Raw genomic sequence first — 57,114 nt, 5'->3', positions numbered from 1 at the left:
GTCCAGGATGCAGCCCCTGGACTCGCTGCTCGGACGCATTGCCGAGGCGTGCGGCGCCTTACTCGGCACGGATTCGGCCGGGTTCCGGCTCCTGGAGGGCGATGATCTCGTGGTCGTGGGGACGTGGGGTCAGTGGAACAAGGCCCTACTGAGCCCGCGCTTGAAGGTCGGCGAGAGCCTGAGCGGGATCGTGGCCGTCACGGGTGAGCCCCTCATGGTGTCGGATCAGGTGAACGATCCCCGGCTGCTCCCGGCGCACCGGGAGGCGTGGCGCCGCCTCGGCTTCCGGGCGTATCTCGGGGTGCCCGTCAAGGTTGGAGCGCGCGTGGTCGGGGTCCTGAGCATCCAGACCCGGCAGGTCGGAGGGTTTTCCCCGGAGGACCTGACCGCGGCGACGGCGTTCGCCTCCCAGGCAGCCGTCGCGCTGGAGAATAGCCGGCTACTACAGGAGACCCGCCGGGCCTACGAAGAGCTCGCCCAGACGCAGGGGCAGCTGACGCAGGCCCAAAAAATGGAAGCCGTGGGGCAGCTCGCTGGCGGCATCGCTCACGACTTCAACAATCTGCTCACGGTGATCATGGGTCGCACCGAGCTGCTGCTGGGTTCCCTGAAGCCCGGAGATCCCCTCCGCCAGGGGAGCGAGCTGATCCAGAAGACCGCGGGCCGGGCCGCCGACCTGACGCGCCAGCTCCTGGCGTTCAGTCGTAAGCAGGTCCTCCAGCCGACCTCGCTCGACCTCAATGGGGTTATTGCCAACCTGGAGCAGATGCTTGGGCGGCTGATCGGCGAAGACATCAGCCTGGTCACGACGCTGGACCCGGCGCTGGGACACGTGCGAGCCGACCCGAGCCAAATCGAGCAGGTCATAATGAACTTGGTCGTGAACGCCCGGGACGCCATGCCCCAGGGCGGCCGGCTCAGCATTGAGACCACCCGTGTCGACCTGGACGCCGCGTATGTGCGGCGACACCCCGGGGCCAGCCCGGGCCCACACATGATGCTGGCCGTGGGCGACACCGGGGTCGGGATGCCCTCGGAGGTTCAGGCTCACATCTTCGAGCCCTTCTTCACGACCAAAGGACCGGGCAAAGGGACAGGGCTCGGGCTGGCCACCGTCTACGGGATCGTCAAGCAGAGCGAGGGCTACATCGAGGTCGACACGGAGCCGGGGCGGGGGACGACGTTCAGAATCTATCTGCCGCGGGTTGATGAGGCTTCCGCGCCGGCGAGGCCGAAGGCAGCGCTCGCCCAGGTACCCCACGGGACGGAAACGATCCTCCTTGTGGAAGATGAGGAGGGAGTCCGAGAGCTGGCGCGGGACATCCTTCGGGCCGACGGTTACACGGTGTTGGACACGCAGCACGGCGGGGAGGCGCTGCTCACCTGCGAGCGGCATGCCGGCCCGATCCAGCTCATGGTGACGGATGCCGTCATGCCGCAGATGAGCGGCCGGGAGCTCGCCGAACGGTTGGCGCCGCTGCGACCGGAGATGAAGGTGCTGTACATGTCAGGCTACACAGACGACGCGGTGGTCCGTCACGGCGTCCTGGATTTGGGGACCGCCTTTCTCCAGAAGCCCTTTACGCCGGACACGCTCGCCCGGAAGGTGCGGGACGTCCTGGACGCGCCTGACCCGCGACCGACCCGCGGGAACGTGCACGGGTAGGTCATGGAAACCATCCTCGTGGTGGATGACGACCAGCAGGTGCTCGCCCTGGCGAGGGATATCCTTGCGGGAGAAGGCTACCATGTCCTCGAGGCGCCGGGCGGAGAAGACGCGCTGCGAATCGCCGAGGGATACGCTGGACCCATTCATCTGCTGCTGACCGATGTCGTGATGCCCGGGATGAACGGGCGGGAGCTCACGGACCGGCTGCGCTCGATCCGGCGCGAGACGAAGGTGCTCTTCATGTCCGGCTTTACAAGCGAGCTCCTCGCTGACTACGGGGTGATCTCCGGAGATCCGCTGATCACGAAACCTTTCACCCTGGCGGGTCTGGCTCACAAAGTGCGCGAGATACTCGGCTACCGATCGCCCTTTGCGCGGCCGGGAGGTGAGGGGGGCCGGCCCTAGCCGCGACCTCGCCGGGCCGGCGAACCGGAGAAACGACTGCAGCTAGAGGCGGCGGGATTCGAATCGAAGAGGCTCGCGGGCCGGCTCGGGCTCGCCGATCGGCAGGTCGATGGTGAAGACCGCGCCGCCCTCCGGGATGTTCTCGGCCCAGATGCGGCCGCCGTGCTCGGTGACGATGCTGTGCGCCACGGACAGGCCGAGGCCGCGCCCGTCCCCCGGCTGCTTGGTGGTGAAGAACGGGTTGAAGATGCGGGGCAGGTGCTCCGGTGGGATGCCGGGTCCATCGTCCTTTACCTCGATGCGCACGCCCGTCGCCGTCGGCTTGACGCTGATCGAGAGGACCCCGCCGGTGTGCGCCTCGCGCACGGCATGCTGGGCGTTCTGGAGCACGTGCAGCAGGACCTCCTGGAGGTGGTTGTGGTCGGCCCAGATGTCGGGCACCGGCTCGAGGTGCACGCGCACTGTGATGCCCTCGGCCTCGAGCCGCGCCTCCTCGAAGGTCACCACTTCCCGGACCTGCTCCCCCACCTGGCAGCGCGAGCGCCGCGGCGGGCGGTGCTCGGCGAAGAGGATCAAGTCGCGCACGATGGAGGCGGCGCGCTTGGCGGCGGCGTCGATGACTCCCATCGCCTCCTCGATCTGCGGGTCCAGGTCGCCCTGGGCCAGCAGGTGCAGCTGGGCCATGATGATGGTCAGCGGGTTGTTGATCTCGTGCGCCACGCCGGCCGCCAGGCCGTTGACGGCGGCCAGCCGCTCCGCCTTGACCACCTCGACCTGGGCGCGGCGCAGGTCGTCGAGCTGGCGGTTGATCTCGCCATAGAGCCGCGCGTTGTCGATCGCGAGACCGATCTGGTCGGCGACGCACTCGAGCAGCGCGACTTCTTCGTCGGTGAAGCGGTCCTCCGTCTGGCGGCCAAGCGAGAGGGTGCCCAGGATGCGGTGGCGGGCCCGGATCGGCACGCAGACGAAGCCGCGGATACCGTCGGAGCTGACCGCCGCGCGGGCGGCCGGCAGCAGATCCTCTTCCAGGCTCGCGTCGTCCACCCGCCGAGCGGTCCCCGACAGCGCCACCCGGCCGATCAAACCTTCGCCCAAAGGCAGCTCGAGGTTGACGCGGCGCAGCTCATCGCTGAGCCCACGGTCTCCACGGAGCAGCATGTTGTTCCCGTCGGCGGAGATCAGATGAAGGCTCGCGATCTCGTGTCCCGTCACATGGGTGAGGGCCGCCAGTGAGCGCTGCACGACCTCGTTGAGGTCGAGGGACCGGCTCACGGCTTCGGAGACCGCGCGGAGGACCTGGAGATGCCGGATCAGGGACGTGGGCTCGTGGTTGCGCATGAGGACCCAAGGGTAGCAAGTCCGGTGCCACTAGGCTAGGGGGAGCTTCGGGCTGTGCCCAGCGGACGTTGGCGGGCCGGCGCAGGCGCTCCACCAATGTGTCAGCGCAAGAAATCGAACAGTGTCAGCCTTCTGACCACGCTCGATTTCTGGCGCGGGCTATGCGTCGGCCCACGGAAGGGTGGGAATACAAGACCAGCTCCTTCAAAAAATGTGGGTCGCGCTCCGCAAGATTGAGGTCGGCCAGCCGCTCCATGGCCCCGATGAATGCCGCGGGGTTTTGAGACAGCCTGAGAGCGAAGTCGTCGGCCCGCGTCTCGACCCGCCGGGACCACCCGTTGATGACAGGGAGCGCGATCAGGCTGACGGCCATCGTCACGAGGCCGAGGAGCGGGAGCCCCGCGATGTCGGCCGGCCCCGAGAGCCCGAGCGCTCCCGCCCCCGCGGCGAGCGCGCGATCGGCGACCCAGAACGCGGCCAGCGTGACCGCGCCCTGAACGGCGAGCCCGCGCCAGGCATCGCCCGCGACGTGGTGCCCGAGCTCGTGGGCAAGCACCGCCTCGACCTCCTCCGGCTCGAAGCGGCTCACGAGCGTGTCGAAGAGAAGGATGCGCCGGGTCCTGCCGAGGCCTGTCACGGCGGCATTGGCGGTGCGGCTCCAGCGGGACTGGTCGGCGATCCACACGCCGACGGCGGGCACGCGGGCGCGCTCCGCCAGCCGAAGGAGCCGCGACCGGAGATCGCCGTCGGCGAGCGGTGTCAGCCGGTAGAAGAGGGGCAGGAGCCAGATGGGTGTCACGAAGGCCAGCAGCGCGTGGCCGGCGAAGAAGGCGGCCGCCGCCCAGAGCCACCACCACGGCGTCGAGCGGAGCAGCCCGTACACGACGAGGGACCCCGCCGTGGCAAGCACGACTCCGATGAGACCGCCCTTGGCCCTGTCCCACAGCCATGAGACGAGCTGTTGGTGGCTCAGCCCATAGCGTCGCGGCAGCCAGAATCCGCCGAGCCACGAGACCGGGAGCGTCAGGAGCTGCTGACCCGCGCCCAGGATCAGTACGGCCGACGGCACGACCTGCCACCAGTTGAGCGTCCGTGCGGCGAGCAGATCCCGGAGATGCGCGGCCGCTCCCGTGACGAGGAGCGCCAGGAGATACCCCGCGGTGAAGACCAGGCCGAGCGCGCCCAGCCTGAACTGCCAGCGATGGTAGGAGCGGGCCTCGCCCTCGTCCGGCCTGGATTCGGTCATGGCTTCGAGTATCGCCCTGGGAGACGGAAGAGCCAAGCGATCGGCCCAAGGGTTCCGGCGGCGCGCAAGTGTGCTACACTTCACGCCAATTCACTCATACAGGAGCCCACATGTTCCAGTCTCCGGAGGACGTCCAGCAGCACTTCAAGAACGCCCGCTACATCGCCAACCGCCGAATCTGCACCGTGGTCTTTCTGGCGGAGCGCATGGGACGGCCGGTGCTCATCGAAGGCCCGGCGGGCGTCGGCAAGACCGAGCTGGCCAAGACGCTGGCCGAGATCACCAACCGGCGGCTGATCCGTCTGCAGTGCTACGAAGGTCTCGACGAGGGCAAGGCGCTGTACGAGTGGAAGTACGCCAAGCAGCTCCTCTACACCCAGCTGCTGCGCGAGCGCATCGGCGAGCTGATCGCCGACGCGCCGTCCCTGGCGGATGCGGTCGCCAAGATCTCGGGCCAGGACGATGCCTTCTTCTCTCACCGCTTCCTCGCGCCGCGGCCGCTGCTGCAGGCCATCGAGTCCCCCGACCCCGTCGTCCTGCTGGTCGACGAGATCGACAAGGCCGAGCCGGAATTCGAGGCGTTCTTGCTTGAAGTCCTTTCGGACTTCCAGGTGTCGGTGCCGGAGCTCGGCACCATCAAGGCGACGAACATCCCGCTGGTGGTGCTGACATCGAACAACGCGCGCGAGCTTTCCGACGGGCTCAAGCGTCGGTGCCTGCACCTCTTCATCGACTTCCCGCCGCCGGACGAGGAGCTGGCCATCATCCGCCTGAAGGTGCCGGAGATCTCCGAGCGGCTGGCCCAGACCGTCGTGACAACCGTGCAGCGCATCCGCGGGCTCGACCTGCGCAAGGCGCCCTCCGTGTCGGAGAGCCTCGACTGGGCGCGCTCGCTCATCATCCTGAATGCCGACAGCCTGGACCGCGACCTGGTCGAATCCACGCTGACGATGCTGGTCAAGCACGAAAAGGACCTCGAGCGGGTCAAGGGCGCGCTCGACAAGGTGCTGGCCGACCTCGACTAGGCGCCATGAGTCTCACCGAGTTCCGCGAGCTGTGGTTTCCGTGCCCACGCATCCGGCTGCCGGAGCTCGGGCCGGGCGGGCCCGTCTTTATCGAGGGCGGGCGCTGCATCTCGGCGGCGCTCGGCGAGTACACCAAGCTCTGGATCCACGCGGCCGGGCGCTGGCACTTCTACTACACGCACCCGGCCCCTCGCGAGTTCTTCCGCGCCGCCATGCCCGAGGCCGTGCCGCACCTGCTGCAGCCCGGCGAGATGACCGTGGAGACCTCCCGCCAGGACCCGGCCTACAAAGTCGTGCTGGGGCTCCGCTGCTCGGAGGGGCCGGTGCGCGTCCTGCACCTCGTCGGCGACGCGCCCGACGTCACGCGCGTTGCTGAGCGCGAGGAAGAGGCGCCGGGCGAGGGGTTGGGGTGGAAGCTCAAGATGACGCACTTCATCGCCCCCGGGTCCTTCCACGGCCTGCTGCGCCTCGAGGACGGGCGCCTCTGCCCCATCACCCGCGACGGCGGCGAAGACGTCTTCAAATCCTCCTGGGTGACCTTCTCCCGATGAGAATCACGGCAGACGCCTGGTGGGGGGGCTGGGGACTGATTTGTGAGGCGCAGCCGAAGGCGAGCCGAGCCAACCCTCAAACGGAGCGGCAGGTGGCGCTCCCCCCCAGAACTTAAATGGATCAAAGAATACTCGAGTTCATCGGCGACCTGAGGCGCGCGGAGCTTCGCATCTCGCCCAGCGAGGCAATGGACGCGCTGTCGGCCTCCTCGGAAATCGGTCTCGAGCACCGCGACACCTTCAAGGCCGCCCTGGCATCCACGCTCATCAAGGAGTCGCGGGACCTGCCGACCTTCGACCGCCTGTTCGATCTCTACTTCCTCGACCTGGAGGCGCTCGGCGCGGGCCTCAAGAAGGCGCTCGGACCGGAGGATCCGCGCATCCAGCAGATGCTCGACCAGCTCATGGCGCAGGAGAACATGGAGATGGACGAGCTGACCGAGCTGATGCTCCGCGGCGAGGGCACGGACATGGAGATGGCCATCCGCGGCCAGGGGCACGGCGCCGGGCTCGAGCGGCTGATGTACTTCCTGCAGATCGGCTACTTCTCGCGGCGCATCTACGACAAGTTCGATTGGGAGGCCATCGAGCGCGATCTTTCGCGCATCATGCAGCTGCTCGAGGCCCAGGGCATGGACCCGGGCATGCTCGCGCGGATCCGCAACTACCTCGACCTGCGCCTCGAGGCCTTCCGGCGCATGATCCGCCAGCACGTCGAGCGCGAGCTCGAGCGCCGAGCCTACCGGCAGGGCGAGAAGCTCACGCGCGAAGTGCTGACCGACAAGCCGCTCTTCGCGCTCTCGCCGGACGAGGTGGCGCAGATGAAGGCGGTGGTCGCGCGCCTCGCACGCAAGATCAAGGACGCCCTCGCCCTGCGCCAGCGCCAGGAGGAGAAGGGGCGGCTCGACTCGCGCCGGACCATCAGGAAGAGCCTGCAGTATGGTGGAGTCCCGATGGAGGTGTGCTTCCGGCGGCGCCACCGGGAGAAGCCAAAGCTCGTCACGCTCTGCGACGTGTCCGACTCGGTGCGCAACGCCTCGCGCTTCATGCTCCAACTGGTCTGGAGCCTGCAGGAGTGCTTTTCGCGCATGCGCTCGTACGTCTTCGTCTCGGAGATCGCCGAGGTGACCCAGGCATTCAAGACCTACCCGGTGGACCACGCGATCGAGTGGGCGCTCAAGTCCTCGCCGGTGGACTACCACTGCCGATCGGACTTCGGCTACGCCTTCAGCCGCTTCGTGCGCACGGAGATAGACTCGCTCGATCGGAAGACGACGGTGCTTGTCCTGGGCGACGCGCGCAACAACTACAACGACCCCCAGGCGTGGGCGATCCGTCAGATCCGGGAGCGGGTCAAGGGCATCATCTGGCTGAATCCGGAAGGGCAGTGGGGCTGGGGCATTGGCGACAGCGTGATGCCGCTGTATTCGCCCGCGTGCGACATCGTCAAGGAATGCCGCACCGTCGGCCAGCTGGTGCAGGTGGTGGACCAACTCGTCCACTCCTGGTGGCGCCGCGGGCGGTAGCGCCGTGCCGGTGCGTCTCGTCATCGCCCTCGTCGCCGCCGCGCTCCTGGCGGAGCCGGCGGGTGCCCAGGAGTGCATCACCGTCGAGAATTTCTCCAGGGGAAAGGTCGGCGAGTTCCCGCCCGACTGGAAGCCGCGCAAGGACGCCGGGCGCGAAGTCTACTCGATCCAGGAGATGGACGGCCTGCGCTTCCTCCACGCCATCGCCAAGGGCCTTGGTATCCAGGCCGCCAATCAGTACGAGTGGGACCCCAAGACATACCCGATGCTCGCCTGGTCCTGGCGTCCGGTTGAGTTCCCGGCGGGGCCGGACGAACGGCAGTCCAAGACCAACGACAGCGCCGTCTCCGTCTACGCCGTCTTCCCCCACACGCCCTGGTCGGTGAAGTCGCTCAAGTACATTTGGAGCGCGGTCGTGCCGGTGGGCACGCGTCTCTCCTCGAGCGGCGGCCTGACCCAGGCGCTGGTGATCCGGAACGGCACCGACCGGAAGGGCTCGTGGATGGAGGAGCGGGTCAACATCTTCGAGGACTACAAGAAGTTCTTCGACGAGACCGAGACGCCGAAGGCCTCCGGGATCGCCGTCCTCACCGACTCCGACGACACGAAGTCGACCGCGCAGGGCGACTACGCAAACTTCCGCCTCTGCAAGCCCTGAGCGGGGCGCCTGTGCCTCAGCCTGAGCAGGATCCCTTCGAGACTCTCTTCGAGCGCGGCGTCACCGACGGCCTTCCCGTCGTTCCTCCCACGCGCGAGCGCGTCGCCGCGATGGTCGCGGGCTCGGGGCGTGAGGCCGGCGAGCTGGTCGCGCTGGTGCCGCCGAATTTCGGCCGCGCCACCGTCGAGAAGATCGCGGTCAACGCGGTCATGGCCGGCTGCCGCCCCGAGTACCTGCCCGTCGTGATCGCCGGGGTCGAGGCCATGTGCGACGACGCCTTCGATCTCCACGGCGTCTCCGCCACGACCAACTTTCACTCGCCGCTCTTCATCGTCAACGGCCCCGCGCGAAAGGCGCTCGACATCAACTGCGCCGCGGGGGTTTTCGGGCCCGGCTGGCGCGCCAACGCGACCATCGGGCGGGCGCTCAGGCTCATCGTCGCCAACGTGGGTGGAGCGTCGGCCCGGACCATCAGCATGTCCACCATGGCGCACCCGGGGCGCTACACCTACTGCATCGGCGAGCACGAGGAAGAGAACCCCTGGGACTCGCTGGCCGTCGAGCACGGCTTCGCCCAGGACGAGAGCACGGTCGCGGCCTTCGCGGCCGAGGCGCCCCACGGCGTCTATGACCACCGGAGCCTGACGGCCAAGGACCTCCTCATCACCATCTCGCGCTCGCTGGAAGTCATCTCGCACCACAAGTCCACGCACCACGGTGACACGCTGGTCGTGCTCTCGCCCGAACACGCGCGCACCATCGCCGGCGACGGCTGGAGCAAGGCCGACATGCGCGACTTCCTCTGGCACCGGCTGCGCAAGCCCGTCAGCGAGCTGATCCCAGGGCTGGAGGGCGGCGATGGGTTGCCGGCTCACGTGATGGCCAAGTTCTCGCACCCGGAGACCGACGCGACGCTGATCCCGAAGTTCCGCGAGCCGGCCAACCTCAAGTTCGTGGTGGCGGGCGGCACCGCGGGCCGCTTCTCGGCCGTCATCCCGGGCTGGACCTTCCCGAAGATGTCGCGCCTGGTCATTAAGAAGGTACAATCGCCCCGGGAGGACCTATGACGACCGAAGAGTTCCTGGATCCGACCGACTCCGTCGCGGTGCCGCGCAAGACGGCCGCGCGCCTGGCCACGCTCGACGGCAAGGTGATCACGCTCCTCGACATTTCCAAGGCCAAGGGCGACCACCTGCTCGACCGCGTGGAAGAGCTGCTCCGCGAGCGCGCCAAGCCGAAGGCCATCCTGAGGAAGAAGAAGCCGACCTTCGCGCGGCCCGCGCCGGAAGACCTGCGGGCGGAGATCCTGAAGACGAGCGACGCCGTCATCGAGGCCCTCGCCGACTGAGGGTCCTGCACAACGTGCAGTGTGCACGACGGCGTGTGGTTCGAAGATCAGGGATTGCCGGCGGCGACGGTGATCTCGACCGAGTTCGCCAAGGCCGCGCGCGCCCAGGCATCCGCCTTGGGCGCCGACGCCTACAAGACGATCATGGTGCCGCACCCGATCCAGACGCTCACCCGCGACGAGGTCAGGGTGCTGGCCGACAAGGTGTTTGACGAGATCGTCGCCCGCCTCACTACGAGCTAAGTTTCCGCAGGCGGCTCAAAAAGGTCCAGATGCGAGGCGGCGCCCGAAGGGCCGCACGCGAGGCGTAGTCCTTCTACGTTGAGCGTGCGGCCGAGGGCGCCAACGAAGCAGATGGGCCTTTTTCAGACGCCTGGCAGGCTCCAGACGCGGCCGACGGAGGGCTCGTCGGTCAGGGTGAACTGGGGCAGGGCGAAGTCGGCCGCGAGGTCCTGGAAGACCACGCGCACGCGCTTGCCGATGGCGACCTTGGCCTCGGCCTCGGGCTTCCCGTCCGGTGTCACGAGGTTGGCGATGATCCTGAGCGCCTCGTCCGCCGTGGGCTTGCCGCGCTGCTCGTCGAGCTCCACCAGCACCACCGCGTAGGGCGTCCACTCCTTGAAGCCCGGCTGGATGGCGTGATGCACCACCTCGTAGGAGTAGATGTGGCCCTTGCCGCTGACCTCCTTCCACTCCCACTCGAGGGCGGCGCACCAGGGGCAGGCGTGGCTCGGCGGGTAGCGCATGAGTCCGCAGGCCTTGCAGCCGCGCAGCATCAGCTTGTGGCCGCGAGCCAGCTTGAAGTGCTCGCGCCACTCCGAGTCGTTCTCCGGAATCACCAGGTTCATGCCGCGGTATTCGACGTTGGCCATTTCTATCGCTCCTAGCTATGAAGTATCAGGGCGGAGCCGGTCGGCGGCATCGCCCATCCGAGGTTCATCGTGATCTTCGCGTCCTTGACCTGCCGGCACTTGCCCGGGGAGTAGTCGTAGCTGTGCTTGCCCTCCGCCCAGCCGGGGCAGTAGTCGTCCACGCGCCCGCGCAGCTGGCGGACGTTCTCGATGACCATGCTCATGCCGTGGGTGTAGCCCTCGCAGAGGTGGCCGCCCGAGGTGTTGTTCGGCCGCTTGCCGCCCAGCTCGATGATGCCGCTCGACACGTACTGCCCGCCCTCGCCTTTCTTGCAGAAGCCGAACTCCTCGAGCTGGAGCATGGTCGTGAAGGTGAAGGCGTCGTAGGAGCCCGTGACGTCCACGTCCTCGGGCTTGATGCCGGCCTGGCCGAAGACGATGCCCTTGGCGTAGTAGCCTGCGACGCGGGAGATGGGGCCGGCGGCCCAGTGGAAGTCGGTGCGCGCCTTGTTGACCCTGCCGGCCACGCCCATGACGTAGGCGGGCTTCTGCTTGAGGTCGCGCGCGCGCTCGGCCGAGGTGACGATGATGCAGGTCGCGTTGTCCGTCTCGACGCAGCAGTCGAGCAGATGGAGGGGCTTCGTGATCCAGCGTGAGCCGACGACGTCCTCGACCGTCACGCGCTCCTTCAGGAGCGCCTTGTGGTTCTGAGAGGCGTGCTTGCTGTGCGCCACGCGCACGCGTGCCACCTGCTCGGAGGTCGTGCCGTACTCGTACATGTGGCGCATGAACGTGGGCGCGAAGCTCTGCCCGGCGCTGCGCATCCCGAAGGGCATCTGCGCCAGGTCGAGCCCGCGCACGGGCTGGGCGGCGCGCGCGCCGGTGCCGCCGATGCGGAAGTCGGAGTAGCCGTTCATGGAGCGGAAGATCGCCACCGTGTTGCACATGCCCGACTCGATCGCGCCCATCGCCAGGCCCACCAGCGCCTCGGTCGAGGAGCCGCCGCCGAACACGTCCATGTAGAAGTTGAGGCGGATGCCGAGGTCGGGGGCGACCCAGTTGGCCGGCGTCGAGTCGCCGCTCTGGTAGGACATCATGCCGTCCACGTCGGCGGCCTTGAGCCCCGCGTCGGCCATGGCCGTCTTCACGGCCTCGACCGCCATGGCCCGCGTGCTCCGGCCCGAATGCTTGCTGTACTCCGTCTCGCCCACGCCCACGATGCAGTACTTGTCCTTGAGCCCAGCCATCACGCCTCCTTGAGAGAGAGTTCGAGCCGACGCGGCGGCCGGGCCCAGGCGAGGAGCCCCAGCGCCACCACGTTGAGCGCCGCGCTGCCGACCCAGGCCGGGCCGTAGCTGCCGGTGCGATCATAAATGAAGCCGGCGCCCAGCGGGCCCAAGGCCGCCATGGAGCCCGACATCGCAAAGAGCAGGCCGACCAGGCTGCCGGCCTGCCGGCGCCCGAAGAAATCCGCCACGATCGCGGGGAAGAGCGACCCGACGGCGCCGTACGAGAACCCGAACGCGATCGACGCGGCGTAGAGGCCGGGGAGGGCGCCGGCCACCGCGAACCCGAGAAAGGCCGCGATCTGGAGCAGGAGCCCGATGCCGATCGCCGACCGGCGGCCGATGCGGTCGGAGACGCCGCCCAGGATGAGGCGGCCGAGGATGCCCGCCAGACCGAGCGCGCTCACGAGCGTCGCGGCCACGAGCGGGTCGACACCCAGCCCGCGGGCCAGGGGCACCAGGTGGACCAAGGGCGCGAAGACTGGAATCCACGTGGCCGCGAAGAGGGCGAAGAGCACCCAGAAGGCCCGCGTCCGCATCGCCTGGCGCATCGTGTAGTCGCGGCCGCGCTCGGGCCGGACGACGTTGGCCTCGGCGGGGGGGTCGCCATCGGGCGTGAAGCCGAGTCCCTCGGGATCGCGCTTCATGAAGGGGGCCAGGAGGTTGAGCGTCACGAGGATGGCCGCGCCGAAGATGACGTAGGCCCGGCGCCAACCCACGCTCGACACGAGCAGCTGGGCGATCGGCGGCAGGCAGAAGGCGCCGAAGCTGCCGCCCGCCGAGGCCAGGCCCGTCGCGAGCCCCCGCCGTCTGGCGAACCAGCGAGCCACCGTGGCAGTGCAGGGGACGTTCGCCGTGGACATGCCGACGGCGGCCACGACGCCGTAGAAGACGTACGGGTGCCAGATTGCGCTGGTCGCGCTCATGGCGATCCAGCCCGCGCCGAGGAACACGCCGCCCGTGGCGATGACGGCGTGAGGCCCCCAGCGGTCCGTCAGCCGGCCCGAGACGGCGGCCAGGCCGCTGTAGCCGAAGGCGTAGAGCGCGAAGGCGCCGGAGAGCGCGCCGCGACTCCAGCCGAATTCCTCGAGCAGCGCGGAGAAGAAGACCCCGAAGGAGAATTGTGCGCCGTAGGCCATGAAGAAGACGGAGAAGGCCGCCCCCACGACCACCCAGCCGTAGAACGGCGCGGGCCTCACTCAGTGGCGCCCGGCGCCGGACTTTCTGATGGGCCGCGGCTGGTCGTTGTTCCGCGGCAGGCCGTTGGGCCGCGGCAGGAGATCGCGTAGGAACTTGCCGGTGTACGAGCCGACGCTCTGGGCGACCTGCTCGGGCGTGCCTTCGACGACAATCTCTCCGCCGGCCGCGCCGCCCTCGGGCCCGAGGTCAATGACCCAATCCGCCGTCTTGACGACGTCGAGATGGTGCTCCACCACGAGGACCGTGTTGCCCGCGTCCACGAGGCGGTTGAGCACCACGAGGAGCTTCTTCACGTCGTCCAGGTGCAGGCCGGTCGTCGGCTCGTCGAGAATGTAGAGCATGTCCGAGGCGAGCCTGGCGGAGAGCTCCGCGGCGATCTTGAGGCGCTGGGCCTCGCCGCCGGAGAGCGTCGTCGCCGGCTGGCCGAGGCGGAGATACCCCAGCCCCACCTCCTGCAGCACCTTGAGCCGCCGCGCGAGGACCGGCTGCGCCCCGAAGAACTCGACGGCCTCGTCCACGGTCTGCTTCAGCACCTGGCTGATGTTACGGTTCTTGTAGGTGACCTGCAGCACGTCCGGGCGGTACCGGCGCCCTTCGCACTCTTGGCAGGTGACGTAGACGTCTTCGAAGAAGTACATCTCGAGCTTCTGCAGGCCGTCGCCCTGGCAGGCCTCGCAGCGCCCGCCGGGCACGTTGATGGAGAAGGCGCCCGCGGCGAGCCCAAGCGCCTTGGCCCGCGGCAGCCCGGCGAAGAGCTTGCGAATCTCGTCGAAGGCCTTGACGTAGGTGACGGGATTCGAGCGCGGCGTGCGGCCGATCGGCTCTTGGTTGATCAGGTGGATGCCCTTGATGAACTCCATCCCGAGGACTTCGTCGTGGGCGCCGGGACGCGCCGGCTCGATCTTGAAGTGGCGCGCCAGCACGCGGTAGAGCGTGTCGTGGACGAGCGTGGACTTGCCGGAGCCCGAGACGCCCGTGACGCAGGTGAGCGTATGGAGCGGGATGCGCACGGTCAGGTTCTTCAGGTTGTGCTCGCGCGCCCCTCGGATCACGAGGGCACGACGCCCCTCCCGCCGGGTCAGCGGCACCAGGATGCTCTCGCGGCCGGTCAGGTACGCGGCGGTGAGCGAGCGCGGGTCCTTGGCGAACTCAGCCTGGGTGCCCGCAAAGACGACCGCGCCGCCCCGCTCGCCCGACCCCGGCCCCATCTCGACCAGGTAGTCGGCGGACTCGATGAAGGAGCGGTCGTGCTCGACGATGATGACGGTGTTGCCCGCCTGCGCCAGCTCGCGGCAGAGCTCGGCCAGCCGCTCGGTGTCGCGCGCGTGGAGCCCGATCGAGGGCTCGTCGAGCACGTACAGCGTGCCCACGAGCTGCGCGCCCAGCTGGTTGGCGAGGTTGATGCGCTGGGCCTCGCCGCCCGAGAGCGTGCGCGTCTGGCGTCCGAGGGTCAGGTAGCCGAGCCCGACTCGCTGGAGGAAGGAGAGCTTGGCGCGCAGCAGCTTGAGCGCCTCGCGCCCCACCGCCGCCTCCCCCGGCGAGAAGCTGATGGATTCCAGGAAGGTGTTGAGGTCCTCGACGGTCTTGGCGTTCCAGTCGGCGATGGTGGCGTCGCCGACCGTGACCGTCAGCGCCTCGGGACGGAGCCGCGCCCCGCCGCAGCGCGGGCAGGGCCACTGGCTGCGGTAGCGGGAGAGGAAGACGCGGACGTGGAGCTTGTAGCGGTAGCCCTCGACCTCCTCGAAGAAACCCTGGATCCCGGGGAAATCGTCGCCGCCCTGGTAGATCCATTCGCGGTCCTTCTGGGCGAGTTGGGCGTAAGGGCGCGAGATGTCCACGCCCCGCTTCTTGGCCGCCTTCAGGAGCTGCTTCTGGTACCGGCGTCCCGAGGGCTGCGACCAGGGCGCGACGGCGCCCTCGCCGATGCTGCGCGAGGGGTCGGGCACGACGAGCGCCTCGTCGTAGCGCAAGATATTGCCGAAGCCCTTGCACTCGGGGCAGGCGCCGAGCGGATGGTTGAACGAGAAGAGGAGGGGCTGGGGCCGCGCGAGGGGCATATCGCAGCGCGGGCAGCGAAACTCGCGGCTCACGGTCAGCGGGCCATGTCCGACGATTTCCACGGTGGCGCGCCCGTCGCCCTCGCTGAGAGCCGTCTCGATCGACTCGGTGACGCGGCGCCGGCTCCCGGGCGAAAGTGTGACGCGGTCGAGCACGACCTGGACGGGCTGGCCGTCGAGGGCAGGCAGGGTGACGCCCGGCGACTGCGCATCGGCCAGATCGAGCAGCGTCTCGCCCACCTTGATGCGGGCGAAGCCGCGCTGCACGAGCGCGGCCACGAATGCCTTCGGATCGGGGCGCGGCGCGGCCGGCAGGGGGAAGCAGACCAGGGCGCGCGCGCCCGGGTGGTCGCGGATCAGCTCGTCCGCCACGCGCTCGGCCGAGTCGCTCCTCGCCTCGCTGCCGCATTTGGGGCAGTGGACGCGCCCGACCTTGGCGAAGAGCAGGCGCAGGTAGTCGTGGAGCTCGGTCGCCGTGCCGACGGTGGAGCGCGCCGTCCGCACCGGGTTCTTCTGCTCCAGGGCGATCGCCGGGCGGATGTGCTCGATGCGGTCCACGTCGGGCCGGTCGAGCCGCTCGAGGAACATGCGGGCGTAGGCCGACAGGGATTCGATGTAGCGCCACTGCCCCTCGGCGAAGATCGTGTCGAAGGCCAGGGAGGACTTGCCCGAGCCCGACACGCCGGTCACGACCGTCACCCGGTCGTGCGGGATGGCGAGCGTGACGTTCTTCAGGTTGTTCTGCCTGGCTCCCTCGATCCGGAGCCAGAGGGGCTGCGCCATCCGATAGGTCCTCCTGAGATGGAAAGTCTACCCGACGCGGCACCAGCGCGGCAACTCTGAGCCGGCGAGCGACGCGCGCTCGACCGCATGGCCCGAGCCTGGTGCGCTGCGATCAGAGGCCGATCTGCGCCTTCACGTAGCGGGCGATCTCGGCGTGGGTGGCGAACCACACGCCGGCATGCCCGCGGATGTGCTCGATCAACCGGGCCAGGAGCGCGATGCGCGAGCGGTGGCCGATGATGTGGGGGTGCATGGTCAAGAGGAACAGCCCCCGCTCGGCATAGGCCCCGTCGAACTCCGCCTTGAAGATGTCGAGCACCGAGGCCGGCGGCGTGTAGGGGCGCAGGGCCGAGAAGCGGTCCATGTTGAAGTAGATCGCGTCGTCTCGGATCCACTCCACCGGCAGCTCGACCATGCCGGTGGGCTGGCCGTCTTCCAGCAGCTCGTACGGCTCGTCGTCGGCCATCAGCGAGGAGTCGTAGACGAGGCCCATCTCGCGGGAAATGGCCAGAGTGTGCGGGCTGAAATCCCAGGACGGCGTGCGAATGCCCACTGGCCGGACACCGCTGATTCGCTCCAGCGTGTCGGCGGCGCGCTTCTGCAAGTCGCGCTCCGTCTCGGCGGGCAGGATGCTGTTGCGCTCGTGGATCCAGCCGTGGGTGCCGATCTCGTGTCCCTCGGCGACGACGCGCCGCTGCTCGTCGGGATAGAGCTGGGCGATGACCGCGGGCACAAAGAAGGTCGCCGGGACGTGGTGCTGCTTCAGCAGCGCCAGGATGCGAGGGACGCCCTGCCGGTTCCCGTACTGGCCCTGCGAGAGCTTCCCGGGCGAGCTCTCCCCCTCCCGGAGCGTGCCGCTCTCGTGATCGGAGTCGAACGAGAGTGCGACGGCCACCCGCGCGCCGTCCTTCCACTGCATTGGCTTGAGCGAGCGGCCGGCCCGAACCTTGCCGACGATGCCGCGCCACTTTGCTTCCGCCCACTGCCAGGGCGCTTCCTGTCCGCCGCTCTTTGGGTCGCTCATCATCCGCTCCTCTTTCCGGGATCAACGAATCGGGCCCTTGCCGCTATCAGCCCGTCCTGCGCCTCGTGCTCCGCGCGCGCGGTCCAATCACGCCCCGGTGGGCTCGGCGGCGCTCCTCAGTAGCGCGGAATCCCCAGCGTGAACCCCCCGTCCACCGCGTACACACCACCCGTGCAATAGCTCGCCTCGGGCGACAGCAGGAACAGCACGAGGTCGGCGACCTCTGCGGGCGTTCCCTCACGGCCGAGCGGGATGCGCGCCAGCTTCGTCGTGTGCTCCGCCTCCCCCGCGGGACCGCGCGCCGCCGCCAGCACGCGGTCCGTCCCGATCAGCCCCGGCGCCACGGCGTTGACGCGGATGCCATGCGGCGCCAGCTCCACGGCCATCACGGCGGTGAGCTGATTGAGCCCGGCCTTGGACGCCCCGTAGTGGGCGATGCCCGGCCGCGCCAGCCGGCTCGCGCTTGACGAGATGTTGACGATGCTGCCGCCACTGCGCGCCTCGATCATGCGCCGCGCCACCGCCTGCGTCACCAGGAACGGCCCCTTCAGGTTGGTGTTGAGCACACGGTCCCACTCCTCCGCGGCCATCTCGAGAAGCGGCGTCACCGGATAGATGCCCGCGCAGTTCACCAACCCCCTGATCGGGCCGGCGACGCGGAACGCCTCGGCCGCCATGCGCTCGACCTGATCCGGGCTCGACACGTCCGCGGCGATGGCATGGACGCGCCGTCCGGCCTCGGCGAGCGCCCGGCGGGTGGCCTCGAGCTGCTCTGTGTCGACGTCGCACAGCACGAGCACGGCGCCGTGCTCGGCCAGCATCTCGACCAGCATCCGGCCGATCCCGGATGCGGCGCCCGTGATCAGGAACGCCTGCCCAGAGAACCACACCCCCACGCTCAGGCCTCGCGCCCGTCGACACCGCGGTCGAAGGTCCACCCGATCGGGCCTCGCTGGCGGCGGAGTGCCTCGCGGCATTCCTTCGTCCCCAGCTCGTCCAGCGCGCCGCCTTCGGGCATGAGCACCACGCCGTAGGCCTCGCGTGCGGCCTCCAGCGAGACCTTGCGGTCCAGCACGTCGGACAGGACCAGCTCGGGGTCCCGATCGAGCGGGTCCCCGTAGCCAGCTCCGCCGGCGATGTACTCCCAGAGCTGGTCGCCCGCGTGGAGCACGATCATCTTCTTCGACGGCAGCTCCTCCCGTCGCCCGTCCTTGCGGAGGATGAAAGCGCGGGCGCACCGGCCGGGCGCGCCGCCATGGAGCCCCCAGGGCGCCGACGCGAAGCGCTCGCCGCGGTGGGAGACCATGACGTCGGTGGTCGTGGCCTCGAACACCTTCTCCAGCCCCAGGCCCCCGCGGAACTGCCCCGCGCCGCCCGAGTCCGTCCAGAGGCCGGCGCGCGGGATGCGCAACGGAAAGCCCATCTCCACCGACTCCACCGGGATGTTCATGCAGTTGGAGACGTCGGTCTCGATGGCATCGATCCCGTCCTTCCGCGGGCGCGCGCCCATGCCGCCCGCGGCGAGCTCGCTGGCCACGAAGGGGCGGCCGGTGTGCGGGTCGCTTCCGCCGAGGGCCATAACGAGCAGCGTGCCGGAGTTGGCGGCGGGCATGCGGTGGGGCAGCGCCCGGACCAGCGCGCCGAGGATGGTGTCGGCGATGCGCTTGATGGTCGCCGTGCGGCAACTCACCGGCGCCGGCGGCCACGGGTTCACCACCGTCCCCTCGGGCAGCACCGCGTCCACCGCGCGGAAGCAGCCCCCGTTGTTCGGGACGGACGGGTCGGAGATGGCGCGGATGGCATAGTACACTGCCGACAGGGTTGACGCCGGCACCGAGTTGAAGGGCCCGCGCACCTGCGGATCCGTCCCCGTGAAGTCGAACGTCATGGACGAGCCCCGCACCCGGAGCGTCACCGCGATCTTCACGCGGCGGTCGAGCTCCACGCCGTCATTGTCGAGATAGTCCTCGAAGCGGTACTCCCCGTCGGGAATGGCCTCGATCCCCTGCCGCGTCAGCGTCTCCCCCCGCGTGAGCAGCTCCTCGATATAGTCCAGCACGATCTGGGTCCCATGAGTGGCGAAGAGCTCGCGCAGCCGGATACCGCCCAGCCGCCCTGCCGCCACCTGAGCCATGAGGTCGCCGGTGAACACGTCCGGCAGGCGGACATTGCGGGTGAGGAGGCCAAACAGGTTCTCGTCCAGCTCCCCCGCCCGGAAGAGCTGCGTGGGCGGGATGATGATGCCCTCCTGGTACAGCTCGGTGGCGTCCGTCGGCACGCTGCCGGGCGTGCGCCCCCCCACGTCCTGGTGGTGGCACATGGTGCACGCCAGCGCCACCGCTTGCCCCTCGGAGAACACGGGCACCGCCAGGGTGATATCCGGCAGGTGGGTGCCGCCGTCGTAGGGATCGTTCAGGAGATAGGCGTCGCCGTCCCGCATGCGCGCGGGCGGGAAGGCCCGCACGAGGCGCCGCGCGGCGAACTGGAGCGCCCCCAGGTGAATGGGAATGGCTGCCGCCTGGGCGATGGTCTCCCCCTGGGTATTGAAGAGCGCCGCCGAGGCGTCGAGGCCTTCCTTGACGATGGGCGACGCCGCGCTCTTGAGCAGCGTCAGCTCCATCTCGTCGGCGATGGTGTCCAGGCGGTTGCGCAGCACCTCCAGGAGGATGGGGTCGATGACCGTACGCGCGCTCAAGACGCTCTCCTGATGCGCAGGTTCCCCGAGGCGTCCACGAGGGCCGTGTGCCCCGGAGGGAGGACCGTGGTGGTGTCGTCCTGCTCGACGATGGCCGGTCCCGGCACCCGCGACCCGAGCGGCAGGCGGGCGCGATCGTAGACGGCCGTCGTGACGAAGCCGCCGGGAGCGAAGTACGCGCGCCGCTCGCCGACGCGCGCGCCGTCCGCCGCGCCGGCGGCGCGCGCGGGCGGCCGCACCACGGGTCGCGGGAGCGGGAAGGTGTGCACTGCCCGGAAGTTGACGAACTCGGCCGGCTGCTGCACGCGCGCGTAACCGTAGACGCGCTCGTGCGCCGCATGGAAGGCGCCCACGGCCTTCGGCACCCGCTCGCGGGTGAGCGGGGCGGCGATAGGCACCTCGAGCTCGTAGGCCTGGCCGACGTACCGCATGTCCGCCGAGTAGGCGACGCGGACCTCGGCAGCCGGCACGCCTTCTTCCCGCATCCGCGCCTGGCCGGCCGCATCCAGCTCGGCGAGGCACTGGTTGACCGCGTCCAGGTCGACGCCGTCGGTGCCCGCCTGGAGTGTCCGCGCATGGTGGTGCTCGATGGCGGCGGCCAGCAGGCCGAAGGCCGCCAGGACTCCCGGCGTCTCGGGCACGATCACCTCAGCCATGCCCATCTCCTCGGCCAGCGGCGCGCCGTGCACCGGTCCCGCGCCCCCCAGCACCACCAGCGCGAACTGCCGGGGGTCGTAGCCGCGCTTGATGGTCACGAGGCGGATCTGGTCGGCCATCCGCGCATTGATCACGCGGTGGATGCCCGCCGCCGCCGCGATCAGGTCCAGGCCGAGCCGGCTGGCGACGGCGCCGACGGCGCGCTCGGCGGCTCCCACATCGAGCGCCATCAAGCCGCCGGCGAAACGCTCCGGGTTCAGGTAGCCGAGCAGGAGGTTGGCGTCGGTCACCGTCGCCTGGTCGCCGCCCCGGCCATAGCACGCGGGGCCGGGATCGGCGCCGGCGCTCCGGGGGCCCACGCGGAGCCCGCCGGCCCCGTCGATCCACGCGATGCTCCCGCCGCCGGCTCCGATGGTGTTCACGTCCACCATGGACGTGCGCACCGGGTACGGCCCGATCGAGCCCTCGCTGGCGATGAGCGGCGCGCCGCCCCGCACCACCGCCACGTCATTGCTCGTGCCGCCCATGTCGAGGGAGACGAAGTCGTGCACCTCGGAGCGCTCGGCCGCGAACCGGGCGCCGATGACACCCCCGGCCGGGCCCGAGAGGAAGAGGGTCACCGGCTGCCGCGCCGCCAGCGACGCAGAGACGATCCCGCCCCGCGAGCGCATGACGAGGGGCACGCCCGGGATGCCGAGGCCCCGTAGCGTCTCGGCCAGGCCGGCGAGGTAGCGCTTCACCACAGGGCCCACGTAGGCGTCGAAGGCGGTGACGCACAGGCGCTCGTACTCCCGGAAGGTCGGATCCACCTCGGACGAGAGGGAGACGCTGATCTCCTGCGCCACCGCCTGGCAGATCTCGCGGGTGCGGCGCTCGTGCGCGGGATTGACGAAGGAGAAGAGGTAGCACACCGCGATCGCCTGCACGCCCTGGTCCCGGAGGCCCGCCACGGCGGCGCGGACCTGCTCCTCGTCGAGCGGCGTGAGGACGGCCCCGCGGGCGTCGAGCCGCTCGCGGATGCCGATGCGGCGCCGCCGCGGCGCCAGAAAGGTCGGTGTCTCGGGGTCCATGTCGAGGTCGTACATGCGCGAGCGCTTCATCCGCCCGAGCTCCAGCACGTCCTCGAAGCCCTCGGTGGTGAGGATCGCCGTGACCGCGCCTTTCTGCTCCAGCACGGCGTTGGTGGCGACGGTCGTTCCGTGGATGAACCGCTCGACGGCCCCGGCGGGGGCGCCCGCCAGCGCCAGGACTCGGCGCACCGCCGCGTCGATGCCCTCCAGCAAATCCTTGGGCGTGGTGGGGACCTTGGTCAGGACCAGGCGGCCCTCGCCGTCGAGGGCCACGATATCGGTGAAGGTGCCGCCGATGTCGACGCCGATCTGCATGCGCGCGGTCCCCCCGACCCGCCGACCGATTCTAGCAGGGTTCGGTGCCTCTCCATCGGGTTCCCGTCCTGGGTTTCCCGCGTCATCCGGCGCAGCCCCATCTGGTCTTTGCCTTCGCCTTCGCCAACAGCTGCTCCATATATTCGGGGACTCGGAGAACAGGTCCGCACCCGACGGCGGCGCGGTACTATGCCGCCATGCGTGAGCTCCTGGACCGTCTCGACGGCTGGCGCGACGAGCAGATCGAATTCCTCGCCCGCCTGGTGAACCACGACAGCGGCACCGACGACCCGATCGACAGTAACCGCGTCGGCGCCATCCTCGCTGAGCGGCTCGATCTCCTGGGCTTCACCACGCGGCGCATCCCCCAGGAGCGTTTCGGCGACCACATCGTGGGAGAGAAGTCCGGCACGGGGCCCAAGCGCTTCCTCTTCGTCGGGCACTTCGACACGGTCTTCCCGTCGGGGACCGTGAAGCACCGCCCGTTCCGGATCGACGAGCGAGGTCTGGCCTGGGGTCCCGGCGTCTACGACATGAAGGGCGGCCTCGCCGCCGTACTCTACGCGCTCCGCGCCCACAAGGAAGCCAGGACGCGCGCCTGGGCGGAGACCAGCGTCGCCGTCGTGTTCAACTCCGACGAGGAACGGCTCTCACCCACCTCTCACGACCTGATCCAGGCCGAGGCCCGCCGGGCGCACAGCGTGGGCATCCTCGAGCCCGCGCGCCCCGGCGGCGAGTACGTCATGGCCCGCAAGGGAGCGGGCACGTTCCATCTGGAGGTCACGGGCAAGGCCGCGCACGCCGGGCTCCAGCCCGAGCTGGGCGCGAGCGCCATCTGGGACCTGGCGCAGAAGGTCGCCGCGCTCCACGCGCTGACCGACTTCGACAGCGGCACCACGGTCAACGTGGGCACCGTCAAGGGCGGCGAGCGCCCGAACGTGGTGGCCGACCACGCCATCGCCGAGATCGACCTCCGGGCCTGGACACAGGAGGAGGCCGACCGCGCCATCGCCACCATGCGCGAGATCTGCGAGCGCGTCCGCGTGCCCGGCACCACTGCGCGCTTCTGGGGCCGCGTGCACTTCCCGCCCTGGCCGCCCGGGCACCCCGGCACCGAGCGGCTGCTCGAGATCATGCGTGCCTCGGGGCGTGAGCTGGGGGTGGAGGTCAGGGCTATCAAGACCGGCGGCGGCTCCGACGGCAACCACACCTCGGCGGTGGCCCCCACCATCGACGGCCTCGGCCCCAAGGGGAGCCGCGCCCACAGCGCCGAGGAGTTCATCGAGGTGGCCACCCTGCTGGAGCGGACGAAGATGATCGCGGTCTTCCTCGACCGCTGGGCGGCCGGTTTTTCCATCGGGTAGGCGCTTTCGACGGGATCGCGCGCCAGGCTAGAGCGTCAGGCGAAGTGGCAGGCTACGAGCTGCCCGCCGACCGAGCGCAGCGGCGGCTCCTCGGCGGCGCACACGTCCTTGGCAACCGGACACCGGGTCCGGAACCGGCAGCCGCTGGGGACGTCGCGCGGGTTCGGCGGCTCGCCCTCGAGGGAGAACTCCAGGGTCACGCGCCGTCCGCCGATGCGGGGAACCGCCGCGAGCAGCGACTGCGTGTAGGGGTGGCGCGGCGCCTCGAACACGCCGGCGGCCTCGCCGAGCTCCACGATCTTGCCGAGGTACATGACCGCGACCCGCCGGCACATCGCCTGCACCACCGCCAGGTCGTGGGAGATGAAGAGATAGGTGAGCGCGAAGGTCTCCTGAAGGCGGCGGAATAGCTTGAGCACGCTGGCCTGGACCGAGACGTCAAGCCCCGAGGTAGGCTCGTCGAGGATGATCAGCCGCGGCTTGAGCGTGAGGATGCGCGCCAGGGCCACGCGCCGCTGCTGGCCCCCGGACAGCTCGTGCGGGTAGAGATCGAGGTGGGCGTCGGGCAGGCCCACGGCCCGCAGGATCGCCTGCACCTGCTCCGCGCGCTCGGCCCGCGAGAAGGTGGTGTGAATCTTCAGCGGCTCGTGCAGGGAGTTCTTGATCTTCCAGCGCGGGTCGAGCGACGCGCCGGGATCCTGGTAGACGTACTGGAGGTCCTTGGCGACCTTCCGGCGCTCGGGCGCCGGGAGTCGGCCGATCTCCCGGCCCAGGAAGCGGATCTCGCCGGCCGTCGGCGCGTGGATTCCCATCACGGTCTTCCCCAGCGTCGACTTTCCGCAGCCGCTCTCGCCAACGAGACCGAGCGTCTCCCCCGGCCACACCGCGAGGGTCACCCCGTCCACCGCCCGGAGCCAGCCGGTGCGACGGCCGAAGGCGTTCCGCGTCGGGAAGTACCGGGCCAGCTCCAGGACCTCGAGCAACGGCGCCGGACGCTCCGTGGCCTGCGTCATGCGGCCTGCCTCATGCGTCTGGCCTCACGGCGCCGCCACCGGGTGGTAGCACCGGACGCGGTGCTCGCCGCCGACGGTCTGTGCCTCCGGCCGGCCGGCACGGCACTCCACCGTGGCGGAGTCGCAGCGTGGGTGGAAGCGGCAGCCCGGCGGCGGTCCGATCAGGCTGGGCACCTCCCCCGGGATGTCCCGGATCTCCCCGCCAGGGTTTGGCAGGCTCTCGAGCAGCCGCTGCGTGTACGGGTGCGCGGGCCGGTGAAAGAAGGCGTCGGTGGGCGCCGACTCCATCTCCTGTCCGGCGTACATGACGACGACCCGATCGCAGATCTCATGCGCGGTGCCCAGGTCGTGCGTCGTGAAGAGCACGGACACGCCCCGCTCCTTCACGAGCGCGCGGAGCAGGCGGAGGATCTGCGCCTGGATGGTCACATCCAGCGCCGTCGTGGGCTCGTCGGCGATGATCAGGTCGGGGCGCGGCAGGAACGCCATGGCGATCATCAGCCGCTGCCGCTGGCCGCCGGAGAACTCGTGCGGCAGGCGACGCAGGGCGCGCTCGGGCTCCGGAATCTGCACCGCGCGCAGGATCTCGAGCGCCGCCTCGCGGTCCGCACGCCGCCGATCGCGCGGGTAGCCGCGGAGCAGCGCCGGCCAGCGTCCCGGCGCCGCCGGCCCGCCCTCGTCCCGCCGCCGCGGCGACTTCCACTTCATGAGGTCCATGATCTGCGTCCCCACGGTGAAGAGGGGGTTGAAGGAGCTGAACGGGTCCTGCGGGATGAAGGTGATGGCCGTGCCGCGCACCTCGTCGTTGACGACGTTGCGGTCCTCCCGGAGCAGATCCCGGCCCTTGAAGCGGATCTCGCCGCCGCGGATTCGCGCCGCCCCCATTGGCAAAATGCCGAGGATCGCCCGCGCGAGGGTGGTCTTGCCGCAACCGCTCTCGCCCACCAGCCCCACCACCTCGCCCGGCGCGATGCCCAGGTTGATGCGGTCCAGCACCTGGGCCACGCCCTGGTCGGTGGCGAACTCCACCTCCAGCTCGCGCACGGAGAGCAGCTCAGTCACCGGAGTCCTTAGCGCCGCCTTGCCCGCGGCGGATCCGGGGGTCCAGCACGTCGCGCAGCCCGTCGCCGAGCAGGTTGAAGCCCATGACGGTGAGGAAGATGGCCAGACCCGGCGCGGCCGCATACCACCACGCATCCGGCAGGAACTCGCGCGCTTCCGCGATGGTCCGGCCCCATTCCGGCGTGGGCGGCGGCGGCCCCAGCCCGAGGAAGCCCAGCGCCGCCGCGGTGAGGATGGTGAAGCCCATGCCGATGGAGGCGCGCACGATGATCGGCGAGGCGACGTTGGGCAGCACGTGCAGCGCGATCAGCCGGACGGGCGAGGCCCCAAGGGCGGCGGTGCACTCGATGAAGACCTCCTTCTGGAGCGAGCGTGTCTCCGCGTAGACCAGCCGGGCGAACCACGGCCAGTAGGTGACGGACAGGGCGAGGATCACGTTGGGGAGCGACGGGCCCAGGGTCTGCGCGATGGCGATGGCCAGGACCACCTGGGGGATGGCCAGGAAGATGTCGGACACGCGCATCAGGAGATCGCTCAGCCAGTTGTGGTAGTAGCCGGCGATGAGACCCACGGGCACCCCGATCACGAGCGAGGCGCCGACCGCGATGACGCCGATGAGGATGGTGATCCGGGCGCCGAAGAGCAGCCGGCTATAGATGTCGGCTCCCATCCGGTCGGTGCCGAGCAGGTGCTGGGCCCCGGGCGGCCGGAGCCGCTCGGCCGGGTGGAGCTCGAACACGTCCTCCGGATGCGTCGCGAGCACGGGAGCGAGGACCGCGCAGACCACCAGGGCCAGGATCAGCACGAGCCCGATCAGCGCCGACCGGTCCCGGCACACCCGCGAGAGGACGAAGAGGACGGCGCTCACGACGCTCCCACGCGCGGATCGACGAAGGTCTGGACGATGTCGACGAGCAGGTTGACGACCATGAAGATCGCCCCCGCCCACACCGTGAAGCCCATCACCCCGTTGTAGTCGGAGCGCATGATGGAGTTCACCGCATAGGTCCCGATCCCCGGCCAGTCGAACACGGTCTCGGTGACGACCGCCCCTGCCAGGAGAATGCCGAACAAGAGCCCGATCTGGGTCACGGTGGACGTGAGCGCGCTGCGAAGGATGTACTTCCAGACGATCACGGAGCGCGGCAGCCCCATGGCGCGCTCGTAGAGGACGGAGTTGGACTGCATCACGTCCAGGACCCCCGCCCGGGTGAACCGGACGAGCGTGGCCAGGGCCGGGAACGCCAGCGTCGCGGTGGGCAGCGCCAGGTGGGCCAGCGCTGCCCCGAGGGCCGCCCCGTCCCACGCCAGCACCGCGTCGACGACGAAGAGCCCCGTCACACCGCGCGGAGGGAAGCCCTGGAGACGCCCGTTGAGCGGCATCCAGCCGAGGCGCATGGCGAAGAGGAGCTGGAGCATGATCCCGAGCCAGAAGCTGGCGATGGCCAGGCCGGAGACCGTGATCACGCGCAGGGCGTGGTCGAGGGCCGAGTTGCGCCACAGGGCGGAGACCACACCCAGCGGGATCCCGACGACCACCGAGAAAGCCATGGCCACCAACGTGAGCTCGATGGTGGCCGGGAGACGGCTCGCGAGGTCGTCCGAAATGGGGCGCGTGGTGTACAGGCTCGTGCCCATATCGCCCCGGAGGAGGCGGCCGACGTAGCTGACGAACTGGACCGGCAGCGGCCGGTCGAAGCCGAGCTGCCGCCGCAGGGCCTCCACTTGAGCCGGGGTGGCTGTGTCGCCCGCCACCAGCGCCACTGGATCGCCGGGAATGACCCGCGAGATCACGAAGGTGACGGTGAGCAGGCCGAGCAAGGTGGGAACGAACCACGCCAGGCGCCGGAGCGTGAGGGCCAGCAGTCTCATCGAGGTCCGGCGAGAGGGCGACCCGGGGCGTCAGGGCGCCCCGGGCACCGGCATCGTGGCTACTTCGCGTAGTAGACCCAGCGCATCTCCTGGCCATTGCCGATGGGGCTGAAGCGGATACCCTCCAGATTCTTCGCCCAGGGGCCGAAGTACTTGGTGTTGTAGATCCACACGCCCGCCGCCTCCTCCACCACGATGCGCGCCGCGTCCTGGTAGGCCTTGTCCCGGACCTTTCGGTCGGTGGACGTGAGCGCCGTGTCCAGGAGATCGTCGACTCGCGGATTCTTGTAGAAGCTCGAGGCTTTGAAGGTGCCCCACTGCCCGGAATGGAACATCTCGCCGATCCAGTTATGGGGGTCGGCGTAGTACGTGCTGATCCAGTAGACGACCAGGTCGGGCGAGGTCTCGGGCTTCTTCATGCGATCGACCATGGCCGGCCACAGCTCGCTGACGATCTTGGTGTCGATGCCGATCTTCCGGAGCCCGTTGGCCATCACCGTCGCCGCCTGCTCCGTCTGGCTGAACCCCGTGAGGTAGCCGACGGTGATCGGCCGGTCCACCTTCACCTTGGCCTTGGCCAGCTCCTGCTTGGCTTTCTCCAGGTCGTAGCTGTAGCCCTTCACGTCCCGGGGCACGCCCCAGAGGTTGTTGGGGATCGGCACCGGGTTCCGCTCCACGGAGCCGCTCAGGATCTCCTTGTTGAAGCCGTCGTAGTCGAAGGCGTAGCTGATGGCGCGCCGCACGTTCACGTCGGTGAGCGGTGCGCGCTGGTTATTGATCTGGAACATCATGATGCGCATCGACTCCTGCTCGACCATCTTCACGTTGGCCGCCTCGCGCAGGCGCTTGACCTGGTCGATGGGCAGGTAGCCGCCGGTGCCCTGGTAGTCCCCCTTGATCATCCCGAGCACGCGGGTATTGTCTTCCTTGACGTGCCGGAACTCGATCTCGTCGATGGACTTCGGCCCCCACGGCATGAAGTGGCCCGCGAAGCGCTTGGCCTGGAAGCCGAGGGCGGGGTCGTAGCGAGCGAGCATATAGGAGCCGGAGCCTGCGTCGTTGCCCGTGAGCCAGGCGGCGCCCCAGTCACCGTCCTTCTCGTGCTTCTTGAGTAGGACCGAGTTGACCACGTGGATCTCGGGCATGACGGCCAGGAAGATGGCGGTGGGCTTGGTGAGCGTGAACTGCACCGTGGACCTGTCGACGGCCTTGGTCGAGCCGGGCGCCAGCATGGTAGACAGCAGGGCCGCCGCCCCCTTCTTGAGCGCGAGGATGCGGTCGGCGCTGTAGCGGACGTCCTCCGCCGTGACGTCGGTGCCGTCGTGGAACTTGGCGCCGCGGCGTAGCTTGAACGTGTAGGTCAGGCCGTCGGCCGAGACGGTGTGGCTCTCGGCCAGCCACGGCTGAAGGACGGCCGGGTTGTCGAGCCACCGGTACAGCCCGTCGTAGAGGTTGAGTCGTACCGCCACCCGCCCGACGTCGAAGGCCGCGTGCGGATCCATGGTGTCGTAGGGGCTCTCGTTGGCGAAGACGAAGCGCGTCTGCGCCTCCGCCGGGGCGATCGGCGCGGCCAGCGCCACGGCCAGGAGCATCGAGAAGCTTGCGACCACCGCGCGTGCGTGTCTCATGTCTGTCCTCCCACGTGTATGTGGTTCATCGCGACCGTTATGCGGGGCTATCATACTGCGCCCCCGCGTCGTCATCCAGCCCGTACCCGGCCAGCCCGCCCCCTCACGCTGCCCCCCCCTGGGGCGATGGGTTCCGTTCGGACTCCATCTCCCTCGGGAGGGTCGGGGCGAGGGTGCGGGTCAGTTCACCCACTGCCCGCCGTCCACGTCTATCACCTCGCCCGTCATGAAGCACGGCGTGACGGTGGCGAGGAAGGCGACCACCTCGGCGATGTCTTCGGGCGTGCCGAGCCGCGCCAGCGGGATGGACCCCACGATGGACTCGCCGCGGCTGGCGATCATCTGCGCCGTCAGGTCCGTCTCGATGAGCCCGGGGCAGATGGCATTGACCGTCACGCGCGGTGCCAGCTCCTTGGCCAGCCCGCGCGTGAGCCCGAGCAACCCCGCCTTGGCCGCGCAGTAGGCGAACTGGCTTACCGCGCCGAACCCCGCGCCGGTATGCGCGCTCACCGAGGAGATGTTGACGATGCGCCCCGCGCCCTGCGCCAGCATGGCCGGCGCCACCGCCTTGGCCCAGTTGAAGGCGCCCTTGAGATTGATCGCGAGGGTGCGGTCCCACTCGCCTTCCGTGATCTCGAGCAGCCCCTTCGGCTGCGACACGCCGGCATTGTTCACCAGCACGTCCACGCGGCCCCAGGCGTCGAGCACCTGGCGGCCGAGCGCCTGCGCCCGCACGAAGTCCGAGACGTCGCCCTCGAGCGCGAGCGCCTCCACGCCCAGCCCGCGCACCTCGCCCGCCGTATCGGAGAGCTCCCGCGCACGCACATCGACCAGGGCGAGCGCGAAGCCTTTCCGCCCGAGCGCCAGGGCCGACGCGCGCCCGATTCCCCGGGCCGCCCCCGTCACGATCGCCACCGATCCTGGGCTCACGGTGTCACCAGCGGGCCGAAGTAGCCGTTGCGGTGGAACATGCGGACGGGGCCGCGCTTGGCGGCGCGGAGGCGCCCCGTCTCGGCCGCGTCCACCGCACCCCTCGACCCTTCCATCACCACGCCGTAGTCCTCCATCGCCGACTCGGCAGAGATGAAACCGCCGAGCACGTCCTTGCGCACACGCTCGATGGGCCGGTCCAGCGGATTGCCCCAGCCTCCGCCTCCGCTGGTGTCCAGGCGGACCACGTCGCCCCGGCGGAGGACGTTCCCATCGGACATGGGCGGCAGCACGCGCTCGTCCAGACGCCCCGGGTTTACCACACAGCGCCCGGGGCGGCCGGCGTGCCCGCCGTTCACCCCGGCGGGCGGGAAGAGGATATTGTCCTGCCGGATGGCGATTACCGCCTCGTCGGCGAGCAGCTCGATCTCCCGAACGACGCCGCAGCCGCCGCGGAAGCGCCCCGGCCCGCCCGAGTCCCGGTGCAGGCCGTACTGGCGCAGGCGCATGGGGAAGACCATCTCCATGAACTCGGCCGGGTAGTTCTTCTGCGCGACGTAGTAGATGGCGTCGAGGCCGTCGGCGAAGGGCCGCGCCCCGTAGCCCACGGCCACGCCGTCGCTCACGAGGAAGAACTCCTGCTGCGCCCGGTCGAAGCCGCGCAGGAAGTAGATGTTGTAGACGGAGTTGGAGGCCGGCACGTCGCCGCCGGTCGCGAGAGCCAGGAGTGCCAGCACGTTGGACTGCACGCGGGCCAGGGTGTGCGCGCGGTTGCCGAGAGGTGCGGGCCAGTGGGGCTGCAGGATGCTCCCCGGCCGCACTCGCACCTCGTCGATCGCGTCCTGCGCGCCGTCGTTGAGGAGGACGGTCGGGTGGCCCGAGAGCAGGTAGATGCCGATGATCAGCTTCGGCACGCTCTCGTGCATGATGAAGTTGATCGGCCCCTTGGCCTGGTCGTCGCTCTCCCGCGTGTCGATGGCGATCCGCCCGCCGTCCTTCGTGAGGCGCATCCGCACGTGGAAGGGCCGCCCGCTCATACCGTCGCCGTCCACCGCGTCCTCGCTTTCGTAGGCGCCGTCCGGGATGCGCGAATCGAGCGTCTTCCGGATGGTGTCGCGGCACTGCCGCTCGAAGAACGCCCAGGCTTCGAGCACGGTCGCGGCGCCGAAGCGCGCGAACAGCTCCTGCACGCGGCGCTCGCCTAGCCGGCAGCCGGCCAGTACCGCGCGGATATCCCCTTGCAGGATGTCGGGGAAGCGCGAGTTGCGGACGAAGATGCGGAAGGCCTCGTCGTTGAGCACGCCTTCCCGGTAGATGCGGACGGCCGGAACGATGATGCCCTCGTGGAAGATCTCGGTGGCGTCCGGCGAGATGCTGCCGGCCCGCATACCCCCGATGTCCCAGAAATGCCCCCAGGTCTGCGAGAACGCCACCAGCCGGTTCTGGTGGAACACGGGCGCGGCGAACACCATGTCCGGCGAGTGGGACACGCCGCCACGCGAGCCGTAGCAGTCGTTGTACCAGTAGAGGTCGCCGGGCCGCATCGTCTCGGGCCGGTACTGTCGGAAGATGATCTCCGTGAGGTTGCCGAACAGCGGGATCATGGTCCCGCACACCACCCGCCCGCGGGCGTCGAGGATGCCGGCGAAGTAGTCCTTCTTCTCGCGGATGAAGGGCGACATGGCTGTGCGCTCGATCACCGCCTCCATCTCGGCCTGGGCCGCCCGGAGCGCGCCCTTGACGATCTCGCGCGTGACCGGATCGGGTTGGGGATCGGCCGCCGCCGGAGCTCCCGCGCGCCGCCGCGCGCGCGCACCCCTCACCGCCTGCCCCTTCGTACGCCCCGCGCCGCCGCGGGCCGCCGGACGGCGCCCAGCCGAACGATCAGGTTCCCATGCCGGTCCACCGTCGCCCGCTGCCCCGGCCACACCACGGTGGTCGAGTCCAGCTGCTCGACGATGGCCGGCCCCGCGAGGACCGCGCCCACCCCGAGCGCCGCGCGGTCCACGCACGGGCAGCTCACCCAGCCCGCGCCCGCAAAGTAGACCAGCCGCCCACCTGGGCGCGCGCGCCGGGCCGGCCCCCGGCGGGCATCGAGCGTGGGCAGGGCAAAGCGCCGCACGCGGCCCGCCGCGGCCACCCGCAGGGTGACGATCTCCACCGGCGCGTCCTCCAGCGCGTAGGTATAGAGCTGGCGGTGACGCGCGTGGAAGCGCCGGATGAGGGTGTCCGGCGAGAGACCGCGCTCCTCCCATGGCACCGTGATCTCGAAGCCCTGATGCCGGTAGCGCAGGTCCGCCAGCCGGCGCAGGCGGCGGCGCGCCGGCGGCACGCCCTCCGCGGCGAGCCACGCCTGGGCCTGCCGCTCCAGGTCGGCGTAGACGGCTGCGATCGCCTCGAGATCGTAGTCCGGCGGCTTCTGCAGACTCGTGCGCGCGTAGTCGTTCCGCACCTCGGTGCCCAGCAGCCCGAAGGTCGACAGCACGCCCGGGTGGCGCGGGACCACGACCGTGCGCATCCCCAGAAGCGTCGCCAGGTCCGCCCCGTGGAGCGGGCCCGCGCCCCCGAAGGGCAAGAGGGCGAAGTCGCGCGGGTCGTAGCCGTGCTCCACCGAGACGAGGCGGATGGCGCCGACCATGTTGTTGTTCACGATGTCGAGGATCCCGTCCGCCGCCGCCTCGAGGCTGAGTCCCAGGGGCCGGGCCACGCGCTCCTCGATGGCTCGCCGGGAGCGCTCCACGTCCAGCGCGATCTCGCCGCCCACCAGATGTGACGAGATGCGGCCGAGGACGAGGTGGGCGTCCGTGACCGTCGGCTCTTCCCCGCCGGCGCCGTAGCACGCCGGCCCCGGTTCGGCCCCGGCGCTCTCGGGCCCCACCGTGAGCGTGCCGTCATCTGCGACCCGCGCAATAGAGCCACCCCCCGCGCCGATGGTGTGGATGTCGATCATCGGCAGGTGGAGCGGCCAGGCGCCGACGGTCCCCTCGACGGTGATTTCCGCCTCGCCGCCGCGGATCATGCAGACGTCGGCGCTGGTGCCCCCGACGTCCACCGAGATGAGATCCTCGAACCCTGCCGCCCCGCCCACCAGGCGCGCGCCGACCACGCCGGCCGCCGGCCCGGACAGCGCGGTGTGGATGGACTGCCGGCGCACGACGTCCGCTCCGACGACACCGCCGTTGGACTTCATGATGCGCAGCGGCGCCGAGATCCCTCGCGAGAGGAGCCGCTCCTCGAGGCGCTCCACGTACCGCCCGACCAGCGGCTGCACGTAGGCGTTGAGAACGGTGGCCATGGTGCGCTCGTACTCGCGGAACACCGGTAGCACCTCGCTGGACAGGGAGACCGCGCAGCCCGGATGCTCTTCGAGCAGCACCTCCCGGGCCCGGCGTTCGTGCGTGTCGTTGGCGTAGCTGTGCAGGAAGCAGACGGCCACCGAGACGACCTCCGCCTCGCGCAGGTGCCGCGCGGCGGCGCGCACTGCGCCCTCGGTCACGGGCTCCAGCTCCTGTCCGTCCACCCCGATCCGCCCGGGGATCTCGAAGATCAGCTCGGGCGGCACGGGCCGCGACGGCTTCACCCAGGCGAACATGTTGGCCCGGCGCGGGATGTCGTGGCGCCCGATCTCGAGCACGTAGCGGAACCCCGCCGTCGTGAGGAGTCCGGTCGGGGCGCCCTTGTCCTCGAGGATGGCGTTGGTGGCGGTGGTCGTGCCGTGGAGCACCTGCCCGAGCCCGCCCGGGTGAGCACCGGCGATCCGCAGCACCTTCTCCACGCCGACGAGGAAGCCCTCCGAAGGGTCGCGTGGCGTGGTGGGCGTCTTGGCGATCCAGAGCCGTCCCGTTGCCGGGTCGAGCAGCGTCACGTCGGTGAACGTGCCGCCCACGTCGAGGGCGATGGTGTAGCCCCGCAGGCGAGGCGCGGCCGCGGGGCTCACAGGACGTTGCGCGGCTTGCCGACCGCCTTCTCGGCAAAGCGCGAGAATCGAAAGGGGGCGATGTCGAGCGACGGCTTGCCGTCCACGATCAGCTCGGAGACCAGCCGCCCCGCCACGGGCCCCATGGCGAACCCGTGACCGCTGAACCCCGTGGCGAACACGAAGCCGCGGAGCCCGGGGACCTCGCCCAGCACGGGCGCCAGGTCGGGCGTGGCGTCGATGTAGCCGGCCCAGCTCTCGGCGATGCCGAGCCGCGGCAGCGACGGCAGCAGGCGCTGCAGCTCGGCGAAGCTGCGCTGGACCTTGGCGGGGTTCGGCCGGGGCTCGACGCCGCGGTCCCAGATGAGCGGGTGGCGCCGCGCCGACGATCCCGGAAGCGCGGCCATGAGGCTCTGAACCAGTGGCAGTCCGACGTGGAAGCGGAACAGCGCCTTGTTCTTCCAGTAGTTGGGCAGGAAGAAGCGGATTTGCCGGAGCGAGTCGAGCGTGACGTCGTGGTCCAGCGCACCGCCCGCGGCGATGTTGAAGCAGCCGTCCTTCCGCTGGCGAAAGGCCACCCCGGGCCCCCACACGGCGCAAGACGTGACGGCCGGTGCCGGCGTCGTCCTGGCCACGGTGCCGCGCACCCAGCGCTGAGGCAGCTCGAGACGGAGGGTGCGCGCGAGGCGCGATGACCAGGCGCCCGCGGCGCACACCAGCCACGAGGTGCGGATCTCGCCACGCTCGGTGATAACCGCGCTGACCGCGCCGTTGCGCGTGGCGACGCCCTCCACTGCGCATCCCAGGTGGACGGCTGCCCCGTGCGCCGCGGCCGCCCGGGCGAGGGCGTCGGTGGCCTTGCCCGGATCGGCGTGGCCGTCAGTCGGGGTGTGCATGCCGCCGACCCAGTCGCCCCCGAGCCCCGGCACGACCGCCGGCAGGTCGCGCGCCCGAAGCAGCCGTGTGTCGAGGTCGAACTGGCGCGCGACCTCCAGCCACCGCTCGAAGAGCGCCATTCGCGCCGGGTCGGCGGCCAGCGCCAGGTTGCCGCCCTGGACCCACTCGATGTCGGCGCCCAGCTCCCGCTCGAGGCCGCGCCAGATTCGGTTGGCCTCCATCATGAGGGGCACCTCGTGCGGGTCCCGGCCCTGCTGGCGCACGAAGCCCCAGTTCTTCCGCGACTGCTCACCGAGGACCGCGCCGCACTCGACGACGACGGCCCGCACGCCACGCTGGGCCAGATAGTAGGCCGTGGCGCACCCGACGATCCCCGCGCCGACCACGACGACGTCCGCCTCGCGCTCCATAGGTGCCCGCTGATGGTAGGTGAAGGCCTCCGGCGTGTCAATCGCCGCGCGCTCCCTACACTCTCGGCCCGCTTCCCTTGACAGCCCGGCGGCGGGCGTGTAGCCTCCATTTCGTAATGAGAACCATTCCTAAGAGTCCCGATGCGGCGCTCCGCGCCCGTGGTCTCCGGCTGACGGGCCCGCGGCGGGTGATCCTCGAGGTGCTGCGCGGCACGGAGTCGCACCCGACGGCCGAATGGGTGTACCGCTTCGTGCGCCGCCGGCTGCCCCGCGTCAGCCTCGGCACGGTCTACCGCAACCTGCGTCTCCTCGTCGCCGAAGGGCTGGCGGCCGAGATTCCGGGTCCGCATGCTCGCTTCGACGCCAACATGGACGCGCACCACCACTTCACGTGTGTGCGCTGCGGCCGGATCGTGGACGTCGACGGCCCGCTGGCCGAGCCCCACGCCGAGGCGCTCCGCGTGCGGATCGCGGCGCGCACCGGGCTCGCCATCACGCACCACCGCATCGAGTTCTTCGGCCGCTGTCCGCAGTGCCGGTCCGCGAAGGCCCGGCCGCACCGGCCGCGACGTTCACCCTGAGTCGCGCGCACACCCGCAAGGAGGGCACACCATGGCAGGCAAGAGCCTCAAGGGCACCAAGAGCCACGAGAACCTCAAGGAAGCGTTCGCCGGCGAATCGCAGGCGAACCGCCGGTACCTCTACTTCGCCCGCGTGGCGGACATCGAGGGCTTCCCGGACATGGCCGGCCTCTTCAAGGACACGGCCGACGCCGAGACCGGCCACGCCTTCGGGCACATGGACTTCCTGAAGGACGTCGGCGACCCGGCGACCGGGGAGCCGTTCGGCAAGACCGAGGCGAACCTCAAGTCGGCCGTCGCGGGCGAGACCTACGAGTACACGCAGATGTACCCGGGCATGGCCAAAACCGCGCGCGACGAGGGCTTCGCCGAGCTGGCGGAGTGGTTCGAGACGCTGGCCAAGGCCGAGAAGTCGCACGCGGGCCGCTTCGCCAAGGGGCTGAAGCAGATCGCGGGCAAGGACCCGGCCGAGGCGATCTAGCCTGTTTCTTCTTTGGTTGGCGGGGCGGCGTGAGAGCGCCGCCCCGCCGCACTTCACGAGGTCAACATGACGCTGGACATACGGCAGCCCGGATTCTGGAACCTGGAACTGGTCGATCACGAGCTTCGCCGCGTCTACGACATCTGCAGCGGCTGCCGTCGCTGCCTGCCGCTCTGCCCGTCGTTCAAAGTCATGTTCGACCGGCTCGACACGGAGGCGGTGGACGGCGACGTCCTAAAGCTGCCGGCCAAGGACATCAAGGAGGTCGTGGATCTCTGCTACCAGTGCAAGCTCTGCTACAACCACTGCCCGTACACGCCGCCGCACCGCTGGCAGGTGGACTTTCCGCGGCTCATGCTCCGCTCTCGCTCGGCGGAAGCCAGGCAGAAGGGCGTGACCCTCCAGGACCGGTTCCTCGGCAACACCGAGCTGGTCGGGCGCCTCGGGAGCCTGACGGCGCCGCTGTCCAACTGGGCGTCCTCACTGCCGCCGCAGCGCGCGCTCATGCAGGCCGTCGTCGGCATCCACAAGGACCGGCAGCTGCCGCCCTTCCACCGCGAGACCTTCTCGGCCTGGTTCGACCGGCGCCGCTCGCCGTCCTTCCAGCCTCGGGCTCGGGTGGCGCTCTTCGCCACGTGCTCCGTCGAGTTCAATGACCCCGCGACGGGCAAGGCCGCCGTCGCCGTGCTCGAGCGAAACGGGGTGGACGTCTCGCTGCCGGCGCAGCGCTGCTGCGGCATGCCGTACCTCGACGGCGGGGCGGTGAAGGAGGCGAAGGGTCTCATCGCCGACAACGTCAAGTCGCTGGCTGAGGCCGTCAGGCAGGGACGCGAGATCGTGGTGCCGGGGCCGACCTGTTCCTACATGCTCAAGCAGGAGTACCCGTGGCTCGACGGCTCCGAGGACGCCAACCTGGTCGCCGGCCACACGCGCGATCTCTTCGAGTACTTAGCAGGGCTCCACGCCGCCGGCCAGCTCGATACGCGGTTCCCGAATCCTCCGAGGAAGATCGCCTACCAGCTGCCCTGTCACCTGAAGGCGCAGAACATGGGCACGAAGTCGGCCGACGTGCTGCGTCTGACGGGCGCGGAGGTCGAGACCATAGAGAAATGCTCCGCCGTCGACGGCACGTGGGGAATGAAGAAAGAATACTTCCAGCTGTCCATGAAGCTGGCCGAGCCACTCTTCAAAGGCGTGCGAGAGGCCGGCGCGGATTGTGTCGCGACGGACTGTCCGCTGGCGGCGCTCCAGATCAAGCAAGGCACGGGGCTCCCAGCCCGGCACCCGATCCAGGTCCTCGCCGACGCCTACGGAATCGAAGAACCATGAGCCCGGCGGGGCATGACAAGATCCAACTGAAGGACGTCCTGAACTTCTTCGATTACGAGAAGGTGCGCGCCGAAATGCGGGGGAGGGTGATCGATCTCAAGCGGATGCGCCGGGTGCCTGTGGGCGAGCACCTGAGCTTCGTCTTCGAGAACCGCGACACCGTGCTCTTCCAGATCCAGGAGATGTGCCGCGTCGAACGGATCACGGACGACGCCCGCGTCCAGGACGAGCTCGACGTCTACAACGCCCTCCTCCCGGGCCCGGGCGAGCTCAGCGCCACGCTCTTCATCGAGATCACCGACAAGGACCAGATCCAGGCCGTGCTCGACCGGTTCATTGGTATCGACGCGGGGGGTATCGACGCGGGGGGCATCGACGTGGGGCCGACGGTCTGGATCCAGGTGGGCAAGGAGTTCGCCGTCCCGGGCGAGTTCGAGGCCGGGCACTCCGACGAGGAGAAGGGCAAGCTCTCAGCCGTCCACTTCGTCCGCTTCGCGTTCCCGCCCGAGGCTGTCCGTGCCTTCGCGAGCTCGCCCGTCCATCTGGTGGTGGACCACCCCGCCGTGCGCGCGCGCGTCGAGCTCCCGGCCGAGAGCAAGGCGCAGCTGCTCGAGGATCTTCGGGGCTGACAGACGAAGGCCGGGCGGGGCATCACGCCCCGCCCGGCCTGTGAGTCGCGTCCCTTCTTGCTGCCTACCCGCCCTTCTTCATCACCTCGAAGAGCAGATAGAAGACCGCCGTCAGGATGAAGCCGAACCAGAGCGTGCCCTTGACGGTGCCGAGGGGCTTGGTCGTGGGCTTACCGGGGGCCATCGCGAGGCAATTCCACTCGACGAGCGCGATGATGATCAGCGCGATCAGCCAGAATGCCGCGCCGGAGCCGGGCATCGGCATGGGCAGGTGGAAGGCCGCGCCCATCATGAAGAGCATTGGGATCGAGAACACGGTGTTCGTGCGAGAGGCGAGCCCCGCGCGGGCGCCCGCGGGAGCCGCGGCCGGGTTGGCCGGCTTGCCGGCCGCCGTATCGAGCGCGTTCTGGATGACGAGCTTCTGCTTGGGCCAGATCACGAACCAGACATTCGCCCACATGACGGTGCCGAGAAGGCCGCCCAGCAGGATGACCCAGGTGCCGGGATCGCCGAGGCCCCGCTTTTCGATCCAGTAGTGGAGAAGGTAGAGCAGGCCAGACAGGAACGTGATCATCGCGCTCCAGCGGAACCACCAGAGGGCGCGCGGCAGGAGCTTCTGCTGGGCGCCGCTGCGCACGGGGGCATCGGTCTCGGCGAAGAACGGGGTCTGGACGAAATTGAAGTAGTAGAGCAGGCCGATCCAGGTGATGCCGGCCAGGAAATGGATCCACCGCAGCAGGAACAGCAAACCTGAGTCGCTCAACAGTGCCATCGAAGCCTCCTTGGAGAGGACTGCGGGTCAGACGCTGCCGTCACGTGTCGTCTTCGTCGTCGAGGTCCTCATCCTCCTCTTCGTCGTCATCGAGCTCGTCCTCGTCGTCGAGCTCGTCGTCGTCATCGTCGTCCTCGTCGTCATCATCATCGTCGTCGAAGTCCTCGTCGTCCTCGTCGTCCTGTTCCTTTTCGGCTTCAGCGTCGTCCTGCGCGTACACGGGATTCTCCTCGTCTTCGACCCATGGTCGATCGCCGAGCCACGCCATGAAAGGCTCCTCCGGACAGTCCCCGCCTTGACTTGCGAGACGGGAGTCGTTACTGTTGGACGTCGTTCGGCGGGATTATAGCAAAGCGTTTTTCGTGTCAACGCGATTTTCGGCGGCGTAGCTCAGGTGGCAGAGCAGGGGTCTCATAAGCCCCGTGTCGGAGGTTCGAGTCCTCCCGCCGCCACCACTCCCCCAGCCAGTTCCGAAGCGCTAGCGCCCCACGTACCGAGCCGAGTGTGCCGCGTGCGCCTGCCAGTTCGCGGTATACCGGGCGGCCAGCGCCCTGTCGTGGATCACGAGCAGGTTCTCGGCGTTCCGCTGCTCCGCTGCCGTGGTGAAGTTGAACGAGCCGGTGATGACGGCCTTGCCGTCGATGACCATGACCTTGTTGTGGGCGATGGCGTGCGCCCCGTCGATGAGGGTCACGATCCTGGCGTGCGCCACGAAGTCGGCCGAGGAATACCTGGAGCCCGTCTCCTTCCGGTCGAGGATGACTTGGACGTCGACGCCGCGATCGTGGGCCTCGACCAGCGCCTTGGCAATCGGGGCCGAGGTGAAGGAGTACGCCTGGACCAGCACGGTCGCCTTGGCCGCCGCGAGGGCATCCACGACGGCCTTGGTGGCGCCGTGGGTCGGCGAGAAGTACACCTGCCATGCCGGCTCGTCCGGCGCCGCCCGCGGCGTGGGCATCAGCGCGAGGCCGACGGCCACGAGAATTGCGCCGAGCCGGAAGCGCCACCGTCGAGCGGCTGAATCGGCACCCATGCCCCGAGTATCCCAGAAGATACAGGCCGGCACCAAGGGCTTTCCGCAGAGGCGAATTGAAGTTTGCGGACGGCTCCGCTAGACTGTCCTTCCCGTGAGCGACACAGGCACGGCCACCATCGACGCGCTTTTCGCTGAGGGCGGCATTTGGGGGCTCCGGGGCGGGGGGGGCTCCGGGGCGAAGCACAAAGGGGGAGCGGGATGAGCGACGAGATCCTCGTGGAGCGGGATGGCGGCATCGCCACCGTGGTGTTCAACCGGCCCAAGATGCGCAACGCGGTCAGCCTCGCCATGTGGGGCGAGATCGCCGACGTGACGGACGGGCTGGCCAAGGACGACGCGGTCCGCGCCATCGTCTACCGCGGCGCCGGGCGCGATGCCTTCGCCTCGGGCGCGGACATCTCCGAGTTCACGGAGAACCGCAAGGACACCCAGACCGCGCTCGCCTACAACAAGAAGACCGAGGCCGCGTACACTTCGATCAGGCTCTGCCCCAAGCCGACCGTCGCCATGGTCTTCGGCTTCTGCATCGGCGGGGCGATGGCGCTCGCCATGGCCTGCGACCTCCGCTTCGCCGCGGGCGGCTCCAAGTTCGGCATTCCGGCGGCCCGGCTCAGCATCATCTACGGCCTCGACCCGGTGCACCAGCTCGTGGACCTGGTCGGGCCCGCGTACGCCAAGGACATCCTCTACTCGGCGCGCACCCTCGACGCCGCCGAGGCCTTCCGCATCGGCTTCATCCAGCGCCTCGTGCCCGCCTCCGAGCTCGAGGCGTACACGTACGACTACCTCCGCACCGTCGCCGAGAACGCGCCGCTGTCCATCCGCGGCACCAAGGCGCAGGTGCAGGCGATCTTCGAAGGCGTCAACGAGGAACACAGGAAGGAGCTCTTCGAGATGGGCATCGAAACCTTCAACAGCCACGACTACGCCGAAGGCACGCGGGCGTTTCTCGAGAAGCGGAAGCCCGGATTCAAAGGTAAGTAGCGTCTGCGCATCGCCGCCCTCTCCTCTACGCCGCTCAACCCGCTGGAGGGGAGCGGCACCTTCGCCGGCATCGCGGGCCTCAAGCGCGGCCTCGAAGCGCTCGGCCACAGCCTGGAACTCCGGCCGCTCCGCCTCCGGAGCGGCTTCCACACCCTCGACCGGTGGCTCTACAACGCAGGCATCGCCTGGAGCCCGCCAGAGGGCGTTGACCTCGTCTACGGCGTGGACCTGGACGGCTTCCTCTGGGCCAGGGCCCGCAGCCTGCCCTTCGTCGTGAGCCTCAAGGGCGTCATCGCCGACGAGCTCAAGAACGAACGCGGGTGGGTGCGCGTCCTTCTCGCCATCCAGGCTCGCTGGGAGCGCCTCAACGCGCGGCGTGCCGACATCGTGATCGCTCCCAGCCGCTATTCCGCCGACGTCGCCCGCCGTGAGTACGGCGTGGCGGCCGAGAAGATTGCCGTCGTCCCCGAGCCCATAGAGCTCGAGCGGTGGACGTCGCTCTTTGCCGCAGCCGCGCGGTGCCCGCGGGGCGGCCCCACCATCCTCTGCGTCGCGCGCATGTATTCGCGCAAGCGCGTCGGCGACCTCCTCGAGGCGGCCGCTCTCCTCCGCCCCCGAATCCCCGGCGCCCGGGTCCGCATCGTAGGTAAGGGTCCCGAGTGGGAGGATGCCGTCCGGCTCCACGCCAAGCTCGGGCTCGGCGAAACGGTCACCCTCCTGGGCGACGTCTCGCGGGATCGGCTCGCCGAGGAGTACGTGAGCGCGGACATCTTCTGCCTGCCGTCGGTGCAGGAGAGCTTCGGCATCGTCTTCCTCGAGGCCATGGCGGCGGGGCTCCCGGTTGTCGCCTGCCGGGCTGCCGCCATCCCGGAGGTGGTCGAGGACGGCGTGACGGGCCTGCTCGCGCCGCCGCGCGACCCCGCGGGCCTTGCCCGGGCGCTCGAGGCGCTGGCCGTCGATCCCGAGCGGGCACGCGCCATGGGCGAGGCTGGGCGCCGCGCGGTGCGCGCCTACGTACCCGAACGGGTCGCCGCACGGTTCCTGGAAGCGGTAAGATTGGGCCTCGAAAGGGGGCAGTCGCGATGAACGCCGGTCACGTGTACGCGACTCGGAAGTTTACGTTCTCCGCGGCCCACCGCTACTGGCGGGACGAGTGGAGCTTTGCTGAGAACCGCCGCCTCTTCGGCAACCTCACGGTGTCCCACGGGCACAACTACGTCCTCGAGGTGACGATCCGCGGACCGGTAGACGCTCAGACCGGCATGGTCATGGACCTTGCCGAGTTGAAGCGCGTGGTGTCGGACGCCGTCGTCCAGCGCTTCGACCACGCCGATCTCACCGCCGACCCGCTCTTCGCCCAGGGCACTATCCCGACCACGGAGAATCTCGTCCGCGCGGCCTGGGATCTGCTGGCGCCGAAGGTGGGGCCGGAGAGGCTCTGGCGGCTGAGACTCTGGGAGGATCCGACCTTCTACGTGGACTACTTCGGCGCATGAGCGCGATCGAGCTGACGCGGCAGTACCACTTCAGCGCGGGGCACAGGCTCGAGAACCCAGCCTTCTCTCCCGAGGACAACGCGCGGATCTACGGCCAGTGCTACCGCCAGCACGGACACAACTACCTGGTCGAGGTGACCGTCGGAGGGCAGCCCGATCCCGTCACCGGCATGGCGGCGGACCTGGGCGCACTCGACGCCGCCGTGAAGCGTCTGGTCCTCGACCGCGTAGATCACTACGACCTGTCGAGCTCGGTCGATGCCCTGGCCGGCATTCCGACGACGGGCGAGAACCTCGCCCGCGCATTCTGGCAGTGGCTGGAGCCCGTCCTCGCGGCCGGAAGCCTGCGCCGCGTGGCCGTGGTCGAGACCGACAACAACATGTTCGAGTACCGCGGCTGAGCCGCGAGGTGACCCACATGGAGGACCTGATCCGTCAGCTTTTGAAGGAGATCGGCGAGGACCCAATGCGCGAGGGCCTCGAGAGGACGCCGACCCGAGTCGCCAAGGCTTGGGAGTACCTGACGTCAGGCTACAGGCAGGAAGCCCACCAGGTCCTCAACGAGGCGCTCTTCACCGAGGAATACGACGAGATGGTGATCGTGAAAGACATCGACCTGTACAGCGTGTGCGTCCCGAGTAGGCAACTGGTCGATGTAGTTGGGGGGCAGAAGCGGGCCCGGGACGTTATGCCAGGCAACAAGGTATGGACCCTCGACGGTGGCTATCTGAAGCAGACGGAGGTGCGAGCGATCACGTCTAGGAAGGTGCGCGACGTCGTGGAGGTCAGGACGAGGTACGGCCGCTTCCGCGTGACACCCGATCATCCAGTGAAGACGGACGTAGGCTGGAGGGAAGCGCAAGAGTTGAAGCCGGGCGCGCCCGTCGAGTGGATCAGCGCGAGGTCACTCTGCCGCGAGTTATCAGAACCGCAGCCCGGGTACGCGCTCGGCTACATGCTTGGCGCCACAGCGGCCGATGGCAGTATCCAAGAGGGCCGCCGGATCAGCCTGGTCGTGAAGAACCTCGAATTTGCGCTCAAGTACCGCACCATGGTCATCGCAGCGTTTCCCTCGTCGGCACCCGAAGTGGAGGCCATCAAGGTGCCTTCCGGTTTCCTCAGGCGCCGGGTACAAATGTACCGAGTCCGAATTGTCTCAAGGCATATCGGCGAGAAACTTTGCCGCTGGCTGAGCGTCTCTGAGAAGGGATCGAGAAGTAAGACAAAGACCTTCAAGTTTCCGAGGGTTGTCACATCCTCGAAGGAAATGATGCAAGGGTTCCTCGACGGCTATTGCGATGGCGACGGCCACAGGAACGGGTCAGGGCGATTCATCGGAAGTTCGAATAGCGAGTTTATGACCGAGTTGGCCGAGTACCTGGGCTGCAGTGTCGGCAAAGCCTCGAAGAGTTGCTTCCAACTGTACCTCCCGGATCGATGGGATCAGGCCGGGTGGTACGGGAGACACGGTTTCCGCCGGGAGAGCGATTTTTACGTGCCCTTTGATAGCACCTACACGGAGGTCATTGAGGTCAGACATCTTCCTGCGCCCAGGAAGCCGTACACGGTGTATAGCTTCAAATGTGAACCCTATTCCACGTTCCTGATATCGGGTCATCTTACGCATAACTGTGAACATCATCTGCTTCCCTTTTTCGGCAAGTGCCACATCGCCTACATGCCGTCACACAAGATCGTCGGGCTGTCGAAACTCCCGCGGCTCGTCGAGATGTTCGCGCGGCGGCTGCAGGTCCAGGAGCGGCTGACCACCCAGATCGCCCAGACGCTCAACGAGGTCCTCCAGCCGCGCGGGGTCGCCGTGGTCATCGAGGCCCTCCACATGTGCATGCTCATGCGCGGGGTCGAGAAGCAGAATTCCAAGGCGGTGACCTCCGCCATGCTCGGGCAGTTCCGGGACCGCCCGGAGACCCGCGCCGAGTTCATGGAGCTGATCAGGTCGCGGGGCGGCCTCGTCCTGTGAGGCTCACGGGCCAGGTCGCCCTCGTCACCGGGGCGGGACGGGGCATCGGCCGGGCCGTCGCCGCCGCTTTCGCCCGCGAAGGCGCCTTCGTGGTCCTGGCCGCGCGGTCGACGCGCGAGCTTGCGTCCATTCAGCGTGAGATCGAGACGGCGGGCGGGCGGGCGCTGGCGGTTCCGACGGACGTCAGGCAAGAGCCCGCGGTGGCGGCGCTCGTGACCCGCGCCCTCGCCGAAGGCGGGCGCCTCGACTGCCTCGTGACGGCGGCGGGGCTCGCGGCCTTCGGGCCGGTGGCCGATGCCAAGACCGAGGACTGGGACCAGCTGATCGCGGTCAACCTGCGCGGCGCCTTCCTCTGCTGCCGCGCCGTGCTGCCCGCCATGACGGCGCAGGGGCGGGGCACCATCATTAACATCGGCTCCGTCGTCACCAGTCGGACTCTTCCGGGCAGCGGCGCCTACACGGCCGCCAAGTACGGCCTCCTGGGCTTCTCGCGGGTCCTGGCCGAGGAGATGCGGCCTCACGGGGTGCGCGTGGGCGTGCTGTCGGCAGGGGCGACGGACACGCCGCTCTGGGATGCCGTGCCCCAGCCGCCCGACCGGGCGCTCATGCTGAAACCTGCGCTGATCGCCGAGGCGGCCCTTCTCATGGCGGCCCTGCCGCCGGGAGCGACCCTCGAGGAGCTGACCCTCCTGCCCCAGCGAGGGGTCCTCTAGCAGGCCGGCGATAAGGGCCCATCTGCTTCGTTGGCTCGGTCGCTCCTCGCGTAACGTACGTGGCAGTTCGAGCTGAGGGCGCAGCCCCGAGGCGAGGGCTGAGACAGACGTACGCCTCGCTCGTCGCATCCCTCGCCGCCTCGCATCTGGACCCTTCTCGCCGACCTGCGGAATCGACTCAGCCCTCGTCTCGCGTCGGCCGGCGGCCGCCGCTCAACTCGAAGGGCGGGGCGCCGCCTCGCATCTGGACCTTTTTGAGCCGCCTGCCGGTTTCTTGGCATTCTTCCAGGGGGCTCCACCGGGCGGTGGGGCTCTGCTATACTAAGGGTGTTGTCGCGTACTATCCGACACGGAACCCAAGGAGGGATTCATGATCTCACTGACCGAAACGGCTGCGAAGAAGATCTCGGACCTGAAGCTCGAAGAGGGTAAGCCGGAGTGGGGCCTCAGGATCCGCGTGGTCGGCGGCGGCTGCTCCGGCATGTCCTACGAGCTCGGCTGGGACGACGCGGTGGGCGCCGACGACGACGTCATGGAGTCGCACGGCGTCAAGGTCCTCGTGGACAGCAAGAGCGCGCCGTACCTCAAGGGCAGCGAGGTCGACTACGTGGACAACAACATGCTGGGGGCCGGCTTCGCCATCAAGAACCCCAACGTGAAGTCCTCCTGCGGCTGCGGATCGTCTCACCAGTTCTAAGCGTTTCACGCACGTCATGAAGGTCGCCGTCCGGTTCTTCGCCCGCTATCGCGAGGTGGCCGGCCGCGACCACGTCGAGCTGGACCTTCCGGAGGGCGGTACGGTCGAGTCGGCCTGGGAGGCGGTGGCGAGCCGCTTCCCGGTCCTTCAGCCGTACCGCCCTTTCACGTTGTTCGCCCTCGGCACCGACTACGTTCCGCCGACCCATCCCCTGCGCGCGGGCGACGAGCTCTGCTTCTTCCCGCCCGTGAGTGGCGGCGCGAGCGAAGACCTCGTCGAGGTCACCGCCGAGCCGCTCTCCGAGGAGCGGATCATGGCCGCCGTCGGCGATCCCTTCGCTGGCGGCCTCGTGCTCTTTTCGGGCGTCGTGCGCGAGGAGACGGGTGGGCGGCGCGTGAAGTACCTCGAGTACGAGGCGCACGCGCCCATGGCCGCGGCCAAGATGCGGGAGATCGCGTCGGCCGTGCGCGCGCGGTGGCCGGGCGTGCGCGCCCTGGCGCTCGTGCACAGGATCGGGAGGCTCGAGATCGGCGAGTCGAGCGTCATGATCGCGGTCTCCTCGCCGCACCGGGGCGAGGCCTTCGACGCCTGCCGCTTCGCCATCGACACGCTCAAGGAGACGGTGCCCGTCTGGAAGAAGGAGTACTTCGAGGACGGAGAAGTCTGGGTCGGTCTCCAAGGCGAATGTGACCACGGGCACTGAGCTCCGCGCGCTCGCCCTCGACTCCATTCGCCGCTCCGGGATGCTCCGGGGCGGCGAAGCTGTCTTGGTCGCCGTGTCGGGCGGCGCCGACTCCGTCGCTCTCCTCGACGTGCTCGGCGCCCTCGCCCCAGAGCTCCGCCTCACGCTCCAGGTCGTCCACGTCCACCACGGTCTCCGGCCCGAGGCCGACGCCGACGCCGGGTTCGCAGGCGGCCTCTGCGCCCGGCTCGGCATCCCGTTCCACCTCGAGCGCGTCTCGGTGACGCGGGAGCCGCCCTGGGACGGCCTCGAGGCGGAGGCGCGCCGCGCCCGCTACGGCGCCTTCCGTGAAGTTGCACGCCGCGTGGGCGCCCAGCGCGTCGCGACGGCCCACACGGCCGACGACCAGGCCGAGACGGTCCTCATGCGTCTCCTCGAGGGCGCAGGCCCGCGAGGGCTCGCGGGGATCGCCCCCGTGCGCGGGATCTTCATCCGGCCGTTCCTCGGCGCGCGACGGGCGGACATCGAGGCGCACCTGCGCGCGCGAGGGCTCGCGTGGGTCGAGGACGCGAGCAACAGCGACCCGCGCTTCCTGCGCAACCGCATCCGCCACGAGGTGCTGCCCTTCCTGGCCGAGGCCGTCGAGCCAGGGCTCGTCGAGCACCTGGCGCGCTCGGCCGCTCTCGTGCGCGCCATGGTCGACGACCTCGAGCGCGTCGCCGCGCGGGAGCTGCCGCGGCTCGGGCGGCGGGGCGCGGCAGGCTGGGTGTTGAGCGTCGCCGACCTGGCGGGGCTGCCGGGCGAGGCGGCGGCCGAGACGGTGCGCCAGGCCGCGCGCGATCTCGGGCACTCGGGCGCCCTACGCGGCCACGCCCAGAAGGCCCTTCGCGGGCTTCTCGTGCCCGGGGCGCGGCGGGGCGCCCTGCGCTCGGGAGGCGTGATCGTCGAGCGGAGCGGCCGGTGGCTGCGCGTCGGGCAGGGGCGGCTCCCGGCGCTCGCGGCCCATGAGTTTCCGGTGCCGGGTGAGCTCCCGCTGCCCGAGGTCGGCCTGGTGCTGGACGCCCGCTGCTTCGATCGGGCCCCAGGCTATGCCGCCCCGCGCGAGGCCGCGCGCGCGGCTTTCGATGCCGATCTCCTCCCGAGCCGGCTTCACGTCCGCGGCAGACGGCGCGGGGACCGCTTCGCGCCGTTCGGCGGCCCTGCCGAGCGGCGGCTCAAGTCGTTCCTGATCGACGCGGGTGTGCCCCGCTGGGAGCGCGATCGCGTGCCCCTCGTCGAGGCGGGGGGCGACATCATCTGGGTCGCCGGGCTCCGGCGCGGGCAGGCCGCCCCGGTCGGGCCGGGGACGCGGCGTATCCTCGAGGTGACACTTCGGTCTCCTCTGGCGGGGCATGAGGCGGGAGAGTAAGATGGCGCGCCAGGAGGGGACATGGGACTGACGCGGGAGCGGTTGCTGGCCACGGGGATGCTGTTGGCTGCGCTCTGGCTCGTCCCCCAGCCGGCCGCTGCCCAGTCTGGATCTGCCGCCGCCAAAGGGCCGGACAGCAAGGCTATACTCCACGCGCTGGAAGACGCCTTCGCCTCCGTCGCCGACCGGGTGACGCCGTCCGTGGTCAATGTCAGCGTCAAGCCCAAGAAGGCGCCCCCCGGCGAGGGCGGCCAGCCTCCCGAAGGCGAGCAGCGCTTCCGCGACTTCTTCGGCCCCGAGTTCTACGACCGCTTCTTCAAGCGCCGCGCGCCGCGCGAGGAGGCGCGCTCGGCAGGCTCAGGCGTCATCGTGGACGCCCGCGGCTACATCCTGACCAACGCCCACGTCGTGGAGAGCGCGGCCGAGATCGAGGTGCGGCTGTCCGACGACCGCAAGTTCGCGGCGACCCTCGTGGGGCGCGACGCGAAGACCGATCTCGCGGTCGTCAAGATCGACCCGGGCGCGGGCGCGCTGCCGTCGGCGGAGCTCGGCGACTCCGACAAGCTCCGTATCGGCCAGTGGGCCATCGCCATCGGCAACCCGTTCGGTCTCGACCGGACCGTTACGGTCGGCATCATCTCCGCGACCGGACGCACGCGGGTCGGCGTGGCGACCTACGAGGCGTTCATCCAGACCGACGCCTCCATCAACCCCGGCAACTCGGGCGGGCCGCTGCTCAACCTCGACGGGCGCGTGATCGGCATCAACACCGCCATCGTGTCCGCGGGGCAGGGCATCGGCTTTGCCATTCCGATCAACATGGCCCGCGAGGTCATGACCCAGCTGATCGCGAAGGGCCGGGTGGTGCGCGGCTGGCTCGGCATCTCCATCCAGGACCTGTCGGACGACCTCGCCGACGGCTTCGGGGTCCCCAGCAAGGGCGGAGTGCTGGTGGCGGACGTGCTGAAGGACGGCCCGGCCGAGGCGGCCGGCATGAAGCCGGGCGACATCATCGTCGAGCTGGGCGGCGTCCCGATCAAGGAGGTGACCGACCTCCAGAAGCGCGTGGCCGCCATCCCGCCGGGCCGAGCCGTCACTCTCACGGTGCTGCGCGACCGCAAGACCTCCAAGCTCACGGTCAAGATCGGGGAGCAGCCGGCTGAGGAGATGGTGGTGGCGGCCGGATCGAAGGGCGAGGGCCTCGGGGTGACGGTCGAGGAGCTCGGCGAGGACGCGGCGCAGGCGTACGGGCTGCCCGGGCGCTCCGGCGTCGTGGTCACAGACGTGGCGCCTGACAGCGCGGCGGCGGCGGCCGGCATCAAGGAGGGCGACCTCGTCCTCGAGGTCAACCGCCGCCGGGTCGGCAGCGTTGAGGAGTTCAAGAAGGCGGTGGCCGCGCTCAAGCCGGGCGAGGCCGTGCCCGTTCAGATCGCGCGGAGCGGGGCCGGCCGCGAGTACGTCGTCCTCAAGGTCCCGGACAAGCCCTGAGGCCATGAGCGCCGACCCCGAGCCATCCCGTCCCAGACCCGTGGCGCTCGTCATTGACGACGAGCAGGGAGTCCGCGAGTCCTTCCGCGTCATTCTCGATGGCGAGTTCGAGGTCCTCGAGGCCGATGAGGGCGCCAAGGGGCTCGAGGTCCTGCGCTCCCGCCGGGTGGACGTGGTCCTGCTCGACGTGCGGATGCCCGGGCCTCCCGGCCCGACCTTCCTCCCCCAGATCCTGGCTCTCGACGACCGTCTCGCCGTGATCATCGTCACGGCGGTCAAAGACGTGCGCACGGCCGTCGAGACCATCAAGGGCGGCGCCTACGACTACGTCACCAAGCCGTTCGACGTGGACGAGATCCTGGCCCTCGTGCGGCAAGCCGCGGAGCGGCGGGCGCTCGAGCGTGAGGTGCACTGCCTCCGGGCCGAGCTCGACCGCGCCCAAGGCTTCGACGCCTTGGTCGGGCGCCACCCGTCCATGGTCAGGCTCTACGAGCTCATCGCTCAGGTGGCGCAGACACCGGCGACGGTCCTGATCGCGGCCGAGACCGGCACCGGCAAGGAACTCGTGGCCCGCGCCATCCATCGGCAGGGACCGCGGCGCGCCCAGCCTCTCGTGGCCGTCAACCTGGCGGCCATTCCCGACACGCTGCTCGAGTCCGAGCTCTTCGGCCACGAGAAGGGCGCCTTCACGGGCGCCCACGCCCGGAAGATGGGCAAGTTCGAGCTGGCCCACGGCGGCACGCTCTTCCTGGACGAGGTCGGCACGCTCCGCGTGGATCTGCAGGCCAAGCTCCTGCGCGCGCTGCAGGAGCGGGAGATCGAGCGGCTGGGTGGAGGGCGCCCCATCCCGGTGGACGTGCGGATCATTGCCGCCACCAACGTGGACCTCAAGGCGGCGGTGCGCGCCCGGGCCTTCCGCGAGGATCTCTTCTACCGGCTCAACGTGGTGCCGATCGCGATTCCCCCGCTTCGCGCCCGCAAGGACGACATCCCGATCCTCGTCGAGCACTTCCTCCAGAAGTATTCGCGGGAGTTCAAGAAGGACGTTCGCGGCATCTCGCGCGGGGCCCTGCCGGCGCTCCAGGCCTACGACTGGCCCGGGAACGTGCGCGAGCTCGAGAACATCGTCGAGCGCAGCGTCGCGCTGGCGACGGGCCCGGTCGTCCACCTCGACGACCTGCCCGTGGACCTCGCCATCCACGAGGTCAACCAGCGGGCGGGCGGCGACGGGGGGCAGGCGTCGCTGCCGCTCCACGAGGCCCGCGATCGCTTCGAGCAGGCCTACGTGCTGCGCGCGCTCGAGCGCGAGAACGGGAACCGAAGCCGCGCCGCACGGGTCCTCGGCATGCACCGCAACACCCTCCTCGCCCGACTGGCGGCCTGGGGCGTCCGCCCCGAGGACAGCGCTCGCGCCCTGCCGCCCGCCGCGGGCGGGGGCCGTCCCTGAGCTCCGGTCTTCGCCGCCCCGCCGCGCTCCTGGCGGCATTCGCCGCCATCATCGGCTTTGGAGCTCTCGGGGGCTTCGGAGCGCCCGGGTCCGCCTGGGGCCAGCGCGGGATGCCCGAGAAGCCGCTGATCATGGCTTTCACGCCCTCGCGCGATCCAACGGCGCTCCAGGAGGCCGCGGACGCCTTCGTGGCGGCGGTCGCGCGACTGTCGGGCGTACCGGTGCGGGCGCAGGTCGCCTCGGACTACGCGGGCGTCGTGGAGGCGCTCAGAAGCCGCCGTGTGGACCTGGCTTTCGTCCACCCGGTGGGCTACGTCCTGGCCCGGCGCGAGGCCGGCTGTGAGATCCTCGTGCGTGACGTCTGGCAGGGCAAGACCGCCTACACCGCGCGCTTCTACGTCCGCAAGGCAAGCGGGATCACGCGCGTCGAGGAGCTTCGCGGCCGCACGATCGCCTTCGTGGACCCGGCGTCCAGCTCGGGCTACATCTACCCGATGGTGTTCCTGATCAAGCGCGGGCTGGTCCGGGACCGGGACCCGAAGACGTTCTTTAAGGACGCTCTCTTCGCGGGCACGCACGAGGCGGCGCTGCGCGCGCTCCTCCAGGGACGGGTGGACTCCGCCGCCTCTTTCGACTCGGCGCCCGAGATCCACCTGAAGGACCTCGCGCTCATCGCACAGCTCGCCGTGGTTGGCGAGACGCCGGAGATTCCGGAAGCGGGCATCTGCGCCCGCCCGGGGCTGCCCGCGGCCGCGATCCAGGCGGTCAAGCGGGCGCTGCTCGCCATGAAGAAGCCCGAGCACGCGGCGGTGCTGAAGCAGATCTACGACATCGACGGCTTCGTGGAGGCGCGGGACGCGGACTACGAGCCCGTCAGGGAGGCTCTGGAGCTGATGGACTACCGGCCGAATCGCTGAAGCGGGCGGGTTACTTGCGGTTGAGGCACTTGATCAGGCGCCAGCCGTTGAAGAGATTCACCTTGGCGGAGAGGTCCGGGATGAGGCCGACCTGCTCGAGGAGCGGCTCGAGCGGCAGGTTCGATTTCCAGCCCAGCCGCGTGCACACGGGCGAGATCAGGTCCTCGAGGCGCCCGACCACGCGGCGCTCGCTGCGGAAGTGGTTCAGGAGCACGATGTTGCCGCCCGGCTTGACTACCCGGCGCATCTCCCGCAGCACCGCGACGGGGTCCGGCACGGCGCTGATCGTATAGGTCGCCACCGCCGCGTCGAACTCGCTGTCCCCGAAGTCCATGACCGTGGCGTCCATCGCCTTGAGCGTGATGTTGTTGAGCGCGAGCTCCACGACCTTGTCCTGCGCCTTCTCGAGCATCTCCTCCGACAGATCGATGCCCGTGATGCGGCAGTTGGCGGGGTACAGCGGCAGGTTCAAGCCGGTACCGATGCCGACCTCGAGGATCTGCTCGCCGCCCTTGATGTCCAGGAGCCTGATGGCCTGCTCCCGCCCGGGGTGGAAGATCCAGTCGAACACGAAGTCGTAGGCGGGGGCGTAGATCTTGTAGGCCCGCTTGACCTGCCGTTTCTCCAACGCCGCGTCCACGGAAAATCGCCTCCTGCGGGGTTCTGCCGGTAAGCCAGAAGCCAGCCTCCGCACTTCTAACACACCGCGCCCACGGTTGCCAAGCGCTTTCTGACCTCTTGATCCTAAAGGAGAAACGTCGTCCGAATGACCCCCAGACCGGAGAGGGAAAAACGGCCGTCGTGGGCCCGTCTCGGGGCTCACTCGAGACTTCTCGCCGCCGGGTTGGGCGCGCCGGGGCGCTCCTGCGCCGCCAGCTGAGCTTCGAGCTGGCGGATGCGCGAGCGCAGCTTCCAGTGGCGCAGGAGGCCCGCGCAGGAGGCGAAGATGAGGCCGCCAAGCACGGACAACAGGATGACGAGGGCCAGGGGTATGCCCTCCGCGCTCCAGCCCAGGAAGCTGATATCGACCCGGACCATGTTCTGCAGCGCGAAGACTGCGCAGGCAGCCCCCACGAGGGCCATCAGGATGTAGGCGAGTGTCATCGCGCTCAGCTCCTTCCGCCGTTGGCGCCGAGGGCCCGGAGGAAGCGCTCCACGATGCGGGCCTGGCAGCCGGCGCCCTTCGTCGGCTCCTGACCGGACGCGAGCAGCGCGTCGGCGGGCAGGACGGCCTTGGCCATGGTCCGGTGGCCGCCCGCCGAGCCCAGGTCGCCGAAGGCCGCGCGCGTCACGTCACCCGCGCTCCTGACGTAGCCGACGCTGCGCACCGAGACGTGGATGTCTTCACCGACCACACCCGAGACCACCGACCATTCGACGCCCTCGGCCTGGAGTCCGAAGTCGGCGAACTGCGGAATCAGGTCCGCGGTGGCGACGGGGCCCAGGTGGGAGAAGAACACGCCCTTGACGATCTTGCGCTTGGCGAGCCCGGCCGCCAGGGCGTCGAGCGCGGCCTCGCCGAGGGCGGGGCGCTCGATGCGGCGCAGCGCGTTGTGGTTGGCGAGCAGGTAGAGGAACGCGAACGCGTCGAGGTCGGCGCGCGTGCCGCCCCGCTCGAGCCCGAGCGTGTCGGCCTTGATGCCGTAGAGCAGCGCCGTCGCCAGGCGCTGCGTGATCTTGACGTCCGCGGCCCGCAGGTACTCGACCAGGATGGTCGACGTGGCGCCGTACGAGGGCCGCACATCGCGGATCCGCGCGCGCACCGGCTCCTCGATCGGGTGGTGATCGATGACGAGGTCGACCTCGACGAAGCGCTCCTCGAGGAAGGAGGGCTGGAGGTCCACCATGGCGACCCGGTCGAAGCCGTGCATCTCGCGCGTCGTGATCGGCTCGACATCGATGTCGAGGATCTCGCACATGCCGATGTTCTCGGGCCGGGTGATGGTGCCGAAGGTGCAGATGGGCGCTCCCGTGCGGTTGCGGCCGAGCAAGGTTCTGAGCGCCAGGGCCGAGGCGATGGCGTCGGGGTCGGGATCGTCCTGCATCAGGATGAGGATGCGCGAGGCGCCGTCGAAGTGGGCGCGGATCTTCTCGACGCGCGTCCGCTCCTGGGCGCGCTCGAGCTCCGGCTGGAGCACGCGCTCGGCGAAGGCGCTCCACGGCACCGTGATGGCGCCGGGGACGTGGAGCCGATCGTCGCCCACGACGAGGACGGCCGCGTCGGGGAGCGCCGCGCGCACCGCCGCCGCGACCCGCGGCGTGCGGCCCGCCGGCGCCCCCACGACGAGAGGCCCGCGGCCGCGGCCGAGCGTGCGGCGATACGCCTCGGGGTCTTCGGGGTCACCGGTTATGGCCCGCGCCTTTCGCCGCGCGAGACGGGCGCGAAGCGCGGGGCGTGACACGAGGTAGAGCGGCGGCTCACCGCCCAGGGCGATGTGGCCCTCGAGGTGGAGGACGAGGTCTTCCGGCATGACCAGCACGGGCCGCATGGAGAACCCTCGGGAGGCTTCTAGCGGCGCGCCCGGCGGCGGTACGCGCGGGTGCCCGCCCGCACGCCGGCACGCACCGCGCGCGTCAAGCGGCCGGCTTTGAGTCCCACGGTATCCTTCGAGGCGGCCAGGGTGCGGGCGATCGAATCCAGGGACTCCTTGAGGGTGGTCTGCGCTCGGGTGATCTGGTCCGCGGCGCGGCGCTCGAGGCTCTCGAGCTTCGCGCGCGCGGCGCCCACGCTCCCGGAGGCCTCCGCGCGGAGCGTCTTGAGCTGGCTTTCGAGATGCGCGAGCCGCGTCTCGAGCTGCTTGAGTCGGGTCTGCGCGGCGCTCCGCGCGGGACGGCGCCTGGATCGCTCGGCCATGGGTCCTCCCGTGTAACGGCGTGGATGTATCAGCGCCTTTAACTGTACCTCATTGGCAACTGTACTTCATTGGCAACTGCACCTCATTGGCAGCTCTACCTCAAGGGCTAGCCGGCGGCAAGCATCTTGGCCTGCGGGACGGGCGGGGCCTCAAGCGGCGAAGGCCGTCCACAGCTGGAGCGCGAAGGCGGCGGCCGTGAGCGCGAGGCAGGCCGCGGCCAACACCCGGTGGATCCCGCGCTCGGGATGTTGGTCGCCCGCGCCGAGCAGGAGCGCCACGAGCACCCCGCCCAGGAAGCCGCCGGCGTGTCCCCAGTTGTCCACCCGCATTCCGGGGAGCAGGCCGACGACGAAGAGGATGAGCGCCCAGCGGCCGTACTGCCGGAGGACGGCGGCTCCGAAGAGGCCGCCGCGGCGCCTCCCGTACCACACCATGGCGCCCAGAACCCCGAAGACGGCGCCCGAGGCGCCGAGCGTGAACGGATTTCCCGCCGCGTTCGAGAGAAGGAAGCCCGCGGCGCCGCTCAGCGTGAATATCACGATCGTCCGTGCCTGCCCGTACACCTCTTCGACGTCCGGGAGGAGCTGGCGGATCCAGAGCAGGTTGAAGAGGATGTGCAGCAGGCTGCCGTGAAGATAGATGGCGGTCAAGACGGTCCACCAGTGGCCCGCCTGCCACGGCACCGCCCCCGCCATGCCGAGGGCAATGAGGGCGCGGCCACCGGGCGCGAACAGGTCGAAGACCCCGCGCGGAGCGAGCGCCGAGCGAGGATCGAGGGCGAGAGAGGCGATGTAGGCGGTGATGGCTACCACCGTCACCAGGGCGGCGAAGTCGAGCCCGCCGATGAGGCGGCCGATCGCGGGGCCGAAGCCCCAGAGTCCTGGGTTCCGCCGGCCGCAGTAGAAGCAGACGGAGGCGTCCACCCGGTTCAACTTGCCGCAGGCGTAGCAGAGGCTCGAGCCTGAACGCTGGCGGAACACGCTGTGGCGGCCCTAGGCGCCGTACTTCGCGAGGCGGAGGGCGTTGGCCATCAGGAGGGGCATGAGGTCCTGGGCGGGCAGGATCCCGAGGGCTCCGCCGGCGCAGTCGCGCTCGGTGAAGCGGCTGACATGATCGGCGCCGCAGTAGGCGCTCGACACCAAGGCCGGCACGGGCTGCCAGCCGTGCGCCGCGAGGATGGACGGCGTCGAGTGGTCACCGGAGACGGCCAGCACGTCGGGCCCGAGTGCCTGCACGTCGGGCAGCCGCGCGTCGAAGCGCTCGAGCGCCGCGACCTTGGCATCGAAGTCGCCGTCTTCGCCCGCCTTGTCCGTGTCCTTGTAGTGGAGGAAGAAGAAATCGAAGTTGCTCCAGTGCCGCTTGAGCGTGGCGATCTCGTCGGCGAAGGTCGGGCCCGTGTCGAGCACGTCCATGCCGACGAGGCGCGCGAGGCCGCGATACATCGGGTAGGCGGCGACGGCCGCCGCCCGCAGGCGGAAGGTGCCGGCGAAGAGCGGGATGTCCGGCTGCTTGTCGAACCCGCGCAAGAGGACCATATTGGCCGGCGCCGCGTCCCGGAGGAGCGGCCGCGCGCGCTCGACGAACTGGTTGACGGCAGCGGCCGCGCGCTCGGCCGAGGGCTCGAGCGCGCGTGCGCGGAGAGGCGGCACCCCGAGCGCCTGCGGATCGGTCTCCGATACGCGTCCCGAAAGCCCCTCGCCGCGCAGGACGAGGACGAAGCGGTGCTCCTTGACGGGCTCGATGACGATCGCCGCGCCGTCCACCGTGACGCGCCGAAGCTTCTCGCAGAGCTTGACGCAGAGATCCGTGGCGATGCGCCCGGCGCGGCGGTCGGTGATGCGCCCCTGGGCATCCACGGTGCAGAAGTTGCCGCGCGCGGCGACGTCGCCGGGCTTGAGAGGGAAGTCGATGCCGAGGGCCTCGAGGACGCCGCGGCCCACCGGGTGCTGGAGCGGGTCGTAGCCGAAGAGGCCGAGATGGCCCGGCCCGCTTCCCGGCGTGATGCCGGGCCCCACGTGGCGGAGGAGGCCGCACGCCGAGCGCTTTGCCAAGGCGTGGAGGTTTGGCAGGCGGGCCGTTTCCAGTTCGCTCTTTCCCGTGCCGGGGCGCGGCAGGCCGCCGAGCCCGTCGAGGGAGCAGAGGATGATCCTGGTGGTGTTCGGTTGGGCCAGGTCGTGCAGCAGGCCCAGGTCCATCTAGGCCGAGGCTTCCTTGTTCTCGCCGAAGTCGGGCGGCACCGTCGGCCCCCACGCGTAGAGCGCGTCCTCTTCGGCCCAGTCCCGCGGCTCCCAGGCGCACGCCTCGGGAATGTAGTCGAGGTCGTAGTAGTACTCGGCGAGGCTGCCCCACGGGTCGCGGATGTAGTAGAAGAAGTTCGAGCCGATGACGTGGCGCCCGAAGCCCCAGCCGGGCTGCCAGCCGCGCTCGATCATCCGCGCCGCCCCCATGCCGATCTCGTCGACGCTGCCGACCTGGAAGGATCCGTGGTGGAAGCCGGGCGCTGTGGACGTGAGAAGGGCGAGCGCATGGTGGTCGGTGCCGCAGCGCATGAAGGCGATGATGTTCCGCGAACGGTCCGACAGCTTCATGCCCAGCACGCGGGTGTAGAAATCCACCTGGCGATTCAGGTCGGGGCTGAACAGCAGGACGTGGCCCAGCCTGCGCGGGGCGATCGACATGCCCCGCGTCGGCGCTCCTCTGACCGCCTGCCGAGGCGCGTAACCGGGGCCGTTGAGCGCGGGGGGCGGGTCGGCGGGCAGCGCTGGCGCCGCCTCGTCGCGAATATTCACGAGATTGCCGTCCGGATCGCGCACCCAGATGCC

The 57,114-nt window shown here is 69.7% G+C and carries 53 protein-coding genes, 1 tRNA gene and 2 pseudogenes (2 of these 56 running past the window's edge); 27 read left to right on the top strand and 29 right to left on the bottom strand.

Going from position 1 to position 57,114, the window contains the following annotated elements:
• Both Q7W02_09170 and Q7W02_09165 read left to right on the top strand, forming a co-directional pair.
• Window positions 1-1,666, top strand: the end of a protein-coding gene (locus Q7W02_09170; GenBank protein MDO8476349.1) for a GAF domain-containing protein. 2,351 nt of this gene lie to the left of the window's left edge; the window shows 1,666 of its 4,017 coding nt (coding positions 2,352-4,017); its start codon lies off the left edge, out of view; the stop codon is at window positions 1,664-1,666.
• 3 nt (window positions 1,667-1,669) lie between these two features.
• Window positions 1,670-2,074, top strand: coding sequence for a response regulator (locus tag Q7W02_09165; protein ID MDO8476348.1), 405 nt, complete (start codon window positions 1,670-1,672; stop codon window positions 2,072-2,074).
• 42 nt (window positions 2,075-2,116) lie between these two features.
• Here the strand turns inward: Q7W02_09165 and Q7W02_09160 are convergent, their stop codons facing one another.
• A complete protein-coding gene (locus Q7W02_09160; protein MDO8476347.1) occupies window positions 2,117-3,412 on the bottom strand; it encodes an ATP-binding protein in 1,296 nt (431 codons plus the stop codon).
• Between the two features lie 124 nt (window positions 3,413-3,536).
• Entirely contained in the window at window positions 3,537-4,658 is a 1,122-nt protein-coding gene (locus Q7W02_09155) for a M48 family metallopeptidase (protein MDO8476346.1), read from the bottom strand.
• A gap of 110 nt (window positions 4,659-4,768) precedes the next feature.
• On the opposite strand from Q7W02_09155, the gene Q7W02_09150 reads away from it, so the two are divergent.
• The 6 genes from Q7W02_09150 (at window position 4,769) to Q7W02_09125 (ending at window position 10,009) form a co-directional block, all read left to right on the top strand.
• The gene (locus tag Q7W02_09150) at window positions 4,769-5,683 is read left to right on the top strand and encodes a MoxR family ATPase (GenBank protein MDO8476345.1); all 915 of its coding nucleotides are present in this window, start codon (window positions 4,769-4,771) and stop codon (window positions 5,681-5,683) included.
• Window positions 5,684-5,688: 5 nt separating this feature from the next.
• Entirely contained in the window at window positions 5,689-6,234 is a 546-nt protein-coding gene (locus Q7W02_09145) for a hypothetical protein (protein ID MDO8476344.1), read from the top strand.
• A gap of 116 nt (window positions 6,235-6,350) precedes the next feature.
• Window positions 6,351-7,760, top strand: coding sequence for a VWA domain-containing protein (locus tag Q7W02_09140; GenBank protein MDO8476343.1), 1,410 nt, complete (start codon window positions 6,351-6,353; stop codon window positions 7,758-7,760).
• Between the two features lie 4 nt (window positions 7,761-7,764).
• Window positions 7,765-8,418, top strand: a complete 654-nt coding sequence (locus tag Q7W02_09135) for a DUF3047 domain-containing protein (GenBank protein ID MDO8476342.1) — start codon at window positions 7,765-7,767, stop codon at window positions 8,416-8,418.
• 11 nt (window positions 8,419-8,429) lie between these two features.
• Window positions 8,430-9,485, top strand: coding sequence for a hypothetical protein (locus Q7W02_09130; protein MDO8476341.1), 1,056 nt, complete (start codon window positions 8,430-8,432; stop codon window positions 9,483-9,485).
• On the top strand, window positions 9,482-10,009 hold the full coding sequence (locus Q7W02_09125; GenBank protein ID MDO8476340.1) for a UGSC family (seleno)protein: 528 nt from the start codon (window positions 9,482-9,484) through the stop codon (window positions 10,007-10,009). The genes Q7W02_09130 and Q7W02_09125 overlap by 4 nt, the downstream gene beginning before the upstream one ends.
• A gap of 122 nt (window positions 10,010-10,131) precedes the next feature.
• Here Q7W02_09125 and Q7W02_09120 read toward each other — a convergent pair whose 3' ends face one another.
• The 8 genes from Q7W02_09120 to Q7W02_09085 form a co-directional block, all read right to left on the bottom strand.
• Complete coding sequence (locus Q7W02_09120; protein MDO8476339.1) at window positions 10,132-10,638, bottom strand: OB-fold domain-containing protein; 507 nt, start codon at window positions 10,636-10,638, stop codon at window positions 10,132-10,134.
• An 11-nt stretch (window positions 10,639-10,649) separates the two neighbouring features.
• On the bottom strand, window positions 10,650-11,864 hold the full coding sequence (locus Q7W02_09115) for a hypothetical protein (GenBank protein ID MDO8476338.1): 1,215 nt from the start codon (window positions 11,862-11,864) through the stop codon (window positions 10,650-10,652).
• A complete protein-coding gene (locus Q7W02_09110; protein MDO8476337.1) occupies window positions 11,864-13,102 on the bottom strand; it encodes an MFS transporter in 1,239 nt (412 codons plus the stop codon). The genes Q7W02_09115 and Q7W02_09110 overlap by 1 nt, the downstream gene beginning before the upstream one ends.
• Window positions 13,103-15,943 carry an excinuclease ABC subunit UvrA gene (gene uvrA / locus Q7W02_09105; GenBank protein MDO8476336.1) on the bottom strand — a complete coding sequence of 947 codons (2,841 nt, stop codon included), beginning with the start codon at window positions 15,941-15,943 and terminating at the stop codon, window positions 13,103-13,105.
• A 112-nt stretch (window positions 15,944-16,055) separates the two neighbouring features.
• Window positions 16,056-16,967: a polysaccharide deacetylase gene (locus Q7W02_09100; protein ID MDO8476335.1), complete on the bottom strand. Its 912-nt coding sequence runs from the start codon at window positions 16,965-16,967 to the stop codon at window positions 16,056-16,058.
• Window positions 16,968-17,083: 116 nt separating this feature from the next.
• Window positions 17,084-17,863 carry an SDR family NAD(P)-dependent oxidoreductase gene (locus Q7W02_09095; GenBank protein MDO8476334.1) on the bottom strand — a complete coding sequence of 260 codons (780 nt, stop codon included), beginning with the start codon at window positions 17,861-17,863 and terminating at the stop codon, window positions 17,084-17,086.
• A gap of 2 nt (window positions 17,864-17,865) precedes the next feature.
• Window positions 17,866-19,662 carry a hydantoinase B/oxoprolinase family protein gene (locus tag Q7W02_09090; protein MDO8476333.1) on the bottom strand — a complete coding sequence of 599 codons (1,797 nt, stop codon included), beginning with the start codon at window positions 19,660-19,662 and terminating at the stop codon, window positions 17,866-17,868.
• The gene (locus Q7W02_09085; protein MDO8476332.1) at window positions 19,659-21,704 is read right to left on the bottom strand and encodes a hydantoinase/oxoprolinase family protein; all 2,046 of its coding nucleotides are present in this window, start codon (window positions 21,702-21,704) and stop codon (window positions 19,659-19,661) included. Before Q7W02_09085 ends, Q7W02_09090 begins: the two co-directional genes overlap by 4 nt.
• 197 nt (window positions 21,705-21,901) lie before the next feature.
• Here Q7W02_09085 and Q7W02_09080 point away from each other — a divergent pair, with 197 nt between their 5' ends.
• Complete coding sequence (locus Q7W02_09080) at window positions 21,902-23,068, top strand: M20 family metallopeptidase (GenBank protein MDO8476331.1); 1,167 nt, start codon at window positions 21,902-21,904, stop codon at window positions 23,066-23,068.
• A gap of 35 nt (window positions 23,069-23,103) precedes the next feature.
• On the opposite strand, the gene Q7W02_09075 is transcribed toward Q7W02_09080, so the two are convergent.
• From Q7W02_09075 to Q7W02_09035, 9 genes are all read right to left on the bottom strand, one after another.
• A complete protein-coding gene (locus Q7W02_09075; protein MDO8476330.1) occupies window positions 23,104-24,081 on the bottom strand; it encodes an ATP-binding cassette domain-containing protein in 978 nt (325 codons plus the stop codon).
• Between the two features lie 24 nt (window positions 24,082-24,105).
• Window positions 24,106-25,143, bottom strand: coding sequence for an ABC transporter ATP-binding protein (locus Q7W02_09070; protein ID MDO8476329.1), 1,038 nt, complete (start codon window positions 25,141-25,143; stop codon window positions 24,106-24,108).
• Window positions 25,136-26,011 (bottom strand): ABC transporter permease, encoded by an 876-nt coding sequence (locus tag Q7W02_09065; protein MDO8476328.1) that lies wholly within the window; start codon window positions 26,009-26,011, stop codon window positions 25,136-25,138. The genes Q7W02_09070 and Q7W02_09065 overlap by 8 nt, the downstream gene beginning before the upstream one ends.
• Window positions 26,008-27,015, bottom strand: a complete 1,008-nt coding sequence (locus Q7W02_09060; protein ID MDO8476327.1) for an ABC transporter permease — start codon at window positions 27,013-27,015, stop codon at window positions 26,008-26,010. The genes Q7W02_09065 and Q7W02_09060 overlap by 4 nt, the downstream gene beginning before the upstream one ends.
• Window positions 27,016-27,074: 59 nt before the next feature.
• On the bottom strand, window positions 27,075-28,643 hold the full coding sequence (locus tag Q7W02_09055; GenBank protein MDO8476326.1) for an ABC transporter substrate-binding protein: 1,569 nt from the start codon (window positions 28,641-28,643) through the stop codon (window positions 27,075-27,077).
• A gap of 180 nt (window positions 28,644-28,823) precedes the next feature.
• Entirely contained in the window at window positions 28,824-29,573 is a 750-nt protein-coding gene (locus tag Q7W02_09050) for a glucose 1-dehydrogenase (protein ID MDO8476325.1), read from the bottom strand.
• Window positions 29,570-31,396 carry a hydantoinase B/oxoprolinase family protein gene (locus Q7W02_09045; GenBank protein MDO8476324.1) on the bottom strand — a complete coding sequence of 609 codons (1,827 nt, stop codon included), beginning with the start codon at window positions 31,394-31,396 and terminating at the stop codon, window positions 29,570-29,572. The genes Q7W02_09050 and Q7W02_09045 overlap by 4 nt, the downstream gene beginning before the upstream one ends.
• Entirely contained in the window at window positions 31,393-33,510 is a 2,118-nt protein-coding gene (locus Q7W02_09040; protein ID MDO8476323.1) for a hydantoinase/oxoprolinase family protein, read from the bottom strand. The genes Q7W02_09045 and Q7W02_09040 overlap by 4 nt, the downstream gene beginning before the upstream one ends.
• Window positions 33,507-34,796, bottom strand: a complete 1,290-nt coding sequence (locus Q7W02_09035; GenBank protein ID MDO8476322.1) for an FAD-binding oxidoreductase — start codon at window positions 34,794-34,796, stop codon at window positions 33,507-33,509. Before Q7W02_09035 ends, Q7W02_09040 begins: the two co-directional genes overlap by 4 nt.
• A gap of 116 nt (window positions 34,797-34,912) precedes the next feature.
• Between Q7W02_09035 and Q7W02_09030 the strand changes: the two genes are divergently transcribed.
• The 4 genes from Q7W02_09030 to Q7W02_09015 all read left to right on the top strand — a co-directional run bounded on the left by Q7W02_09030 (window position 34,913) and on the right by Q7W02_09015 (window position 37,816).
• Complete coding sequence (locus Q7W02_09030; protein MDO8476321.1) at window positions 34,913-35,377, top strand: transcriptional repressor; 465 nt, start codon at window positions 34,913-34,915, stop codon at window positions 35,375-35,377.
• A 31-nt stretch (window positions 35,378-35,408) separates the two neighbouring features.
• Window positions 35,409-35,858: a rubrerythrin family protein gene (locus Q7W02_09025; GenBank protein MDO8476320.1), complete on the top strand. Its 450-nt coding sequence runs from the start codon at window positions 35,409-35,411 to the stop codon at window positions 35,856-35,858.
• A 66-nt stretch (window positions 35,859-35,924) separates the two neighbouring features.
• Complete coding sequence (locus Q7W02_09020; protein MDO8476319.1) at window positions 35,925-37,187, top strand: anaerobic glycerol-3-phosphate dehydrogenase subunit C; 1,263 nt, start codon at window positions 35,925-35,927, stop codon at window positions 37,185-37,187.
• Window positions 37,184-37,816, top strand: coding sequence for a DUF3501 family protein (locus tag Q7W02_09015; protein MDO8476318.1), 633 nt, complete (start codon window positions 37,184-37,186; stop codon window positions 37,814-37,816). Before Q7W02_09020 ends, Q7W02_09015 begins: the two co-directional genes overlap by 4 nt.
• A gap of 64 nt (window positions 37,817-37,880) precedes the next feature.
• On the opposite strand, the gene Q7W02_09010 is transcribed toward Q7W02_09015, so the two are convergent.
• Window positions 37,881-38,588, bottom strand: coding sequence for a urate hydroxylase PuuD (locus Q7W02_09010; protein ID MDO8476317.1), 708 nt, complete (start codon window positions 38,586-38,588; stop codon window positions 37,881-37,883).
• Window positions 38,589-38,628: 40 nt separating this feature from the next.
• Window positions 38,629-38,856: a hypothetical protein gene (locus Q7W02_09005; protein MDO8476316.1), complete on the bottom strand. Its 228-nt coding sequence runs from the start codon at window positions 38,854-38,856 to the stop codon at window positions 38,629-38,631.
• 111 nt (window positions 38,857-38,967) lie between these two features.
• On the opposite strand from Q7W02_09005, the gene Q7W02_09000 reads away from it, so the two are divergent.
• Window positions 38,968-39,043 (top strand) — tRNA-Met (locus tag Q7W02_09000).
• A gap of 23 nt (window positions 39,044-39,066) precedes the next feature.
• On the opposite strand, the gene Q7W02_08995 is transcribed toward Q7W02_09000, so the two are convergent.
• Window positions 39,067-39,621, bottom strand: coding sequence for a phospholipase D family protein (locus tag Q7W02_08995; protein MDO8476315.1), 555 nt, complete (start codon window positions 39,619-39,621; stop codon window positions 39,067-39,069).
• 201 nt (window positions 39,622-39,822) lie between these two features.
• Here Q7W02_08995 and Q7W02_08990 point away from each other — a divergent pair, with 201 nt between their 5' ends.
• The 13 genes and pseudogenes from Q7W02_08990 (at window position 39,823) to Q7W02_08930 (ending at window position 51,437) form a co-directional block, all read left to right on the top strand.
• On the top strand, window positions 39,823-40,608 hold the full coding sequence (locus Q7W02_08990) for an enoyl-CoA hydratase (protein ID MDO8476314.1): 786 nt from the start codon (window positions 39,823-39,825) through the stop codon (window positions 40,606-40,608).
• Window positions 40,609-40,650: 42 nt separating this feature from the next.
• Window positions 40,651-41,694, top strand: a complete 1,044-nt coding sequence (locus tag Q7W02_08985; GenBank protein MDO8476313.1) for a glycosyltransferase family 4 protein — start codon at window positions 40,651-40,653, stop codon at window positions 41,692-41,694.
• Complete coding sequence (locus Q7W02_08980; GenBank protein MDO8476312.1) at window positions 41,691-42,104, top strand: 6-carboxytetrahydropterin synthase; 414 nt, start codon at window positions 41,691-41,693, stop codon at window positions 42,102-42,104. Before Q7W02_08985 ends, Q7W02_08980 begins: the two co-directional genes overlap by 4 nt.
• Window positions 42,101-42,505 (top strand): 6-carboxytetrahydropterin synthase, encoded by a 405-nt coding sequence (locus Q7W02_08975; protein ID MDO8476311.1) that lies wholly within the window; start codon window positions 42,101-42,103, stop codon window positions 42,503-42,505. Before Q7W02_08980 ends, Q7W02_08975 begins: the two co-directional genes overlap by 4 nt.
• 17 nt (window positions 42,506-42,522) lie before the next feature.
• Window positions 42,523-42,723, top strand: a pseudogene (locus tag Q7W02_08970) (GTP cyclohydrolase I).
• Between the two features lie 1,011 nt (window positions 42,724-43,734).
• A pseudogene (gene folE, locus Q7W02_08965) lies at window positions 43,735-44,085 on the top strand (GTP cyclohydrolase I).
• Window positions 44,082-44,798 carry an SDR family NAD(P)-dependent oxidoreductase gene (locus tag Q7W02_08960; protein ID MDO8476310.1) on the top strand — a complete coding sequence of 239 codons (717 nt, stop codon included), beginning with the start codon at window positions 44,082-44,084 and terminating at the stop codon, window positions 44,796-44,798. The pseudogene folE and the gene Q7W02_08960 overlap by 4 nt, the downstream one beginning before the upstream one ends.
• A gap of 370 nt (window positions 44,799-45,168) precedes the next feature.
• Window positions 45,169-45,495, top strand: coding sequence for an iron-sulfur cluster assembly accessory protein (locus tag Q7W02_08955; protein MDO8476309.1), 327 nt, complete (start codon window positions 45,169-45,171; stop codon window positions 45,493-45,495).
• Between the two features lie 16 nt (window positions 45,496-45,511).
• Window positions 45,512-46,198 (top strand): molybdenum cofactor biosynthesis protein MoaE, encoded by a 687-nt coding sequence (locus tag Q7W02_08950; protein ID MDO8476308.1) that lies wholly within the window; start codon window positions 45,512-45,514, stop codon window positions 46,196-46,198.
• Window positions 46,182-47,585, top strand: a complete 1,404-nt coding sequence (gene tilS, locus Q7W02_08945) for a tRNA lysidine(34) synthetase TilS (GenBank protein MDO8476307.1) — start codon at window positions 46,182-46,184, stop codon at window positions 47,583-47,585. The genes Q7W02_08950 and tilS overlap by 17 nt, the downstream gene beginning before the upstream one ends.
• A gap of 21 nt (window positions 47,586-47,606) precedes the next feature.
• Entirely contained in the window at window positions 47,607-49,073 is a 1,467-nt protein-coding gene (locus tag Q7W02_08940; GenBank protein ID MDO8476306.1) for a DegQ family serine endoprotease, read from the top strand.
• Window positions 49,074-49,077: 4 nt separating this feature from the next.
• Window positions 49,078-50,520: a sigma-54 dependent transcriptional regulator gene (locus Q7W02_08935; protein MDO8476305.1), complete on the top strand. Its 1,443-nt coding sequence runs from the start codon at window positions 49,078-49,080 to the stop codon at window positions 50,518-50,520.
• Window positions 50,521-50,549: 29 nt separating this feature from the next.
• Window positions 50,550-51,437, top strand: coding sequence for a phosphate/phosphite/phosphonate ABC transporter substrate-binding protein (locus tag Q7W02_08930; GenBank protein MDO8476304.1), 888 nt, complete (start codon window positions 50,550-50,552; stop codon window positions 51,435-51,437).
• 10 nt (window positions 51,438-51,447) lie between these two features.
• On the opposite strand, the gene Q7W02_08925 is transcribed toward Q7W02_08930, so the two are convergent.
• The 7 genes from Q7W02_08925 to Q7W02_08895 all read right to left on the bottom strand — a co-directional run.
• Entirely contained in the window at window positions 51,448-52,077 is a 630-nt protein-coding gene (locus tag Q7W02_08925; protein ID MDO8476303.1) for a class I SAM-dependent methyltransferase, read from the bottom strand.
• A 179-nt stretch (window positions 52,078-52,256) separates the two neighbouring features.
• Window positions 52,257-52,541: a LapA family protein gene (locus Q7W02_08920; GenBank protein ID MDO8476302.1), complete on the bottom strand. Its 285-nt coding sequence runs from the start codon at window positions 52,539-52,541 to the stop codon at window positions 52,257-52,259.
• A 5-nt stretch (window positions 52,542-52,546) separates the two neighbouring features.
• Complete coding sequence (locus Q7W02_08915) at window positions 52,547-53,926, bottom strand: DHH family phosphoesterase (protein MDO8476301.1); 1,380 nt, start codon at window positions 53,924-53,926, stop codon at window positions 52,547-52,549.
• A 20-nt stretch (window positions 53,927-53,946) separates the two neighbouring features.
• Window positions 53,947-54,291 carry a hypothetical protein gene (locus Q7W02_08910; GenBank protein MDO8476300.1) on the bottom strand — a complete coding sequence of 115 codons (345 nt, stop codon included), beginning with the start codon at window positions 54,289-54,291 and terminating at the stop codon, window positions 53,947-53,949.
• A 150-nt stretch (window positions 54,292-54,441) separates the two neighbouring features.
• Entirely contained in the window at window positions 54,442-55,272 is an 831-nt protein-coding gene (locus Q7W02_08905; protein MDO8476299.1) for a rhomboid family intramembrane serine protease, read from the bottom strand.
• Between the two features lie 12 nt (window positions 55,273-55,284).
• On the bottom strand, window positions 55,285-56,487 hold the full coding sequence (locus Q7W02_08900; protein MDO8476298.1) for a 2,3-bisphosphoglycerate-independent phosphoglycerate mutase: 1,203 nt from the start codon (window positions 56,485-56,487) through the stop codon (window positions 55,285-55,287).
• Window positions 56,488-57,114, bottom strand: partial view of a VOC family protein gene (locus Q7W02_08895; GenBank protein MDO8476297.1) — the 3' portion only. The gene runs 288 nt beyond the window's last position; 627 of the gene's 915 nt are visible here — the last part of the coding sequence; the start codon falls outside the window, past its right edge — the gene reads right to left on this strand; it ends in the stop codon at window positions 56,488-56,490. It abuts the gene before it with no gap.

The organism is Candidatus Rokuibacteriota bacterium, assembly GCA_030647435.1.
In the GTDB taxonomy this organism is placed as follows: domain Bacteria; phylum Methylomirabilota; class Methylomirabilia; order Rokubacteriales; family CSP1-6; genus AR37.
Note: the sequence above shows the minus strand (reverse complement) of the source record. Positions and strands in the feature narration are given on the sequence as shown.

Coding starts and splice junctions, on each gene's coding strand:
- Q7W02_09165 (MDO8476348.1), top strand. CDS start 1,670: ATGGAAACCATCCTCGTGGTGGATGACGACCAGCAGGTGCTCGCCCTG.
- Q7W02_09160 (MDO8476347.1), bottom strand. CDS start 3,412: ATGCGCAACCACGAGCCCACGTCCCTGATCCGGCATCTCCAGGTCCTC.
- Q7W02_09155 (MDO8476346.1), bottom strand. CDS start 4,658: ATGACCGAATCCAGGCCGGACGAGGGCGAGGCCCGCTCCTACCATCGC.
- Q7W02_09150 (MDO8476345.1), top strand. CDS start 4,769: ATGTTCCAGTCTCCGGAGGACGTCCAGCAGCACTTCAAGAACGCCCGC.
- Q7W02_09145 (MDO8476344.1), top strand. CDS start 5,689: ATGAGTCTCACCGAGTTCCGCGAGCTGTGGTTTCCGTGCCCACGCATC.
- Q7W02_09140 (MDO8476343.1), top strand. CDS start 6,351: ATGGATCAAAGAATACTCGAGTTCATCGGCGACCTGAGGCGCGCGGAG.
- Q7W02_09120 (MDO8476339.1), bottom strand. CDS start 10,638: ATGGCCAACGTCGAATACCGCGGCATGAACCTGGTGATTCCGGAGAAC.
- Q7W02_09115 (MDO8476338.1), bottom strand. CDS start 11,864: ATGGCTGGGCTCAAGGACAAGTACTGCATCGTGGGCGTGGGCGAGACG.
- uvrA (MDO8476336.1), bottom strand. CDS start 15,943: ATGGCGCAGCCCCTCTGGCTCCGGATCGAGGGAGCCAGGCAGAACAAC.
- Q7W02_09100 (MDO8476335.1), bottom strand. CDS start 16,967: ATGAGCGACCCAAAGAGCGGCGGACAGGAAGCGCCCTGGCAGTGGGCG.
- Q7W02_09085 (MDO8476332.1), bottom strand. CDS start 21,704: ATGCAGATCGGCGTCGACATCGGCGGCACCTTCACCGATATCGTGGCC.
- Q7W02_09080 (MDO8476331.1), top strand. CDS start 21,902: ATGCGTGAGCTCCTGGACCGTCTCGACGGCTGGCGCGACGAGCAGATC.
- Q7W02_09075 (MDO8476330.1), bottom strand. CDS start 24,081: ATGACGCAGGCCACGGAGCGTCCGGCGCCGTTGCTCGAGGTCCTGGAG.
- Q7W02_09060 (MDO8476327.1), bottom strand. CDS start 27,015: ATGAGACTGCTGGCCCTCACGCTCCGGCGCCTGGCGTGGTTCGTTCCC.
- Q7W02_09055 (MDO8476326.1), bottom strand. CDS start 28,643: ATGAGACACGCACGCGCGGTGGTCGCAAGCTTCTCGATGCTCCTGGCC.
- Q7W02_09035 (MDO8476322.1), bottom strand. CDS start 34,796: ATGGAGCGCGAGGCGGACGTCGTCGTGGTCGGCGCGGGGATCGTCGGG.
- Q7W02_09030 (MDO8476321.1), top strand. CDS start 34,913: ATGAGAACCATTCCTAAGAGTCCCGATGCGGCGCTCCGCGCCCGTGGT.
- Q7W02_09025 (MDO8476320.1), top strand. CDS start 35,409: ATGGCAGGCAAGAGCCTCAAGGGCACCAAGAGCCACGAGAACCTCAAG.
- Q7W02_09020 (MDO8476319.1), top strand. CDS start 35,925: ATGACGCTGGACATACGGCAGCCCGGATTCTGGAACCTGGAACTGGTC.
- Q7W02_09015 (MDO8476318.1), top strand. CDS start 37,184: ATGAGCCCGGCGGGGCATGACAAGATCCAACTGAAGGACGTCCTGAAC.
- Q7W02_09010 (MDO8476317.1), bottom strand. CDS start 38,588: ATGGCACTGTTGAGCGACTCAGGTTTGCTGTTCCTGCTGCGGTGGATC.
- Q7W02_09005 (MDO8476316.1), bottom strand. CDS start 38,856: ATGGCGTGGCTCGGCGATCGACCATGGGTCGAAGACGAGGAGAATCCC.
- Q7W02_08995 (MDO8476315.1), bottom strand. CDS start 39,621: ATGGGTGCCGATTCAGCCGCTCGACGGTGGCGCTTCCGGCTCGGCGCA.
- Q7W02_08990 (MDO8476314.1), top strand. CDS start 39,823: ATGAGCGACGAGATCCTCGTGGAGCGGGATGGCGGCATCGCCACCGTG.
- Q7W02_08980 (MDO8476312.1), top strand. CDS start 41,691: ATGAACGCCGGTCACGTGTACGCGACTCGGAAGTTTACGTTCTCCGCG.
- Q7W02_08975 (MDO8476311.1), top strand. CDS start 42,101: ATGAGCGCGATCGAGCTGACGCGGCAGTACCACTTCAGCGCGGGGCAC.
- Q7W02_08955 (MDO8476309.1), top strand. CDS start 45,169: ATGATCTCACTGACCGAAACGGCTGCGAAGAAGATCTCGGACCTGAAG.
- Q7W02_08950 (MDO8476308.1), top strand. CDS start 45,512: ATGAAGGTCGCCGTCCGGTTCTTCGCCCGCTATCGCGAGGTGGCCGGC.
- Q7W02_08940 (MDO8476306.1), top strand. CDS start 47,607: ATGGGACTGACGCGGGAGCGGTTGCTGGCCACGGGGATGCTGTTGGCT.
- Q7W02_08935 (MDO8476305.1), top strand. CDS start 49,078: ATGAGCGCCGACCCCGAGCCATCCCGTCCCAGACCCGTGGCGCTCGTC.
- Q7W02_08920 (MDO8476302.1), bottom strand. CDS start 52,541: ATGACACTCGCCTACATCCTGATGGCCCTCGTGGGGGCTGCCTGCGCA.
- Q7W02_08915 (MDO8476301.1), bottom strand. CDS start 53,926: ATGCGGCCCGTGCTGGTCATGCCGGAAGACCTCGTCCTCCACCTCGAG.
- Q7W02_08910 (MDO8476300.1), bottom strand. CDS start 54,291: ATGGCCGAGCGATCCAGGCGCCGTCCCGCGCGGAGCGCCGCGCAGACC.
- Q7W02_08900 (MDO8476298.1), bottom strand. CDS start 56,487: ATGGACCTGGGCCTGCTGCACGACCTGGCCCAACCGAACACCACCAGG.